The organism is Kitasatospora sp. NPDC043949 (assembly GCF_056435365.1).
This window is the reverse complement of sequence record NZ_JBWKEQ010000008.1, coordinates 115344-173014: the sequence shown is the minus strand read 5'-3', so window position 1 is coordinate 173014 and position 57671 is coordinate 115344. Positions and strand designations below refer to the sequence as shown.

The 57671-nt window shown below is 72.3% G+C and carries 50 protein-coding genes and 1 tRNA gene (1 of these 51 only partly in view); 43 read left to right on the top strand and 8 right to left on the bottom strand.

All coding sequences use genetic code 11. From position 1 onward, the window contains the following. Window positions 1–874, top strand: partial view of an MDR family MFS transporter gene (locus tag AC07AL_RS09665; protein WP_063347836.1) — the 3' portion only. Its footprint begins 674 nt before the window's first position; 874 of the gene's 1548 nt are visible here — the last part of the coding sequence; its start codon lies off the left edge, out of view; the stop codon is at window positions 872–874. 102 nt (window positions 875–976) lie between these two features. On the opposite strand, the gene AC07AL_RS09660 is transcribed toward AC07AL_RS09665, so the two are convergent. Together AC07AL_RS09660 and AC07AL_RS09655 are read right to left on the bottom strand one after the other, a co-directional pair. Beyond that, window positions 977–1225, bottom strand: a complete 249-nt coding sequence (locus tag AC07AL_RS09660; RefSeq protein WP_063347835.1) for a hypothetical protein — start codon at window positions 1223–1225, stop codon at window positions 977–979. A gap of 26 nt (window positions 1226–1251) precedes the next feature. Beyond that, window positions 1252–2436 (bottom strand): inorganic phosphate transporter, encoded by a 1185-nt coding sequence (locus AC07AL_RS09655; RefSeq protein ID WP_363581939.1) that lies wholly within the window; start codon window positions 2434–2436, stop codon window positions 1252–1254. Window positions 2437–2769: 333 nt separating this feature from the next. On the opposite strand from AC07AL_RS09655, the gene AC07AL_RS09650 reads away from it, so the two are divergent. Next, the gene (locus AC07AL_RS09650; RefSeq protein ID WP_363581941.1) at window positions 2770–4383 is read left to right on the top strand and encodes an NlpC/P60 family protein; all 1614 of its coding nucleotides are present in this window, start codon (window positions 2770–2772) and stop codon (window positions 4381–4383) included. A gap of 53 nt (window positions 4384–4436) precedes the next feature. On the opposite strand, the gene AC07AL_RS09645 is transcribed toward AC07AL_RS09650, so the two are convergent. The 3 genes from AC07AL_RS09645 to AC07AL_RS09635 all read right to left on the bottom strand — a co-directional run bounded on the left by AC07AL_RS09645 (window position 4437) and on the right by AC07AL_RS09635 (window position 9962). Beyond that, window positions 4437–6722: an FdhF/YdeP family oxidoreductase gene (locus AC07AL_RS09645; protein WP_363581943.1), complete on the bottom strand. Its 2286-nt coding sequence runs from the start codon at window positions 6720–6722 to the stop codon at window positions 4437–4439. A 199-nt stretch (window positions 6723–6921) separates the two neighbouring features. Then, window positions 6922–8973, bottom strand: a complete 2052-nt coding sequence (locus AC07AL_RS09640) for an FAD/NAD(P)-binding protein (RefSeq protein ID WP_478317279.1) — start codon at window positions 8971–8973, stop codon at window positions 6922–6924. Then, window positions 8970–9962 carry an amino acid ABC transporter permease gene (locus AC07AL_RS09635; RefSeq protein ID WP_478317278.1) on the bottom strand — a complete coding sequence of 331 codons (993 nt, stop codon included), beginning with the start codon at window positions 9960–9962 and terminating at the stop codon, window positions 8970–8972. The genes AC07AL_RS09640 and AC07AL_RS09635 overlap by 4 nt, the downstream gene beginning before the upstream one ends. A gap of 660 nt (window positions 9963–10622) precedes the next feature. On the opposite strand from AC07AL_RS09635, the gene AC07AL_RS09630 reads away from it, so the two are divergent. The 8 genes from AC07AL_RS09630 to AC07AL_RS09595 all read left to right on the top strand — a co-directional run bounded on the left by AC07AL_RS09630 (window position 10623) and on the right by AC07AL_RS09595 (window position 18599). After that, the gene (locus AC07AL_RS09630; protein WP_400988554.1) at window positions 10623–11783 is read left to right on the top strand and encodes an LLM class flavin-dependent oxidoreductase; all 1161 of its coding nucleotides are present in this window, start codon (window positions 10623–10625) and stop codon (window positions 11781–11783) included. Next, entirely contained in the window at window positions 11780–12292 is a 513-nt protein-coding gene (locus AC07AL_RS09625; protein ID WP_400988552.1) for a GNAT family N-acetyltransferase, read from the top strand. The genes AC07AL_RS09630 and AC07AL_RS09625 overlap by 4 nt, the downstream gene beginning before the upstream one ends. Window positions 12293–12302: 10 nt before the next feature. After that, on the top strand, window positions 12303–13253 hold the full coding sequence (locus tag AC07AL_RS09620; protein WP_363581952.1) for an ABC transporter substrate-binding protein: 951 nt from the start codon (window positions 12303–12305) through the stop codon (window positions 13251–13253). A 28-nt stretch (window positions 13254–13281) separates the two neighbouring features. Beyond that, window positions 13282–14373: an amino acid ABC transporter permease gene (locus AC07AL_RS09615; RefSeq protein WP_363581954.1), complete on the top strand. Its 1092-nt coding sequence runs from the start codon at window positions 13282–13284 to the stop codon at window positions 14371–14373. Further along, window positions 14370–15161, top strand: coding sequence for an amino acid ABC transporter ATP-binding protein (locus AC07AL_RS09610; RefSeq protein WP_363581956.1), 792 nt, complete (start codon window positions 14370–14372; stop codon window positions 15159–15161). Before AC07AL_RS09615 ends, AC07AL_RS09610 begins: the two co-directional genes overlap by 4 nt. 92 nt (window positions 15162–15253) lie before the next feature. Further along, window positions 15254–16237, top strand: a complete 984-nt coding sequence (locus tag AC07AL_RS09605) for an ABC transporter substrate-binding protein (RefSeq protein WP_363581958.1) — start codon at window positions 15254–15256, stop codon at window positions 16235–16237. 93 nt (window positions 16238–16330) lie between these two features. Further along, complete coding sequence (locus AC07AL_RS09600; RefSeq protein WP_363628703.1) at window positions 16331–17539, top strand: serine/threonine-protein kinase; 1209 nt, start codon at window positions 16331–16333, stop codon at window positions 17537–17539. A gap of 208 nt (window positions 17540–17747) precedes the next feature. After that, window positions 17748–18599: a fumarylacetoacetate hydrolase family protein gene (locus tag AC07AL_RS09595; RefSeq protein ID WP_363581962.1), complete on the top strand. Its 852-nt coding sequence runs from the start codon at window positions 17748–17750 to the stop codon at window positions 18597–18599. 51 nt (window positions 18600–18650) lie between these two features. Here the strand turns inward: AC07AL_RS09595 and AC07AL_RS09590 are convergent, their stop codons facing one another. Further along, window positions 18651–19406, bottom strand: coding sequence for a TetR/AcrR family transcriptional regulator (locus tag AC07AL_RS09590; protein WP_363581964.1), 756 nt, complete (start codon window positions 19404–19406; stop codon window positions 18651–18653). 162 nt (window positions 19407–19568) lie between these two features. Between AC07AL_RS09590 and AC07AL_RS09585 the strand changes: the two genes are divergently transcribed. From AC07AL_RS09585 to AC07AL_RS09570, 4 genes are all read left to right on the top strand, one after another. Continuing rightward, window positions 19569–21275, top strand: a complete 1707-nt coding sequence (locus AC07AL_RS09585) for a DUF885 domain-containing protein (protein ID WP_478317277.1) — start codon at window positions 19569–19571, stop codon at window positions 21273–21275. A gap of 179 nt (window positions 21276–21454) precedes the next feature. Next, entirely contained in the window at window positions 21455–22975 is a 1521-nt protein-coding gene (locus tag AC07AL_RS09580; protein WP_478317276.1) for an MFS transporter, read from the top strand. 81 nt (window positions 22976–23056) lie between these two features. Next, on the top strand, window positions 23057–23974 hold the full coding sequence (locus tag AC07AL_RS09575) for a carbohydrate kinase family protein (protein WP_478317275.1): 918 nt from the start codon (window positions 23057–23059) through the stop codon (window positions 23972–23974). Window positions 23975–24090: 116 nt separating this feature from the next. Continuing rightward, window positions 24091–25131 carry a trypsin-like serine peptidase gene (locus tag AC07AL_RS09570; protein ID WP_478317274.1) on the top strand — a complete coding sequence of 347 codons (1041 nt, stop codon included), beginning with the start codon at window positions 24091–24093 and terminating at the stop codon, window positions 25129–25131. A 109-nt stretch (window positions 25132–25240) separates the two neighbouring features. Here the strand turns inward: AC07AL_RS09570 and AC07AL_RS09565 are convergent. Next, window positions 25241–25312, bottom strand: a tRNA-Arg gene (locus AC07AL_RS09565). Between the two features lie 197 nt (window positions 25313–25509). Here AC07AL_RS09565 and AC07AL_RS09560 point away from each other — a divergent pair. The 26 genes from AC07AL_RS09560 to AC07AL_RS09435 all read left to right on the top strand — a co-directional run bounded on the left by AC07AL_RS09560 (window position 25510) and on the right by AC07AL_RS09435 (window position 53590). Further along, window positions 25510–25929: a response regulator gene (locus AC07AL_RS09560; protein WP_363582150.1), complete on the top strand. Its 420-nt coding sequence runs from the start codon at window positions 25510–25512 to the stop codon at window positions 25927–25929. Window positions 25930–26013: 84 nt separating this feature from the next. Next, a complete protein-coding gene (gene argS / locus AC07AL_RS09555; protein WP_363581970.1) occupies window positions 26014–27675 on the top strand; it encodes an arginine--tRNA ligase in 1662 nt (553 codons plus the stop codon). Window positions 27676–27760: 85 nt separating this feature from the next. Then, entirely contained in the window at window positions 27761–29203 is a 1443-nt protein-coding gene (gene lysA, locus AC07AL_RS09550; RefSeq protein ID WP_363581972.1) for a diaminopimelate decarboxylase, read from the top strand. 138 nt (window positions 29204–29341) lie between these two features. Further along, window positions 29342–30634: a homoserine dehydrogenase gene (locus tag AC07AL_RS09545; RefSeq protein ID WP_363581974.1), complete on the top strand. Its 1293-nt coding sequence runs from the start codon at window positions 29342–29344 to the stop codon at window positions 30632–30634. Window positions 30635–30643: 9 nt separating this feature from the next. Next, the gene (gene thrC / locus AC07AL_RS09540) at window positions 30644–31741 is read left to right on the top strand and encodes a threonine synthase (RefSeq protein ID WP_063347816.1); all 1098 of its coding nucleotides are present in this window, start codon (window positions 30644–30646) and stop codon (window positions 31739–31741) included. Window positions 31742–32102: 361 nt separating this feature from the next. After that, window positions 32103–33041: a homoserine kinase gene (gene thrB, locus AC07AL_RS09535; protein WP_350879612.1), complete on the top strand. Its 939-nt coding sequence runs from the start codon at window positions 32103–32105 to the stop codon at window positions 33039–33041. Between the two features lie 596 nt (window positions 33042–33637). Further along, a complete protein-coding gene (gene rho / locus AC07AL_RS09530) occupies window positions 33638–35755 on the top strand; it encodes a transcription termination factor Rho (RefSeq protein WP_363581978.1) in 2118 nt (705 codons plus the stop codon). Window positions 35756–35893: 138 nt separating this feature from the next. Then, entirely contained in the window at window positions 35894–37006 is a 1113-nt protein-coding gene (locus tag AC07AL_RS09525; protein ID WP_363581980.1) for an LCP family protein, read from the top strand. 138 nt (window positions 37007–37144) lie between these two features. Next, complete coding sequence (gene rpmE / locus AC07AL_RS09520; protein WP_030057539.1) at window positions 37145–37366, top strand: 50S ribosomal protein L31; 222 nt, start codon at window positions 37145–37147, stop codon at window positions 37364–37366. A 156-nt stretch (window positions 37367–37522) separates the two neighbouring features. Then, the gene (prfA, locus tag AC07AL_RS09515) at window positions 37523–38599 is read left to right on the top strand and encodes a peptide chain release factor 1 (RefSeq protein WP_363581982.1); all 1077 of its coding nucleotides are present in this window, start codon (window positions 37523–37525) and stop codon (window positions 38597–38599) included. A 62-nt stretch (window positions 38600–38661) separates the two neighbouring features. Further along, the gene (prmC, locus tag AC07AL_RS09510) at window positions 38662–39528 is read left to right on the top strand and encodes a peptide chain release factor N(5)-glutamine methyltransferase (protein WP_063347810.1); all 867 of its coding nucleotides are present in this window, start codon (window positions 38662–38664) and stop codon (window positions 39526–39528) included. A gap of 178 nt (window positions 39529–39706) precedes the next feature. Next, window positions 39707–40354, top strand: a complete 648-nt coding sequence (locus AC07AL_RS09505; protein ID WP_063347809.1) for an L-threonylcarbamoyladenylate synthase — start codon at window positions 39707–39709, stop codon at window positions 40352–40354. A 32-nt stretch (window positions 40355–40386) separates the two neighbouring features. Next, a complete protein-coding gene (locus AC07AL_RS09500; protein ID WP_363372045.1) occupies window positions 40387–41028 on the top strand; it encodes an arsenate reductase/protein-tyrosine-phosphatase family protein in 642 nt (213 codons plus the stop codon). Between the two features lie 180 nt (window positions 41029–41208). After that, complete coding sequence (locus AC07AL_RS09495) at window positions 41209–42489, top strand: serine hydroxymethyltransferase (protein ID WP_363581984.1); 1281 nt, start codon at window positions 41209–41211, stop codon at window positions 42487–42489. Between the two features lie 175 nt (window positions 42490–42664). Beyond that, a complete protein-coding gene (locus tag AC07AL_RS09490; protein WP_363581986.1) occupies window positions 42665–43942 on the top strand; it encodes an MraY family glycosyltransferase in 1278 nt (425 codons plus the stop codon). Window positions 43943–44243: 301 nt separating this feature from the next. Continuing rightward, on the top strand, window positions 44244–44687 hold the full coding sequence (locus tag AC07AL_RS09485; RefSeq protein ID WP_371517123.1) for a Cg1360 family ATP-synthase-associated protein: 444 nt from the start codon (window positions 44244–44246) through the stop codon (window positions 44685–44687). 285 nt (window positions 44688–44972) lie between these two features. Further along, complete coding sequence (gene atpB, locus AC07AL_RS09480) at window positions 44973–45788, top strand: F0F1 ATP synthase subunit A (RefSeq protein ID WP_350879603.1); 816 nt, start codon at window positions 44973–44975, stop codon at window positions 45786–45788. A 93-nt stretch (window positions 45789–45881) separates the two neighbouring features. After that, window positions 45882–46118, top strand: coding sequence for an ATP synthase F0 subunit C (gene atpE / locus AC07AL_RS09475; RefSeq protein WP_350879602.1), 237 nt, complete (start codon window positions 45882–45884; stop codon window positions 46116–46118). Between the two features lie 34 nt (window positions 46119–46152). Then, window positions 46153–46710, top strand: coding sequence for a F0F1 ATP synthase subunit B (locus AC07AL_RS09470; protein ID WP_363581990.1), 558 nt, complete (start codon window positions 46153–46155; stop codon window positions 46708–46710). Then, window positions 46707–47522: a F0F1 ATP synthase subunit delta gene (locus AC07AL_RS09465; protein ID WP_363581992.1), complete on the top strand. Its 816-nt coding sequence runs from the start codon at window positions 46707–46709 to the stop codon at window positions 47520–47522. The genes AC07AL_RS09470 and AC07AL_RS09465 overlap by 4 nt, the downstream gene beginning before the upstream one ends. A 161-nt stretch (window positions 47523–47683) precedes the next feature. Continuing rightward, window positions 47684–49258 (top strand): F0F1 ATP synthase subunit alpha, encoded by a 1575-nt coding sequence (gene atpA, locus AC07AL_RS09460; RefSeq protein WP_363581994.1) that lies wholly within the window; start codon window positions 47684–47686, stop codon window positions 49256–49258. 32 nt (window positions 49259–49290) lie between these two features. Beyond that, window positions 49291–50205, top strand: a complete 915-nt coding sequence (locus AC07AL_RS09455) for a F0F1 ATP synthase subunit gamma (protein ID WP_400988544.1) — start codon at window positions 49291–49293, stop codon at window positions 50203–50205. A gap of 2 nt (window positions 50206–50207) precedes the next feature. Further along, window positions 50208–51653, top strand: a complete 1446-nt coding sequence (atpD, locus tag AC07AL_RS09450) for a F0F1 ATP synthase subunit beta (RefSeq protein WP_363581998.1) — start codon at window positions 50208–50210, stop codon at window positions 51651–51653. Between the two features lie 182 nt (window positions 51654–51835). Continuing rightward, the gene (locus tag AC07AL_RS09445; protein WP_363582000.1) at window positions 51836–52219 is read left to right on the top strand and encodes a F0F1 ATP synthase subunit epsilon; all 384 of its coding nucleotides are present in this window, start codon (window positions 51836–51838) and stop codon (window positions 52217–52219) included. Window positions 52220–52368: 149 nt separating this feature from the next. Beyond that, window positions 52369–52869 carry a DUF2550 domain-containing protein gene (locus AC07AL_RS09440; protein ID WP_063347798.1) on the top strand — a complete coding sequence of 167 codons (501 nt, stop codon included), beginning with the start codon at window positions 52369–52371 and terminating at the stop codon, window positions 52867–52869. A 148-nt stretch (window positions 52870–53017) separates the two neighbouring features. Further along, complete coding sequence (locus AC07AL_RS09435) at window positions 53018–53590, top strand: cob(I)yrinic acid a,c-diamide adenosyltransferase (protein WP_363582002.1); 573 nt, start codon at window positions 53018–53020, stop codon at window positions 53588–53590. Between the two features lie 28 nt (window positions 53591–53618). Here the strand turns inward: AC07AL_RS09435 and AC07AL_RS09430 are convergent, their stop codons facing one another. Then, on the bottom strand, window positions 53619–54221 hold the full coding sequence (locus tag AC07AL_RS09430; protein ID WP_478317273.1) for a hypothetical protein: 603 nt from the start codon (window positions 54219–54221) through the stop codon (window positions 53619–53621). A gap of 156 nt (window positions 54222–54377) precedes the next feature. Between AC07AL_RS09430 and AC07AL_RS09425 the strand changes: the two genes are divergently transcribed. The 3 genes from AC07AL_RS09425 (at window position 54378) to AC07AL_RS09415 (ending at window position 57342) form a co-directional block, all read left to right on the top strand. Continuing rightward, a complete protein-coding gene (locus AC07AL_RS09425) occupies window positions 54378–55580 on the top strand; it encodes a sensor histidine kinase (protein ID WP_400988541.1) in 1203 nt (400 codons plus the stop codon). Then, window positions 55577–56227: a response regulator transcription factor gene (locus AC07AL_RS09420; RefSeq protein WP_350879592.1), complete on the top strand. Its 651-nt coding sequence runs from the start codon at window positions 55577–55579 to the stop codon at window positions 56225–56227. The genes AC07AL_RS09425 and AC07AL_RS09420 overlap by 4 nt, the downstream gene beginning before the upstream one ends. Before the next feature lie 245 nt (window positions 56228–56472). Further along, the gene (locus AC07AL_RS09415; protein ID WP_400988539.1) at window positions 56473–57342 is read left to right on the top strand and encodes a 3-hydroxyacyl-CoA dehydrogenase family protein; all 870 of its coding nucleotides are present in this window, start codon (window positions 56473–56475) and stop codon (window positions 57340–57342) included. Window positions 57343–57671 lie beyond the last annotated feature (329 nt).

The following is a 57671-nucleotide window of genomic DNA, read 5'->3' as shown; positions in this document are numbered from 1 at the left end:
CAGCCTGCTGATGATCTGGATCACGCTGGCCGGCACGAACTACGACTGGCTGTCCTGGCAGACCGCCGCGATGGTCGGCGGCGGCCTGCTGCTGGGCGCCCTGGCCGTGGTGATCGAGCGCCGCGCCGCCGAGCCGATCATCCCGCCGGACCTCTTCAAGTACCGCACCGTCACCCTGGCCGCGGTGGCCAGCGTGCTGGTCGGCGTCGGGATGTACGGCGCGACCACCTTCCTCAGCCAGTACTTCCAGCTGGCCCGCGCCAAGTCCCCGACCATGGCCGGCCTGATGACCCTGCCGATGATCCTCGGCCTGGCGCTCGCCTCCACCGTCGCCGGCCGGCTGATCACCAAGTACGGCAAGTGGAAGGCCTACCTGGTCGCCGGCACGGCGCTGCTCGCGATCGGTTTCGGCCTGCTCGCCACCGCCCGCGCCGACACCGACTACAAGCTGCTCTGCGTCTACATGGCGATCACCGGCATCGGCCTCGGCCTGACCAGCCAGAACCTGGTGCTCGCGGTGCAGAACACGGTGCCGCGCCACGAGCTCGGCGCGGCCAGCTCCGTGGTGACCTTCTTCCGCACCATGGGCGGCGCGATGGGCGTCTCCGCGCTCGGCGCGCTGATGAACAGCAAGGTGACCCACTACCTCGCGGAGAACCTGGCCGCCGCGCACATCCCGGCCGCGAGCGCGGCCGGCGGCGGGGGCATCCCGGACCTGCACAAGCTGCCCGCCCCGATCGTCCCGCTGGTGACGGACGCGTTCGGGCACGGCGTCGGCACCGTCTTCCTGTGGGCCGCGCCGTTCGCGGCGCTGGCCTTCGTCACGGTGCTGTTCATCCGGGAGACCGCGCTGAAGACCAGCCAGCAGGGCTGACTCCGGGCGGGGACGCGCGAACGGGCCGGGGAGTGTGGATCACACTCCCCGGCCCGTTCGGTTCGTCCCGCGCGCGGACGGCGGGAACCGTCGGACCGCGCCCTACGGCGCGGCGATCAGGACCAGGCCGTAGACGACGGCCGCGGCGCAGAGGCCGAAGCAGGCGTAGGCGCCGGCCAGGGCCAGCCGGCCGCCGCCCGGCTCCTGGGCGGCCTCGCCCTCGCGGGCGCTCAGCGCGGCCTCGCGGCGGGACAGGGCCAGGATGCCGAGCGCGAAGACGGAGACCACGGCGACGGTGATGCCGAAGCTGGCACCGGCGGTCTGGGCCAGGGCGTTCCACTTGATGTGCATGGCGGGTGCTCCTCAGCCTGCGGCGCTCAGGCCGCGACCGTGGTCGAGGCGGGGGTGGGGGTGTTCGCGGGGGCGGCGGTGGCGGGGATCTCCACCGGGGTGACGTCGTTGACGTCGTTGACGTTGTCCGCGCTGATCGGCTGGCGGCGGGAGATCAGCCACATCGCGCCGGAGCCGGCCACCAGCACGGCGCCCACCAGGACGATGCCCCAGGTGCCCTGGCGGACCAGCAGCGCGGCACCGCCCGAGACCAGCGCGGCGGCCGGCAGGGTCAGCGCCCAGGTGTAGACCATGCGGCGCACCAGGCTCCAGCGCAGCTCGGCCTTCGGGCCGCCGAGGCCGGCGCCCATGATGCCGCCGGAGCAGACCTGGGTGGTGGAGAGGCCGAAGCCCATGTGCGAGGAGGTCAGGATGACGGTCGCGGCGGCCGACTCGGAGGCGAAGCCCTGCGGCGCCTTGATGTCGGCGAGACCCTTGCCCATCGAGCGGATGATCCGCCAGCCGCCCATGTAGGTGCCGAGCGCGATCGCGGCGCCCGCGGAGATGATCACCCAGGTGGGCGGCAGCGCGCCGTGCGGCAGGGCGCCGACCGACACCAGGGTCAGGGTGATGATGCCCATCGTCTTCTGGGCGTCGTTGGTGCCGTGCGCGAGCGAGATCAGCGAGGACGAGAAGATCTGGCCGGTCTTGAAGCCCTTGGTGGCGGTGGCCTCGTTGCCCTTGCGGGTGATCGCGTAGGCCAGCTTGGTGGCGCCCCAGGAGGCCAGGCCGGCGACCAGCGGGGAGGCGATCGCCGGGATCAGGATCTTGGAGAGGACGGTGTCGAAGTTGACGCCGTTCATGCCGACGCCGACCACGGTGGCGCCGATCAGGCCGCCGTACAGCGCGTGCGAGGAACTGGACGGCAGGCCGCGCAGCCAGGTCAGCAGGTTCCAGAGGATCGCGCCCGCCAGTGCGGCGAAGATGATCTCGGGGTGGATGCCGCTCTTCTCGTTGACGATGCCGCCGGAGATGGTGGTGGCGACCTTCACGGACAGGAACGCGCCCGCGAAGTTGAGGACGGCCGCGATGGTGACCGCGACCTTCGGCCTGAGGGCTCCCGTCGCGATGGAGGTGGCCATCGCGTTGGCGGTGTCGTGGAACCCGTTGGTGAAGTCGAAGGCGAGCGCCGTGATGATCACAACGGCTACCAGGAACGAGATGTGTTCCATACCCAAACAATCGTCGTAGTTGTCGCACGGACGTTGGTGTCGTCGCGACCGTAGGTCTGTTTGGTAAACGGAAGGTGAACTGAGCCGGGAATCGTGGTTCCGCTGGTGTCCCAGTGGTGTCCGGAAGCTTTCGGAGGGGTGTCGGCGGTCGCGCTGAGCTGGACATTAGCGAAGTTCGCCCCGGTTCGCTCCGGTTTGCTGAGAGCTGTCTCACAGATCAACCGAGAATTAACCTCCCAGTCCGGATGCGCCCTGTTTCCGGTGAGTAACCCGTGGGAGGATCTGCGGGATCCGGGGACGCCGGTGACAGGCTGGGGCGGGGAGGACCAACCCATGGGCGGGGCTGCACAGCGCACTGAATCGGCAGTCGTACGGCCCTGGCTGAGGGCGGCACTGCGTTGCGGAGCCGCCCTCGCGGCCGCCGCGCTCGCCCTCCCGCTCGCCGCGCAGGCCGCGTACGCCGCCCCCGATCCGGGCGCCTCGATCACCGCGGCCAGCCCGGGCGACGACCCGCTCGCCGCCGCCAAGGCCACCCTCGGCCCGCTGCTCGACCAGCTGCACACGCTCTACCAGAGCGCCGAGACCGCCACCGAGCAGTACAACGGCGCCGTCGCCAAGGTCGCCGAGCAGCAGGCCGCGCTCACCGACCTCCAGGGCCGGCTGGACCGCCAGCAGAAGCAGGTCGACGCCGGCACCGACATCGCCTCCCAGCTCGCCGCCGCCCAGTACCGCAACGGCGCCGCCTCCGCCTACGCCGAACTGCTGCTCTCCAAGGACCCGTACGAGGCCGTCACCATCGCGGAACTGCTCACCGCCGCCAGCCGCTCGCAGTCCGAGTTCCTGGACCGGCTGAAGACCGACCGCGAGGCCCTCGCCGGCCTGACGAAGCAGACCGAGGACGCGCTCAGGACCTCCCAGACGCTGGTCACCCAGCAGGACGCCGCCAAGGCCAAGGTCGCCACCGACCTCGCCTCCGTCGAGCAGCTGGTCTCCTCGCTCACCGGCGCCCAGCGCACCGAACTGGAGAAGCTGGAGAAGGCCAAGGCCGACGAGGCCCAGCTCGCCTTCCTCGCCTCCGGCGCCCTCGGCAAGGGCGAGCGCACCCCGTCGGCGGCCGGCCGCACCGCCGTCGCCTTCGCGCTCGCCCAGCTCAACAAGCCGTACCTGTGGGGCGGCGCGGGGCCGGACTCCTACGACTGCTCGGGCCTCACCTCGCAGGCCTGGCTGCACGCCGGGCTGCCGATCCCGCGCACCAGCCAGGAGCAGTGGGCCCAGCTCCCGCACATCGCGCTGAACCAGCTCCGCCCCGGCGACCTGGTCATCTACTTCGAGGGCGCCACGCACGTCGCGATGTACATCGGCGGCGGGCTGGTCGTCCAGGCACCTCGGCCGGGCGCCGTCATCAAGGTGTCGCCGATCGGCTCGATGCCGATCCTCGGGGCGGTGCGGCCCGACCCGTCCGGCGCGGCGGACGAGGCCGGCGGCAGCTGGAAGGTGCCCGACCTGCCCGCCGGCTGGGACACCGTCACCCCGATCGCGCCCAGCCCGGCCAACCAGGTCCCGACCGCCCCGGCCCCCGGCACGCCCGCCGACCCGCCGGCCACCCCGGGCACGCCGTCCACCGCCCCGGGCACGCCCGCGGACACCGGCACCGGCACGCCGTCCGGCACCGGAACGCCCACCGACCCGGGGACGCCGTCCGGCACCGGCACCACCGCCCCCGGCACGCCCACCCCGACGCCGACCGGGACCGGCACCGGGACCGGCACGCCCGCCCCGACCGGGACGGGCACCCCGGCGCCGACCGGCACGGGCCCGGCGACGCCCACCCCGACCGGCGCCGGCACCCCGGGTTCCACCGGCACCGCCGCCTCCACCACCACCGGCTCGGCGAGCGCCGGGGCCCCGGGCAGCGCCACCGCGACACTGCCGCTCGGCACCAACTGAGTCATGAGGAAGGCCGCCCGGCGTCCGCGGACGCCGGGCGGCCTTCGCGTGCGTCACGCCGGGGCGCCGGTGTCCGGCTCGAAGCGGACGACCACGGCCTTGGAGGTCGGCGTGTTGCTGATGTCGGCGGTGGAGTCCAGCGGGACGAGCACGTTGGTCTCCGGGTAGTAGGCCGCCGCGCCGCCGCGGGCCACCGGGTAGTGGACCACCCGGAAGTGCGGGGCGCGCCGCTCGACGCCGTCCCGCCACTCGCTCACCAGGTCGACGAAGTCGCCCTCGGCCAGGCCGAGTTCGGCGGCGTCGGCCGGGTTGACCAGGACCACCCGGCGGCCGCCCTTGATGCCCCGGTAGCGGTCGTCCAGGCCGTAGACGGTGGTGTTGTACTGGTCGTGCGAGCGCAGCGTCTGCAACAGCAGGCGGCCCGGCGGGACCTCGGGGGCGGTGAGCGGGTTGACGGTGAAGTTGGCCTTCCCGGTCGCGGTGGGGAAGGTCCGGGAGTCGCGCGGGCCGTGCGGCAGGGTGAAGCCGCCGGGGCGGCGGACCTTCTCGTTGTAGTCCTCGAAGCCGGGGACGACCCGGGCGATCCGGTCCCGCAGGGTGTCGTAGTCGGTGGCGAAGTCCTCCCACGGCACGGTGTCCCCGGGGCCGAGGACGGCGCGGGCCAGCCGGCAGACGATCGCGGTCTCGGAGAGCAGGCCCGGGGCGGGCGGGCGCAGGCCGCCGCGCGAGGAGTGCACCTGGCCCATCGAGTCCTCGACGCTGACGAACTGGGCGCCGGCGCCGGTGACGTCCCGGTCGGTGCGGCCCAGGGTGGGCAGGATCAGTGCGCGGGCGCCGGTGACCACGTGCGAGCGGTTGAGCTTGGTGGAGACGTGCACGGTCAGCCGGCAGCGGCGCATCGCCGCCTCGGTGACGTCGGTGTCCGGGGTGGCCGCGACGAAGTTGCCGCCCATCGCGAAGAACACCCCGACCCGGCCGTCGCGCATCGCCCGGATGGTGTCCACCGAGTCGAGGCCGTGCGCGCGCGGCGGCTCGAAGCCGAACTCCTCGCCGAGCGCGTCCAGGAAGGCCGTCGAGGGCCGCTCGAAGATGCCCATCGTCCGGTCGCCCTGGACGTTGCTGTGCCCGCGCACCGGGCAGACCCCGGCGCCCGGGCGGCCGACGTTGCCGCGCAGCAGCAGGAAGTTGACCACCTCGCGGATGGTCGGGACGGCGTGCTTGTGCTGGGTGAGGCCCATCGCCCAGCAGACGATGATCTTCCGGGAGCCCAGCACCAGCCGGCCGAGCTCCTCGATCTGCTCCCACGGCAGGCCGGTCGCGGCGAGCACCTCGGCGCGGTCGGTCGTTTCCGCCTGCGCCTCGAACTCCTCGAAGCCGTGGCAGTGTTCGGTGACGAAGGCGCGGTCGACGCCGTCCTGCTCCAGGATCATCCGGTTGAGCGCGCGGAACAGCGCCAGGTCCCCGCCGAGGCGGATCTGTAGGAACAGGTCGGTCAGCTTGGTGCCGTGGCCGACCAGGCCGCGCGCGTGCTGCGGGTTCTTGAAGCGCTCCAGGCCGGCCTCCGGCAGCGGGTTCACGCTCACGATGGTGGCGCCGGCCCGCTTGGCGCGCTCCAGCGCGGAGAGCATCCGGGGGTGGTTGGTGCCCGGGTTCTGGCCGGCCACGATGATCAGGTCGGCCTGGTAGAGGTCCTTGAGGCTGACGCTGCCCTTGCCGACGCCGAGCGTCTCGGTGAGCGCCGAACCGGACGACTCGTGGCACATGTTGGAGCAGTCCGGCAGGTTGTTGGTGCCCAGCCGGCGGGCGAACAGCTGGTACGCGAAGGCGGCCTCGTTGCTGGTCCGCCCGGAGGTGTAGAAGGCGGCGCCGTCCGGGGTGTCCAGGGCGCGCAGTTCCTCGGCGATCAGCGCGAAGGCGTCGTCCCAGGAGACCGGCGTGTAGTGGGTGGCGCCCTCGTCGAGCAGCATCGGCTGGGTGAGGCGGCCCTGCTGGCCCAGCCAGTAGCCGGAGCGCCCGGCCAGCTCGGCGACCGGGTGGGCGGCGAAGAACTCGGCGCGGATCCGGCGCTCGGTGGCCTCCTCGGCGACGGCCTTGGCGCCGTTCTCGCAGAACTCCGCCGTGTGCGTCTTCCCCGGCTCCGGCCAGGCGCAGCCTGGGCAGTCGAAGCCGTCCGGCTGGTTGACCTTGCGCAGCGTGGCGAGGGTGCGGAGGGGGCCCATCTGCTCGGCGGCCATCCGCAGGCTGTGGCCGACCGCGGGCAGCCCGGCCGCCGCGTGCTGGGGCGCGGACACCTCGGGGGCGTCCTGCGCCGGGTCGCTCTGCGGGGCCTGCTTGGCCATGACCGCTTCTCCTCGGCTCTGCTCGTCCGGCGGCCGCGACACCGGGGCCGTCGGGCCCGCCGCTTCGTCGCGGGGGCTCAGGGCCCATCCTTCCATCCGGGTGAAGGCGGGGGGAGGGGGGCCGAACGGGCGTCGGTGGAGTCGGAGAGGCCGGGGTGGGCCCTGGAACCCGCTGCCGGGCCCACCCCGGGGCCCGCCCTCAGGCCCCCCTCGTCCGGCCGGAGGGCGGGCGCGGCGGTGGCGGGGTGCGCTGACCGCACGGCGGAGCAGGGGCGGCGACCGCCGACAGCGCGGCGAGGCGGGTGCCCTGGCGGCGGCGGGCGGGCGGGGGATCGTCGACGGGCCCCGGGGCGGCGGCCGGGAGCGCGGCCAGCGCCCGCAGCAGCGCGCGGGCGGCGGCGTCGTTCTGCCGGAATCCCGGGGAGTTGGTGCGGGGCCGGGCGAAGGCGGCGGCGGCGCGCAGGCTGGTGTGCGGGCCGAGTGCGGTGCGCCGGGGGTGCGGGGCGCCGCCCAGGGCCGGGTCGAGCAGCCGGCTGTCGCCGGGGGCGATGGTGACCAGGCCGGAGCGGTGGGTGTAGTCCTCGTCGGCGACCACCTCCTCCACGAGTCGCCCGGCGCGGTGCAGTTCGCGTAGCACCGGGTCGAGGGTGCGGGTCAGCTGGTGCTTGGGCAGGTACGCCTCGACCAGGGCGGTGGCGGCGACGGTGTGGCCCGGCACGGTGTCGCCGCCGGCCCGCCAGGTGCCGGTGGCCTCGTCCCGTTCGACCCGGACGCCCGCGCCCAGGAAGCGCACGATCCCGGCCTCGGAGAGGGCGAGCAGCTGGCGCAGCCGGAAGCCGGGCGGGCCGGAGGCGAGGTAGCTGAAGTAGCCGAAGAACCACCCGTCCACCTCCTCGGCGACCGAGCGGGCGGTGAGCCGGCCGGTCGCGAGGATGCGCGGGAGCTGGCCGAACAGCGAGAGCAGGGCGAGGAAGGCGCCGAGGTCGGCGCTGTGCGCGGGGTCGGCGCGGCGGTCGGCGTCGGCGGTGACGTAGGCGCGCAGGTGCTGCTGGAGCTCCTCGGCGGAGCCGAGTTCGAGGCCGGCCAGCGGGTGGTCGAGCCGTTCGAAGTCGATCCGGTCGGCCGGGTCGGGTACGGCCTCGGCGACCAGGGCGGCCAGGGCGGGGGAGTACCAGTCGTGCCGGTCGAACCGGGCCAGGAACTCCGGCCAGGGCAGCGCGGTGCGCTCGGGGTGGGCGTGGAACAGCTCGTGGTAGTGCCCGAAGGCGGTCTCCTTGGCCATCAACGGCCAGAAGTCGCGCCGGAGTTCGAGCGGACCGCCGGTGGCGAGGACGGTGTCCACGGCGGTCGCGTCGAAGTACCGGGGGAGCGGGGCGGGCGGCCCCTGGAGGCGGTAGCCGGTCTTGGAGTGGTACGGGACTCCGCGCCGGGAGCCGAGGTGCAGCACCGGTTCGCGGCCGGACGGGCGGTAGCGCAGCCCGTCCCCGGTGGGCTCGAAGCGGCCGCCGCGCCCTTCGGTGAGCAGGGCGACCAGGTCGACGGAGGCCAGGCCGAGGCCGCGCAGCACGACGTGCTCGCCGGGGGCGATGCCGTCCAGGTCGGCGTCGGCGGAGTAGGCGGGCGGGAGGTGGAAGCGGCCGTGCCGGGCGGCGAAGTCGGCGTCGGCGGCGTACCGGGGGTGCGGGGTGGAGTCGAGGTGGCCGAGGGTGAGGGCGACGTGGTCGGCGGTGAGCGTGCGGCCGGTGAGGTGGACGGTCTGCGGGCCGTCGGGCGGGCCGTCGATCCGCCGGACGGTGTCCCGGTGCACGGTGACCGTGACGTGCGGGGGCAGGTCGGCGACGGCGCGGCGGAACGCCCAGTCCAGGTAGGCGCTCTGGGCCCGGCGGGTGGGGAAGTCGGTGGGCGCGAGGGCGTCCAGTTCGGCCCGGACGGCCGGGTCGGCGACCTCCCGGTAGGGCGCGAACTCCCGCCGCCGGAGCGCCCATTCGGCCAGCGAGGGGCCCGGGCGGACCGGCCCGTCGATGGTCGAGCGCTCGTCGGTGAACATGGTGACGTCCTCGGCCATCGAGTTCATCCGCAGCAGCGGGGACTGTTCGTGGCGCCAGATCCGGCCCGCGCCGGGCGGGTGCGGGTCGACCAGGTGGACGTGCAACGGCCGTTCGGCGGGCAGGAGTTCGGCCGCGTTGGCGGCGATCCGCTCCAGCAGCCCGGTGCCCCGCGGGCCCGCGCCGACGATCACCAGAAGACTCATGCCGCCACCTCCCGCAGCCGCCGTAGGGCGGCCCGGGCCCGCTGGAGCGGGGTGGGCGGCAGGCCGTCCCGGGTGGCGCCCTTGGCGTAGTGGCGCTCGACGTAGTACTGGCCGACGGACAGCAGGGTGGTGACCACCAGGTACCAGATGGTGGCGACCACCAGCATCGGGATGACCCGGTACGACTGCAGGTAGACCAGCTGCACCGAGTAGAGCAGGTCGGAGACGGCCAGCACGCTGACGATGCTGGTGCCCTTGAGCGCGCTGATCAGCATGTTCCCGGCGGTCGGCACGATCGAGCGCATCGCCTGGGGGACGACGATCCGGCGCAGCACCCGCCACCGGCCGAGGCCGAGCGCCGAGGCGGCCTCCAGCTGGCCGCGGTCGACGGACAGGATGCCGCCGCGGATCACCTCGGCGGCGTACGCGGTCTCCAGCAGGGTGAGGCCGATGACGGCGGTGAGGGTGGGGCCGATCAGGTTGACGGTCTTGACGGTGACGAACTCGGGGCCGAACGGGATGCCCAGGCCGAGGGTCGGGTAGAGCGCGCCGATGTTGAAGAAGAACAGCAGCTGCACCAGCGGCGGGGTGGAGCGGAAGATCCAGATGTAGCCCCAACCCAGGGTGCGCAGCACCGGGTTGCCGGACATTCGCATGACGGCGAGGCCGGCGCCGAGGACGAAGCCGAGGGCGAGGGTGACGGCGGTGAGCCAGAGGGTCAGGGTGAGGCCGTTGAGCACCGACCCGGCGGTGAACCAGTCGGCGACCACGTCCCACTGGAAGGCCTTGTTGCGCACCACGGAGTTGACGGCCATCGCGGCCAGCAGCAGCGCGATCCCGGCGCAGACCCACTGCCCGGGCCGGCGGCGGGCGACGATCCGGGCGCCGGGGTCGGGCGGCGGGCCGGGGCGGTCGGGGCGGTCGGGGGCGGTGGCGCCCGCGGGGGCGGGTGTGGAGCGGGCGGGGAGGAGGTCCTGCGGGGTGGCCATGGCGGCGGCTCCTGGCGGAGGTGCGGGCGGGCGGGAGGTACGGGTGTGGTCACGTACGGCCGTCGCACCGGCCCGCGTCCCTCAACACGGCCGGCGCTGTGCACTGCACTCCGCCGTGATCGTACGCATGCGCGATCGACGGCTGTCAAGGGTGGTCCGGGTCCCGACCGGGGCCCGGCGCGGACCGGTCGCAGGGCGACAGGAGATCGCAACAGAGCGGCAATGATGGGTGGTTGACGGACCACTTGGCGGGCTGTTCAACTTGAGGCCATGTACGCCGAGCAGCCCCTGGTCACCCGCGACCACATCGACTTCGGTCGGGTGTGGTCCGCGGCGTGTCGCGGCTGACCCGGCAGCGGGCCGCCCGTCCGGCCCTGATCTCCCGCGGGGAGCCCTCCCTCGGTCTGCCCCGCCGCGGGCCGGGACCAGCCGTCCGCAGCTGACGGCGTCCCAGGCGCACGCTGCCGTCCGACGACCTCGCACTGAACTCCGGCAGTACTCCCTCGTCCACGCCTGCCTCCCACCTCCTCCCGCCGCGCGCGCCGACCCCACCGTCGGCGCGGCCGCCGCGCACCCGTGTCCACGGCCGCCCCGCCCCGGCCGGCTCCGGCCTGCCCACCCGCAGTCCACCGGACTCCGCTCACCCCGAAAGGTTCCGCCATGCCCGTCGAATTCCTCGGTATCGCCGCCACCGGCGACGGCTCGGAGACCACCCCCCGCTCCACCGCGGCCTTCGACCGCGACTACACCCTGCGGCTGGCCCGGGCCCACGAGGACCACGGCTGGGACCGGGTGCTCTTCGCGTACGGCGCCGGCTCCCCGGAACCCGCGGCCGCGGCGGCCTTCCTCGCCTCGCACCTGGACCGGCTGCAGATCCTGCTGGCGCACCGGCCGAACGTCTCCTACCCGACCTTCGCCGCCAAGACCTTCGCGACCCTGGACCAGATCAGCGACGGGCGGCTGACCGTCCACTTCATCACCGGCGGCAGCGACCACGAGCAGCAGCGCGAGGGCGACTTCCTGTCCAAGGACGAGCGCTACGAGCGCACCCGCGAGTACATCGGCATCGTCAAGAAGGCGTGGACCAGCCGGGAGCCCTTCGACCACGAGGGCGCCCACTACCGCTTCAACGACTTCGTCTCCGACGTCTTCCCCGTCCAGCAGCCGCGCCCCGGGGTCTCCTTCGGCGGCTCCTCGGACGCCGCCTACGCGGCCGGCGGCGCCGAGGCGGACGTCTACTGCCTGTGGGGCGAGCCGCTGGCCCGCACCGCCGAGCAGATCGAGCGGGTGAAGGAGGCGGCCCGGGCCGCCGGGCGCACCGACGTGCCGCGGATCCAGGTGGCGTTCCGGCCGATCATCGCGCCGACCGAGGAACTGGCCTGGGAGAAGGCGCACCGGACGGTGGCCGCGATCAAGGCCCGCCGGGAGTCCGGGGAACTCGTCCGCCGGGGCCGCCCGCTCGGCGCCGCAGCGCCCGAGAACACCGGCTCCCAGCGGCTGATCGAGATCGCCGAGGCCGGCGAGCGCTACGACCGCGCGCTGTGGACCCCGACCGCCGCGGCCACCGGCGGGGCCGGCAACTCCAACGCCTTGGTCGGCACCCCGGAGACGGTCGCGGAGGCGCTGCTCGACTACTACGACCTCGGCGTGGACATCCTCTCCGCCCGCGGCTACCACCTGCTCGACGACGCGATCGACTTCGGCCGCCACGTCATCCCGATCGTCCGCGAGGAGGTCGCCAAGCGGGACGCCGCCAAGGCCGCGGCGGCGGCCGAGCGCGCCGAGCGGGACCGGCACCAGCTGATCGCGGTGCAGGCGTGAGCGCTCCGGACCGGTGGGTCGGCCCGGCGGCCGGGTTCCGCCGGGTCACCATCGACGACCCGCTGGTCGAACCGCTGCTGCGCGAGCTCACCCACGAGTACGTCAGCCGCTACGGCCCCGAGGCGCACCAGGAGATGACCCGCTACCCCCGGGACGCCTTCGCCGAGCCGCACGGCGTCCTGCTGCTCCTGCTGGAGGACGGCGAGCCGGTCGCCGGCGGCGCGTACAAGCGGTACGACGAGCGCACCGCCGAGCTGAAGCGGATGTGGACGCACTCCGCGCACCGCCGCCGCGGCCTGGCCCGTCGGGTGCTGGCCGAGCTGGAGCGGACGGCGGCCGCCGCCGGCTACGCCCGGATCTACCTCACCACCGGTCCGCGCCAGCCCGAGGCCAGGGGCCTCTACCTGGCGTCCGGCTACACCCCGCTGTTCGACGTCGCCGCCGATCCCCTGACGATCGGCCCGCTCCCCTTCGAGAAGCACCTGCCGGTGCTGGCTCCGACCCCCTGAAAGGCCCCCCGTGAGAAGCACCACCGTCCGCCGCCGCCTGCTCGCGGCCACCGCCCTGCTGCCGGTGCTGGCGCTGGCCGCGTGCGGCTCGGACCCGAAGATCGCGGGCCCGGCGGGGGCGAGCGGGCCCGCCGCCACCGCCGTCTCCCAGGACGTCGTCTCCGGCCTCGCGAAGTCGGACGCCGCCGCCGCGCTGCTGCCCGAGGAGGTCCGCAAGGCCGGCACGCTGACCTTCGGCGCGTCCTTCGGCTCGCCGCCCACCGCCTTCTACGCCGACCAGGCCACCAAGAAGCCGGCCGGGATCGACGTGGACTTCACCGATGCGGTGGCCAGGCTGCTCGGGCTGACCGTGCAGCGCCAGGAGGCCGCCTTCGAGACCATCCTGCCCGCCCTGGACAGCGGCAAGTTCGACGTCGGCACCGGCAACTTCGGGGTCACCACGGCCCGGTTGAAGACCATCGACTTCGTCACCTACATCGACGACGGCCAGGGCTTCGCCGTCCGCAAGGACAACCAGGCCGTCCAGCCGGTCACCGACCTGCTCCAGCTCTGCGGGCTGACCATCGGCACCGGCGCCGGCACCACCTTCGAGACCACGCTGAACGCGAAGCGCAACGCCTGCACCGACGCCGGGAAGAAGCCGTACGAGGTCAGGGCGTTCAGCGACCCCGGGGCCGTGCTCACCGGCCTCCAGCAGGGCCGGGTCGACGTCCTGATGTCCACCATCAACGGCCTGCGCTACCAGGCCGCGCAGGAGGCCTCCGGGACGCGCTTCCTCGGCGAGTTCCACCGGCTGGACGTCGGCTTCGCGTTCAAGAAGGGCTCGAAGCTCACCCCGGCCTTCCAGGCGGCGGTCAACCAGCTGATCAAGGACGGGACGTACGAGCGGATCCTCAAGAAGTGGGGGGTCGCCGAATCGGCGATCAAGGAGTCCCTGATCAGCCCGCCCGAACACCAGTGATCCCCGGGTCTGCCGAAGGAGCCCCCCGATGACCGCCAGCACCACCGCGACGTCCCAGGCCCAAGCCGAGGCTCAAGCCGAGGCCCAGGCCCAGGCCCGGGTCGAGCGGGCACCGGCGTCCGGACCCGATCCCGGTCCGGGCACCGGCGCCCGTCTGGACCTCGACGAACTGGCCGCTCTGCGGGCCGTCCCCGCCCGGCACCCCTGGCGCTGGGGGATCGGGGTCGCCGCCCTCGTCGTGCTCGCCCAGTTCGCCCACGGCCTGGCCACCAATCCCGGCTGGGACTGGGCCACCTTCCGGGTCTACTTCACCGCCGACACGATCGTCCAGGCGGTCGGCCGCACCCTCGAACTCACCGTCTACGGCACCGGGCTGGGCTTCCTGCTGGGCGCCGTGGTGGCCGCGATGCGGCTGTCCCGCAGCGCGATCCTCCAGTCCATCGCCTGGGCGTACGTGTGGGTGTTCCGCTCGATCCCGCTGATCGTCCAGCTGGTGTTCTGGTTCAACCTGTCGTACCTCTACAAGCGGTTCGGGATCGGCATCCCGTTCGGCCCGACCTTCGGGGACTTCGAGACGGTCGGCGTGCTGAGCGCGCTCGGCGCCGCCGTGCTCGGCCTCGGGCTGCACCAGGCCGCGTTCGCCGCCGAGATCATCCGCGGCGGCGTCATCGCGGTGGACGCAGGCCAACGGGAGGCCGCCACCGCGCTCGGCATCCCGCGCTGGCGCCAGGGCTGGCGGATCGTGCTGCCGCAGGCGATGCGCGGCATCCTGCCGGCCGCCGCCAACGAGGTGATCTCACTGCTCAAGGGCACCTCGGTGGTCTACGTGATGGCCATCGGCGAGCTCTTCTACCAGGCCCAGGTGGTCTACGGCCGGACCGGCCGGGTGGTGCCGCTGCTGATGGTCGCCACCGTCTGGTACGTGCTGCTGACCACGGTGCTGTCCATCGGCCAGTACTACGTCGAGCGCTACTTCGCCCGCGGCGCGCAGCGCACCCCGCCGCCCACCCCGCTCCAGCGCGCCCGGGCCTTCGTCCGGAGCCTGCCCGCCCGCACGCCGACCGCCCGCACGCCGACCACTCGCGCAGCGACCGCGCGCACCACCGGAGGACGTCGATGACCACGCTCACCAAGACCGAACCGGCGGCCGCACCGATGGTGCAGGTCCGCGGCCTGCACAAGAGCTTCGGGCCACTGGAGGTGCTGCGCGGCGTCGACCTGGACGTCCCGGTCGGCTCGGTCACCGTGGTGCTCGGCCCGTCCGGCTCCGGCAAGTCCACGCTGCTGCGCGCGATCAACCACCTGGAGAAGCTCGACGGCGGCTACGTCGCCATCGACGGCGAGCTGATCGGCTACCGGCGCTCCGGCGACCGGCTGTACGAGCTCAAGGAGCGCGAGGTGCTGCGCCAGCGCACCCACATCGGCTTCGTGTTCCAGAACTTCAACCTGTTCCCGCACCTCACCGTGCTGGAGAACCTGGTCGAGGCGCCGATCGCCGCGCTGCGCCGCCCCAGGGCCGAGGCCAGGGCGACGGCGCTGGCGTTGCTGGAGCGGGTCGGGCTGGCCGACAAGGCCGCCGCGTACCCCCGGCAGCTCTCCGGCGGCCAGCAGCAGCGGGTGGCGATCGCCCGGGCGCTGGCCCTGGAGCCGAAGGTGCTGCTGTTCGACGAGCCCACCTCGGCGCTCGACCCGGAGCTGGTCGGCGAGGTGCTGGACGTCATCAAGGACCTCGCCCGGACCGGCACCACCATGATCGTGGTCACCCACGAGATCGGCTTCGCCCGCGAGGTCGCCGACACCGTCGTCTTCATGGACGGCGGCGTGGTGGTCGAGCAGGGTCCGCCGGCCGAAGTCCTGGACCGCCCCCGGCACGAACGCACCCGGGCCTTCCTCGCCAAGGTGCTCTGAGCCGAGGTGCTCTGAACCGAGGTGCCCTGAGCCGAGGTGCTCCAGCCCTCCCCACTGCACCGAAACCCCCTTCACCGAGCAGGAGTTCCGCCATGCCCCTACCCCGTCGCGCCCTGGTGACCGCCGCCGCCGCCCTCGCCGCCGCCCTCGCCCTGACCGCCTGCGGCGGCGCGTCCTCGGGAGCCACGGCGGAACTCGCCCCGGCCAAGGGCAGCACCGCGCCGAACGGCGCCGTGGTGAACCTGACGGCCGAGCAGAACCGGGTGACCACGGCCAAGGTCGACGCGATCGCGGCGCTCGTCCCGGAGGAGATCAGGCGGAGGGGGACGCTGGCCGTCGTCGACTCCCTCGGCACCACCCCGCCGCTGGACTTCTACGCCAACGACGACAGGACCATCATCGGCGTCGAGCCGGACATCGCCGCCCTGGTCGGCAACGTGCTCGGCCTCAAGGTCGAGTTCAACCCGGTCTCCTGGGAGAACATCTTCGTCGGCCTGGACAGCGGCAAGTACGACGTCGGCCTCTCCAACATCACCGTCACCGAGGCGCGCAAGGAGAAGTACGACTTCGCCACCTACCGGCTGGACGTCCTCGGCTTCGAGGCCAGGAAGGGCAGCGGCCTCAAGGTCGCCGGTGCCAAGGACCTGGCGGGCAGGTCGGTCGGCGTCTCCTCCGGCACCAACCAGGAGAAGCTGCTGATCTCCTGGAGCGAGGAGAACACCAGGAACGGCCTCAAGCCGATCGACATCAAGTACTTCCAGGGCACCGAGTTCTACCTGGCGCTCTCCTCCGGCCGGATCGACGCCTACGTCGGCCCCAATCCCAGCCTGGCCTTCCACGTCGCGCAGACCGGCGAGACCGAGATCGTCGGCACCTACTCGGGCGGCGGCGCGGACGTCCTCGGCAAGATCGCCGCGACCACCCGCAAGGGCAACGGGCTGGTCCGGGCGCTCAACGAGGCGCTGAACGAGGTGATCAGGAACGGCAGCTACGGCCAGGTGCTCAAGCGCTGGGGCCTGGACAACGAGGCCGTGCCGACCTCCGAGGTCAACCCGCCCGGGTTGCCCAAGCAGTAGGGCCCGTCCGTTCACCCGTTCGCCGCCCCCCGCCGCTATGGTGACCCCTCCGGCGGCGAACACCGCCCGGACACGGCGGACTTGGGGGAGGACATGCAGCAGGGGGAGGTGCTCGACGGCCGGTACCGGCTGGACGAGTGGCTGGGCAGGGGCGGCTTCGGTGTGGTCTGGAAGGCGACCGACCGGCGGCTCGACCGCGAGGTCGCGGTCAAGCTGCTGCTGGCGGAGCACGCCGCCGACCGGGAGGCCGTCGGGCGGTTCGTCCGCGAGGCCCGCACGGCCGGCGGTCTCTCCAATCCGCACATCGTGACCGTGTACGACTACGGCCTGGTCGCGACCGCCGCCGGGGGGACCCACTACCTGGTGCTGGAACTCGTCCGCGGCCGGGCCCTGTCCGACATCCTCAAGGACGGCGCCCCGGACCAGGAGGCCGCGCTGAAGTGGATGCGCCAGGTCTGCAAGGCACTGGACGCCGCGCACCGCTCGGGCGTCGTCCACCGCGACATCAAGCCCGAGAACGTGATGGTCGACGCGGGCGGCAAGGCCAAGGTGCTGGACTTCGGCATCGCCCGGCTGCTCACCCAGTCCGCGGTGCTCACCTCCACCGGCAGCGTGGTCGGCACCGTCCCGTACCTGGCGCCCGAGTGCTGGTCCGGCGCCGCCGTGGACGGCCGGGCCGACCTCTACGCGCTCGGCGTCATGCTGTACGAACTCTGCACCGGGCGGCGCCCGTTCCGCGCCTCCTCGGCCGCCGAGTACATGTACAAGCACCTGGAGGAGACCCCGCCCCGGGTGCGCAGCACCGATCCGGCGCTGGCCGACCTGGTCGCCGGGCTGCTCGCCAAACGGCCCGCGGACCGGCCGGCCACCGCCGCCGAGGTGCTGGAACGGCTGCGCCGGATCCGGCCGGGGGTGCTCCGCCCGGACGACCCCAGCCCGGAGCAGCTGCGCCGCCGGGCCGACCAGGCCTGGCGGCGCGGCGCGCAGGGCGCCCCCGGGGAGGCCGTCGAGATGCTCACCGCGCTCATCCCCGACCTCGCCCGGATCTGCGGCCCGGCCGACCCGCGCACCCTGCGCACCTGCCACGACCTGGCCCTCTGGCTGGCCCAGGACGGCAGCCCGGGCGCCGCCGTCGCGCTGCTGCGCGAGCTGGCCGCGGAGCCGGCCGCCGAACCGGACGTCCGGGCCGACGCGCTGCGCGACCTGGACCGCTGGCACCGGGAGGCCGCCCGGAGCGGGCCGGGCCGGCCGCGGGCGCTGAGCCTGGCCGGCCTGCTCGGCGGCGGCCCGCAGGGCGGCTGAGGGCCCTCGGCGCCGTACGGACGGGAGGCTGTCAACCGTGCGGGCCGCTGATTCGGCGCCTGCGGCGACTGTGGGAATTGATAGGAATCCGCCCATCGGGACTGTCTGGTTCACCGACCGGTGGCGTTGATATACCTCGTTGCCGGAGTCGGGCGCGGTGTCTTCGGCCGCCCCGGCGAGCTACGACGAAAAGGCTGGTGACGGATCGATGAAGCTCCTCCGCGTCGGACCCCCGGGCGCCGAGCGCCCGGTCGTGCTGGGCCAGGACGGCATCGGGTACGACCTCTCCGGGCGTGCCCGGGACATCGACGGGGCCTTCCTGGCCGGGCTGGACGCCGCCGCCCTGGCGCGGGACGTGGCCGCCGGGGCGCTGCCCCGGGTGGACCTCGCCGGGCAGCGGGTGGGCGCGCCGGTCGCCCGTCCGGGCAAGGTGGTCGGCATCGGGCTCAACTACCGCGACCACGCCGCCGAGGCCGGGGTCGCGGCCCCGGACGAGCCGGTGATCTTCCTCAAGCCGAGCTGTACCGTGGTCGGCCCGTACGACGAGGTGCTGGTGCCGCGCGGCGGCGAGAAGACCGACTACGAGGCCGAGCTGGCCCTCGTGATCGGCCGCACCGCCCGCTACCTGGCCGGGCACGAGGAGGCCGCGGCGGTGATCGCCGGCTACACGATCGCCAACGACGTCACCGAACGGGCCTTCCAGTTCGAGCGCGGCGGCCAGTGGGACAAGGGCAAGTCGGCGGAGACCTTCACCCCGCTGGGGCCCTGGCTGGTCACCGCGGACGAGGTGACCGACCCGCAGCAGCTGCCGCTGCGGCTGTGGGTCAACGGCGAGCTGCGGCAGGACGGCAACACCGGCGAGATGATCTTTCCGGTTCTCGAACTGGTCCGCTACGTCAGCCAGTTCATGGTCCTGGAGCCGGGCGACGTGATCGTCACCGGCACCCCGGCCGGCGTCACCCTGGGCCACCCCGGTACGCCGTTCCTGGCCCCGGGCGACATCGTCGAGATCGAGATCGAGGGCCTCGGCCGCCAGCGGCAGGTGCTCGGCACGGCGTAACGCCCCGCCGGCGCGGCACCGGCCGCCCCGACCCCGGGCACGGGGGTCGGGTCACCGGGCCGCCAGCACCTCGCGCAGCCGCTCGGCCCGCGACGCCTGCGGCCCCTCCAGCGCGAGCAGCAGGGCCAGCACCTGCGCGGTCTGCGGGTCGTGCAGCGCGGTCGCCGCCGCCATCGCCGTGAACTGGTCCACCAGCCAGTCGCGCAGCTCGCCCACCGGCAGCGTGCGCCCCTCGTCCAGCCAGGTCAGCGACGCGCCCTCGACCACCGCGATCCACGAGCGCACCAGCAGCGTCAGCCGGGGCCCGGCCTCCCGCACGCCGAGGTGCCGCAGGGTCCGCTTGAGCGCCGCCCGCCGGACGTCGTCGACGATCGCCGAGGTGCGGGCCGTCTCCACCACCGAACCGCCGCGCAGCAGCGCCGAGTAGCCGGCGTCGTGCTCGGCCACGAAGGCGAAGTAGCCGTCCAGGACGGCCGCCAGCTGCTCGGACGGGGTCCCGGCCAGCGGGACGGCGAAGCGGCTGGTCAGCTCGTCGGCCGCGCTGCGCAGCGCGGCCTCGTACAACTGCTGCTTGCCGCCCGCGAAGTAGCGGTAGACCAGCGGGCGGGAGGCTCCGGCGGCCTCGGCGACGTCGTCCAGGCCCACCTCCTCGGGCGGCCGGGCGGCGAACAGTTCCAGGGCGACCGCGATCAGCTGTTCACGACGCTGCTGCACCGGCAGTCGCCGGTAGCCGGTGCGGCGCGGGCGGGGGCCGGGTGCGGCCGGGGCGGGCACCTGGTCGGTTGCCGTGGTGGGGCGGGCTTCCATGGCGGTCAGCGTAATGGGCGCGGGCCCGATCGGATCCTGTCGCGCGCGGCGGTTTCCCGAACGTGTGTTTGTCCGGGACCGCCCGGCGGCGGTCGGCCGGTGCATGTCACCGATCGCCCGGTTAAGGCTTGCAATCGGCCCTCGCCACGCCATGATGTCCGAATGGTTGAAGAACTGATCACCTCCGACGCCACCACCCCGCGTCGCATCGCCGACGGTTACGTCCGGGCCCTGGCCGAACTCGACCCGCTGACCGCGGTCTACCTGGGGTTCAGCCCCGAGGACGACCGGCTGCCCGACCTCTCGCCGGCCGGTGCCGAGGCGATCGCCGACCTCGGCCACCGCACCCTGGCGGCCCTTGCCGAGGCCGAACGCTCCGACGCCGCGCAGGACGAGGCGGAGCGCCGCTGCGCCCGGCTGCTGCGCGAGCGGCTGACCGCCTCCCTCGCCGTCCACGAGGCCGGGGAGAACTTCCGCGCGGTGCGCAACCTGGGCTCCCCGGTGCACGAGGTCCGGGACGTCTTCACCCTGATGGGGACCGACACCGAGGCCGAGTGGCAGGTGGTCGGCCGCCGACTGGCCCGCGTCCCGCTCGCGCTGGCGCAGTACCGGGAGACGCTGGCCGCCGGCATCGAGCGCGGCCTGCTGTCCGGCCCGCGCCAGGTGGCCACCGTGGTCGGGCAGCTCGGCGAGTGGCTGGAGGGGGACGTACCCGGCGGCTGGTTCGGCGAGTTCGTCCAGGGCGCGCCGGAGGGCCTGCGCGCCGAGCTGTCCGGGCCCGCGCTGGCCGCCGGGGAGGCGCTGGCCGCCCTGCGCGACTGGCTGCGCGACGTCTACGGCCCGGCCGCCGCCGACACCCCCGACACCACCGGCCGCGAGCGCTACCGCCGCTTCGTCCGCTTCTGGACCGGCTCCGACCTGGACCTGGACGAGGCCTACACGTGGGCCTGGGGCGAGTTCCACGACCTGCTCGCGCAGATGGAGGCCGAGGCCGAGAAGGTACGCCCGGGCGCCGGCCCGATGGCGGCGATGAAGTGGCTGGAGGCGGACGGCCCGGCCGTGGAGGGCGCCGAGGCCACCCGCGTGTACCTCCAGGAGCTGATGGACCAGGCCGTCCGGGACCTCCAGGGCACCCACTTCGACCTGGCCGAGCCGATCACCCGGGTCGAGTCGAGGATCGCCCCGCCCGGCAGCGCGGCCGCGCCGTACTACAGCGCGCCCTCGCTGGACTTCAGCCGCCCCGGGCGGACCTGGCTGCCGGCGCTCGGCCGGGAGCGCTTCCCGGTCTGGGACCTGGTCTCCACCTGGTACCACGAGGGCGTCCCGGGCCACCACCTGCAGCTCGCGCAGTGGAACTACGTCGCGGACCGGCTCTCCACCTACCAGGTCAGCCTGGGCGGGGTGAGCGCCAACCTGGAGGGCTGGGCGCTGTACGCCGAGCGCCTGATGGACGAGCTCGGCTACCTCACCGACCCGGGACACCGCCTCGGCTACCTCAACGCGCAGATGATGCGCGCGCTGCGGGTGATCGTCGACATCGGCATGCACGCGGGCCTGGACTTCCCGGCCGACTCCCCGTACCTGCCGGGCGAGCCGGTCAGCCCGGAGGCGGCCCGGGAGTTCTTCGGCCGGTACTGCGGCCTGACCCCCGACTACCTGGACAGCGAACTGGTCCGCTACCTGGGCATGCCCGGCCAGGCGATCGGCTACAAGCTGGGCGAGCGCGCCTGGCTGCGCGGCCGGGCGGCGGCGCGGGCGGCGCACGAGGCGCGCGGCGAGGAGTTCGACCTCAAGGCCTGGCACATGGCGGCGCTCTCGCAGGGCTCGCTGGGGCTGGACGACCTGGTCGAGGAGCTGTCCGCGCTGTAGGGCGGCCGTCGGCCCCGGGCCTCGTCCGCGAGCCCCGGGGCCGCTGGTCCTTTGGCCCGAAAAGGTCGATTTGGCGAGGTTTTTCCTTGCCATCCGCCCGTGCGGGAGCTTCGCTTGAAGGCGACTGCGTGACATCCCCGACTGCGTGACCCCTCCGTACCCCTCCGGAAGGCTGACCAGTGTCTGCGCAAACCGCCACCGGTCATGAGAACGCGGACAGCCGCCGCTGGTGGGTGCTGGTGGTCATCGCCATCGCCCAGCTCATGATCGTCCTCGACGTCACCATCGTGAACATCGCGCTGCCGTCGGCGCAGCGGGACCTGGGCATCTCCGACGCCGACCGGCAGTGGGTGATCACCGCCTACACGCTCGCCTTCGGCGGCCTGCTGCTGCTCGGCGGACGGCTGGGCGACCTCTTCGGCCGCAAACGCGTCTTCACCGTCGGCCTGCTGGGCTTCGCCGCCGCCTCCGCCCTCGGCGGCTCGGCGGACGGCTCCGCCATGCTCTTCGGTGCCCGCGCCCTCCAGGGAGGGTTCAGCGCCCTGCTCGCCCCCTCGGCCCTGGGGCTGCTCTCCACCACCTTCACGGACCCCAGGGAGCGCAGTACGGCCTTCGGCGTCTTCGGCGCGATCGCCGCCGGCGGCTCCGCACTCGGCCTGATCCTGGGCGGGCTGCTGACCGAGTACCTGGACTGGCGCTGGTGCCTGTTCGTCAACGTCCCGATCGCCGCCGCCGCGGCCCTCGCGGCCACCGGCCTCCTGGAGCGCGACAACGCCGCCGGGGGGCGCCGGGTCCGGCTCGACCTGCCCGGCGCGCTGCTCGGCTGCGTCGGCCTGCTGGCGATCGTCTTCGGCACGTCCGAGGCCGTCACCCGGACCTGGGGCGACGGGCTGGTGCTCGGTTCGCTGGCCGTCGGTCTGGCGCTGCTCGCGGTGTTCGTCCTGGTCGAGAGGCGCACCGCGCACCCGCTGCTGCCGCTGCACATCGTCGCCGACCGCAACCGCGGAGGCGCCGCCCTCTCGGTCGGCCTGGCCATGATCGGCATGTTCGGCCTGTTCCTCTTCCTCACCTACTACCTCCAGGTCATCAAGCACTTCTCGCCGGTGCTGTCGGGCGTCTCCTTCCTGCCCATGACGGCCGCCATCGTGCTCAGTTCGACCGGCTTCGCGGCCCGGCTGATGACCAGGGTGCCGACCCGGAACCTGGTCTGCCCCGGGCTGCTGCTCGCCGCGGCCGGCATGGCCTGGCTGACCCGGATGACGGTCGACAGCCCGTGGGCCGGCACGGTGCTGCCCGCCGAGCTGCTGCTCGGCTCCGGCATGGGCCTGGTCTTCATGCCGTCGATGAACCTGGCCACCCTCGGGGTCTCGCCGCGCGAGGCGGGCGCGGCTTCGGCCACCATCAACTCGGCCCAGCAGGTGGGTGGTTCGTTCGGCACGGCGCTGCTGAACACGGTCGCGGCCAGTGCCACCGCGTCGTTCCTGGCCACCCGGATCGCCTCGTCGCCGGCGGTGCGGGCCCAGGGCACGGTGCACGGCTACGTGGTCGCCACCTGGGTGTCGACGGGCGTCCTGCTGCTGGCCGCGCTGATCGCCTTCCGGGTGATCGACCACCGGCCGGCGCCCGCTGTGACGACCGTCGTCCCGGGCGGGGCGCAGGCCCACACGGCCGTCCCGGCGGAGCCCCGACGAGAACCCTGAAATTTTCAGCAAGACCTTGCAGTCAACCTCCGGCGCCTGCTTGACTCCTGGCCACCGTCCAGGAACCGAGGAGGCGCCGTCGTGCTGCCCGAGTTCGACCTGCTCGTCGTCGGCGGCTCCGGCGTCGACACCATCGTCCGGGTGGACCGGCTGGAGGTCCCGCCCGGCGACTCGCTGTTCGTCGGACCCGTCCGCGACTACGTCGGCCACACCGGCAACGGCGTCGCCCTCGGCGCCCACCACCTCGGCCTGCGCACCGCCTTCCTCGACTTCCTCGGCGACGACCCGCAGGGCGCCCTGGTCCGCGCCTCCTACGAGCGCCACGGCCTGCACTTCGCGCACCTGGTGAGCCCGTACGGCACCCCGCGCGGGGTCAACCTGGTGGACGCCGCCGGCCGCCGGTTCTCCTTCTTCGACGGCCGCCACCCCGCCGACCTGCGGCTGCCGCCCGAGTTCTACCTGCCGTACGCGCGGCGCAGCCGGCACGTCCACCTCTCCATCACCGGCGTCAACCGGGACATGTACGCCGACCTCCACCGGCTCGGCCGCACCACCTCCACCGACCTGCACGACTGGGACGGCACCAACCCGCACCACCGCGACTACGCGCTCGGCTCGGACCTGGTGTTCCTCTCGGTGGCCGGCTGCCGCGGCCGGCACGAGCAGGTGATGCGCGCGATCCTCGCCGAGGGCCGCGCCGGTGTCGTCACCGCCACCGCGGGCGCCGACGGCTGCTACCTGCTCACCCGGGACGACGACGAGGTGCACCACCTCCCGGCCGTCGACCCGGGCCGCCCGGTGGTGGACACCAACGGCGCCGGGGACGCCTTCGTCGCGGGCTTCCTCGCCGCCTGGTTCCGGGGCCGCCCGCCGCTGGAGTGCGCCCGGGCCGGCTCGGTCGCGGGTGCCTTCACCTGCACCGTCGCCGGGACGCACACCGCCTTCGTCGGGGCCGAGGAGCTGGGGAGCGCGCTGGACCGCTTACTCGCCGACGGGTGAGGTTTTTCTCATGGATATCCCAGCCACCGGTAACGACCTTTCCAGGCTGAAACGGCATAGTCGTTGATCGCACGCAGCCCCCGGGAAACCGTCGATCACTGGCAGGAGAGACAGACATGGGTCAGCACCGCCGCCCGACGTCGCGCCGCCGCCGCAGCCTTCTGGGGCCGACCCTGTTCACCGCGCTCTCGGCGGTGGTGGTGGCCGCCGTGGTCACCGGTACGCACGGGCTGAGCCTGTCCGACGCGACGGCCGCCGGGAAGGCGGCCCGCAGCTCCCGGGCCGCCGTCGCGCCGGCGGCGACCGGGCCCGCGTCCGAGGCGCCCGCCGCACCCGCACCGGTCGACGCCCCTGCTCCGACCGACAGCCCCTCCGCCGCCCCGGCCGACAGCCCGACCGACAGTGCGACCGACAGTGCGACCGACAGTGCGAGCGCCGACCCCGGCAGCGCCCCGGCGGCCACCCCGACGCCCTCCGCGCCGGCCACCCCCGACACCCGCGGCGCCGTCCTCGGCACCACCGCCACCGCCGCCGCCACCCCCGAAGCGGCCACCGTGGGCGCGCTGTTCAGCGGCACCGTGGCGGCCGGAAACCACTTCTGCACCGCCAGCGTGCTGCACAGCCCCGGCGGCAACCTGCTGCTGACCGCCGCGCACTGCCTCAGCAGCGCCGGCGGCGTCACCTTCGTCCCCGGCTACCGCGACGGCTCCGCCCCGTACGGCAGCTGGCAGGTCACCGCGGTCCACACCACCACCGGCTGGTCCCAGAAGGGCGACCAGGACGAGGACTTCGCCATCCTGGAGACGGCCCCGAGCAACGGCCGCAACGTCGAGGACGTGGTCGGCGGCAACCGGCTCGGCGCCGACGAGCCCTTCGGCGCGACCGTCCGCCTCTACGGCTACCCCGGCGACGCCGAGGAGCCCATCCTGTGCACCAACACCACCGGCCGGCAGAGCACCTACCAGCGCGTCATCGACTGCCCCGCCTACCCGTCCGGCACCAGCGGCGGCCCCTGGATCAACGTCGCCACCGGCGACGTGGTCGGCGCCATCGGCGGCTACCAGCAGGGCGGCGACACCGACGACGTGTCCTACAGCGCCTACTTCGACCACACCATCGCCGGGCTGGTCTCCCAGGTCGAGGGCACCTCGTCCTGAGCCCGGCCGGGCCGGCACCGCGCGCCGCCAACCGGGCCCGGACATGACGAAGGCCCAGATCCGTGGATCAACTCCACTGATCTGGGCCTCAGTTGCACTCCTTGCGAAGTGCCCCCGGTAGGATTCGAACCTACGCACCCGCCTCCGGAGGGCGGTGCTCTATCCCCTGAGCTACGGGGGCCTGCTCGGTGTCGTCGGCGTTTCGGCCTCCGACGTGAAGAACACTACCAGGCTCCGGGCGTGGTCCGTGCACGGGTTTGCGGCGGGGGCGCCGGAGCGGGTGCGGGTGCGCCGGCGGCGGGTGGCGGGGGTCGGTGGAAGTGCCCAAAGGCCGGACGGGGCGGCGGGGGCGCCGATACCCTCGGTGAGGTGTCGGGAGTGTCCGGGCGGGTCCTCGTGGTGGACGACAGCGAGGTGATCCGCCAGCTGATCAGGGTCAACCTGGAGCTCGAGGGCTTCGAGGTGGTGACCGCCGCCGACGGCGCCGAGTGCCTGGAGGTGGTCCGCCGGGTGAAGCCGGACGTGGTGACGCTGGACGTGATGATGCCGCGCCTGGACGGCCTGCGGACGGCGGCCCGGCTGCGCGCGACCCCGGGGACCAGCCGGCTGCCGATCGCGATCGTGAGTGCCTGCACCCCGGCCGATCTGGACCTGGGGGAGGCCGTCGGGGTGGACGGCTACCTCGGCAAGCCCTTCGACCCGGCCGATCTGGTGGCGCTGGTGCGGCGGCTGATGGCTCTGGGGGGACAGCCGGGCGGGTTTCGCCCTGAGCGAACAGAGCGGACCGATCGAGGCTGACACCGCTGACGGGAGGGCTCGCGGGCGTCCCGACCGGCAAACCGGGTGGCGGGCGGGCACCCCGTCTCGCCTACGCTTGGCGTCGTGACACCCGCAGAGCTTTCCCAGGCAGTCCAGGCCGCAGTGAGCGCCGCCGTCGAGGCGGGCGAGCTGACCGTCGCCGTGCCCGAGCACGTGACGGTCGAGCGACCCAAGAACAGGGACCACGGCGACTACGCGATCAACGTGGCCCTCCAGCTCGCCAAGGCGGCCGGCCGCCCGCCGCGAGCCGTGGCGGAACTGCTGGCCGACCGCCTGCGAGGGATCACCGGCGTCGCCAAGGTCGACATCGCCGGGCCGGGCTTCCTGAACATCACCATGGACGCCGCGACCCAGGGCGCGCTGGCGCGCACCATCGTCGAGACGGGCGAGGCCTACGGGCGCAACGAGGCGCTCAAGGGCCTGAAGATCAACCTGGAGTTCGTCTCCGCCAACCCGACCGGCCCGATCCACATCGGCGGCGTCCGCTGGGCCGCCGTCGGCGACTCGCTGGCGCGCGTGCTGCGGGCCAGCGGCGCCGACGTCACCACCGAGTACTACCTGAACGACGCCGGCGTGCAGATCTCCAAGTTCGCCGGCTCGCTGAAGGCCGCCGCGAACGGTCAGCCCGTCCCCGCCGACGGCTACGTGGGCGAGTACATCGGCGACATCGCCAAGGCGATCACCGACGGCGTCCCGGGCGTGCTCGACCTGCCCGACGCCGAGCAGCTGGAGGCCTTCCGCACCGAGGGCCTCAAGCTCATGGTGGCCGAGATCCAGCGCTCGATGCAGGAGTTCGGCACCCACTTCGACGTCTGGTTCTCCGAGAAGACGCTGCACGAATCCGGCGCGGTCGAGAAGGCCATGGACCGGCTGCGCGAGCAGGGCCACGTCTTCGAGCAGGACGGCGCGGTCTTCCTGCGCACCACCGACTTCGGCGACGACAAGGACCGCGTCCTGGTCAAGGCCGACGGCGAGACCACCTACTTCGCCGCCGACGCCGCGTACTACCTGTCGAAGCGGGACCGCGGTGCCGAGGTCTCCGTCTACATGCTGGGCGCCGACCACCACGGCTACGTCAACCGGCTGAAGGCCATCGTGGCCTGCGCGGGCGACGACATGAACCGCAACATCGAGGTCAAGATCGGCCAGTTCGTGAAGATGCTTCGCGACGGCGAAGAGGTCCGCATGTCCAAGCGGGCCGGCAACATCATCACGATCGACGACGTGATCGAGTGGATCGGCGTGGACGCCGCCCGCTACACCCTGACGCGGTCCCCCACGGACTCCACCATCACGCTCGACATCAACGTGCTGACCAGCCAGTCCAACGAGAACCCGGTCTACTACGTCCAGTACGCGCACACCCGGATGTGCGGCGTGGCCCGCAAGGCCGCGCAGCTCGGCGTCGACAAGGGCGCGGCGGAGGACTTCAAGCCCGAGCTGCTCGCCACCGTGTGGGAGAACGACATCCTCGGTGCCCTCGGCGAGTTCCCGCGGATCCTGGCCACGGCCGGCGAGCTGCGCGAGCCGCACCGGGTCGCCCGCTACCTGGAGGACCTGGCGGGCAAGTACCACCGCCTGTACGAGAACTGCATGTTCCTGCCCAAGGGCGACGAGGAGCTCACGGACACGCACCGCGCCCGGCTCTGGCTGGTCGAGGCCACGCGAACGGTGATGGCCAACGGCCTGACGCTCCTGGGCGTCACGGCGCCCGAGCGGATGTAGGCACCACCCCCAAGTGCGCAGCGGGGGCGGCTGACGGTCAACGGAGACCGTCGCCGCCCCTCGCCATAGGTCAAGGAAGCAGGACATGTCTCGCTCCGCACACCCCGCAGGCCCCCGTCACGGTGACGTGCTGCCCGAGGGCCACTACGCCGCCCCGCCGGCCGACCTGAACGCGCTCGACCCCAAGGTCTGGTCGCGCACCGTCGCCCGCGACGCCGAGGGCGTGGCCACCGTCGGCGGGATCGACGTCAAGTCCCTGGCGGCCGAGTTCGGCACGCCGGCCTACGTGCTCGACGAGGACGACTTCCGGGCCCGGGCGCGGGCCTGGCGCGACGCCTTCGGCACCGAGGCGGACGTCTTCTACGCCGGCAAGGCGTTCCTCTCCAAGGCGATCGTGCGCTGGCTGCACGAGGAGGGCCTGAACCTCGACGTGTGCAGCTCCGGCGAGCTGACGGTGGCGCTGGCCGCCGGGATGCCGCCGCAGCGGATCGCGCTGCACGGCAACAACAAGACGGCGGACGAGCTCGAACACGCGGTGAAGACCGGCGTCGGGCGCATCGTGGTCGACTCCTACGAGGAGATCGAGCGGCTGGCCGCGATCACGGCCCGCCAGGGCGTCCGCCAGCAGGTGCTGATCCGGATCACCGTCGGCGTCGAGGCGCACACCCACGAGTTCATCGCCACGGCGCACGAGGACCAGAAGTTCGGGCTGTCCCTGAGTCTGGCCGCGCCGCGAAGCGGCTCGGTCGAGGGCGGTGGTGGGCGACGGGAGGGCGGCTCGGCCGCCGAGGCGGTGCGCCGGGTGCTCGGGCACGAGGGCCTGGAGCTGCGCGGCATCCACTCGCACATCGGCTCGCAGATCTTCGACACCGCCGGTTTCGAGGTGGCCGCCCGCCGGGTGGTCGGCCTGCTGGCCGAGATCCGCGACGAGCACGGCGTCGAGCTGCCCGAGATCGACCTGGGCGGCGGCCTGGGCATCGCGTACACCAGCGAGGACGACCCGCGCGAGCCGGCCGAGATCGCGGCCGCGCTGGCCGACATCGTGCGCCGCGAGTGCGCCGCCGCGAACCTGAACACCCCCCGGCTGAGCGTGGAGCCGGGCCGGGCGATCGTCGGCCCGACGGCGTTCACGCTGTACGAGGTCGGCACCGTCAAGCCGCTGGAGGGCCTGCGCACCTACGTCAGCGTGGACGGCGGGATGTCCGACAACATCCGGACCGCGCTGTACGACGCCGAGTACTCGGTGGCCCTGGTGTCGCGCCGCAGCGACGCCGAGCCGATGCTGGTGCGGGTGGTCGGCAAGCACTGCGAGTCAGGCGACATCGTGGTCCGGGACGCCTTCCTGCCGGCCGACCTGGCCCCGGGCGACCTGATCGCGGTGCCCGCAACCGGCGCGTACTGCCGCTCGATGGCGAGCAATTACAACCACGCCCTGAAGCCTCCCGTGCTGGCCGTCAAGGACGGCGCCGCGCGGGTGATTGTCCGGCGCGAGACGGAGGAGGATCTCCTGCGTCTCGATATCGGATGACGAAATCCTTGTCTCAGATCATGGAACGACCGTAGATCCGTGCGGGAAGTCCCCGAGACTGGTACGGACCGAAGTTCCCGGCGGCCCCCAGAATCCCGCCGGAATTACCGAAGCACGAAGAATGCAGAGCGGAGTCGGATGATGCGTACGCGCCCGCTGAAGGTGGCGTTGCTGGGTTGTGGTGTGGTGGGCTCCGAGGTGGCGCGCATCATGACGACGACGGCCGACGACCTCGCCGCGCGCATCGGTGCCCCGGTCGAGCTCGCGGGGATCGCGGTCCGCCGGGCCGGCCGGGTGCGCCCGGGCGTGCCCGAGCACCTGATCACCACCGACGCCGAGGCCCTGGTCAACCGGGGCGACATCGACGTGGTGGTCGAGGTCGTGGGCGGCATCGAGCCGTCCAAACACCTCATCCTGTCGGCGTTCCAGCGGGGCGCCTCGGTGGTCAGCGCCAACAAGGCGCTGCTCGCCAAGGACGGCACCGAACTGCACGCCGCGGCCGCCGCGGCCGGGGTGGACCTGTACTACGAGGCCGCGGTGGCGGGCGCGATCCCGCTGCTGCGCCCGCTGCGCGAGTCCCTCGCGGGGGACAAGGTCAACCGGGTGCTGGGCATCGTCAACGGCACCACCAACTTCATCCTCGACAAGATGGACACCACCGGCGCCGGCTACTCGGAGGCGCTGGAGGAGGCCACCGCGCTGGGCTACGCCGAGGCCGACCCGACGGCCGACGTCGAGGGCTTCGACGCCGCCGCCAAGGCCGCGATCCTGGCCGGCATCGCCTTCCACACCAAGGTCACCGCGGCGGACGTCTACCGCGAGGGCATCACCGAGGTGACGGCCGCCGACATCGCCTCCGCCAAGGAGATGGGCTGCGTGGTCAAGCTGCTCGCGATCTGCGAGCGGGCGGCGGACGGCGAGTCCGTCACCGCGCGGGTCCACCCGGCGATGATCCCGCTGTCGCACCCGCTGGCCTCCGTCCGCGAGGCGTACAACGCGGTGTTCGTCGAGGCCGAGGCGGCCGGCCGGCTGATGTTCTACGGCCCGGGCGCGGGCGGCTCGCCGACCGCCTCCGCGGTGCTCGGCGACCTGGTCGCGGTCTGTCGCAACAAGCTGGCCGGTGCCACCGGTCCCGGTGACTCGGTGTACACGCAGCTGCCCGCCAAGCCGATGGACGAGGTGGTCACCCGCTACCACGTCAGCCTGGACGTGGACGACCGTGCGGGTGTCCTCGCCCAGGTCGCGTCCGTCTTCGCGGAGCACGGCGTCTCCATCGACACCGTGCGCCAGCAGGGCCGCGACGGCGACGCCTCGCTCGTCGTGGTCACTCACCGTGCCACCGACGCCGCGCTGTCGGCGACGGTCGACAAGCTCCGCGCGCTGGACAGCGTGCGGGACGTGGCCAGCATCATGCGGGTCGAAGGGGAGTAAGGAACAGCCATGAACGCCGTTGCCGAGAACGTCGTCCGAGGCGCGCACACCCACCAGTGGCGCGGCCTGATCGAGGAGTACCGGGACCGCCTGCCGGTCACCGCGGCCACCCCGGTGGTCACCCTGCTGGAGGGCGGCACGCCGCTGGTCCCCGCCCAGGTGCTGTCCGAGCGCACCGGCTGCGAGGTCTACCTCAAGGTCGAGGGTGCCAACCCGACCGGCTCCTTCAAGGACCGCGGGATGACGATGGCCATCTCCAAGGCCAAGGAGGAGGGGGCGCAGGCCGTCATCTGCGCCTCCACCGGCAACACCTCGGCCTCCGCCGCCGCGTACGCGGTGCGGGCCGGGATGGTCTGCGCGGTGCTCGTCCCGCAGGGCAAGATCGCCCTCGGCAAGATGGGCCAGGCGCTGGTGCACGGCGCCAAGATCCTCCAGGTGGACGGGAACTTCGACGACTGCCTCACCCTCGCGCGTGAGCTGTCCGAGAAGTACCCGGTGGCGCTGGTCAACTCGGTGAACCCGGTGCGGATCGAGGGCCAGAAGACCGCGGCCTTCGAGATCGTCGACATGCTCGGCGACGCCCCGGACATCCACGTCCTGCCGGTCGGCAACGCGGGCAACATCACCGCGTACTGGAAGGGCTACCGCGAGTACTCCGCCGACGGCCTGGCCACGCGCACCCCGCGGATGTGGGGCTTCCAGGCCTCCGGCTCGGCCCCGATCGTGGACGGCGCGCCGGTGCTCAAGCCGCAGACCATCGCCACCGCGATCCGGATCGGCAACCCGGCCTCCTGGGACTTCGCGCTCGCCGCGCGGGACGAGTCGGGCGGCCTCATCGACAAGGTGACGGACCGTCAGATCCTTTCTGCCTACAGGCTGTTGGCCGCACAGGAGGGCGTCTTCGTGGAGCCCGCCTCGGCCGCCTCGGTGGCCGGCCTGCTGGCCAAGGCGGAGGCCGGCCTGGTCGACCCGGGCCAGCGCATCGTCTGCACCGTGACCGGCAACGGCCTCAAGGACCCGGACTGGGCGGTGGCCGGCGCGCCGCAGCCGCAGATCGTCCCGATCGACCCGGAGGCGGCGGCGCAGCGCCTGGGCCTGCTCGACTGACCTGCCGTCGGGCTCCACGGGCGCCCGACGCCTCGACGGGCCGACCCTTTCGGGGGGCGGCCCGTCGATGTTCTCCGGTGACACTTTTGTGTCAATTACGCCGCGCATTCCGATCCGATTCCGGTACGCATTCCGGCCAGAAGCGGCAACACACCAGATCGGAGGACCACGGGGTGTACCACTGGGGAACCTCTCTTCGATACTCTGGGTTCGGCCGTGTGGCACATGCCCCGGGTCCGGCCTTCTCCAGGCCGCGCCAACGACCGTGACCGCCCGCCCCGCCGGGGCCTGTGGTCCATTCCCCGCCTTCGCACCGACGACGCGATCCGCGCCGCCCGATTTCCCCAGGAGAGTCCACCGCATGGCCGGTCCCGCGTTCCGTGCCGCCGCCGTCCGGGTCCGGGTTCCCGCGACCAGTGCCAACCTCGGCCCGGGCTTCGACGCCTTCGGCCTCGCGCTGGGCCTGTACGACGACGTGGTCGTCCGGGTCGCCGACTCCGGGCTCTCCATCGACATCGCCGGCGAGGGTGCCGACACGCTGCCCCGCGACGAGCGCCACCTGCTGGTCCGCTCGATGCGCGCCGCCTTCGACCGCCTCGGCGGCCAGCCGCGCGGCCTCGAAGTGGTCTGTGCCAACCGGATACCGCACGGCCGCGGCCTCGGCTCCTCCTCGGCCGCGATCTGCGCCGGCATCGTGGCCGCCCGCGCGGTCACCATCGGCGGCCCGTCCGCGCTGGACGACGACGCGCTGCTGGCCCTCGCCTCCGAGCTGGAGGGCCACCCCGACAACGTCGCGGCCTGCCTGCGCGGCAACTTCACCATCGCCTGGACGGACGAGGAGTCGGCCAAGGCGGTCAGCCTGGAGCCCTCCGACCAGGTCGTCCCGGTGGTGTTCGTCCCCGCTGACGAGGTGCTCACCGAGACCGCCCGCGGCCTGCTGCCGAAGACCGTGCCGCTGACCGACGCCGCCGTCAACGCCGGCCGCGCCGCGCTGCTGGTCGAGGCGCTGACCAGGCGGCCCGAGCTGCTGCTCGCCGCCACCGAGGACCGCCTGCACCAGGACTACCGCTCCTCCGCCATGCCCGACAGCGCCGCCCTGGTGGGCGCGCTGCGCGCGGAGGGCGTCCCCGCGGTGATCTCCGGGGCCGGCCCGACCGTCCTCGCGCTCACCGACGAGGCGGGCGCCGACAAGGTGCTCTCCTTCGCCGGGCACCACGGCCACGGCGGCGACCCGGCGTTCGCCGCGCACCGCCTGGAGCTCGACCGGATCGGGGCCACCGTGCTCCCGCTGGACGGCTGAACGGCCCGTCCGGGCTGCTCGTCCGGCCCGGCCCGGCCACCTGAGAGCCGGGCCGTCCGGACACGATTGGCAAGCGCAAGGCTGGGGAATGTCTGAGGGGGTCGGTAGTGTTAACCTCATTGCTGCACCAGGTGCCCTCCGGGGCTCGGTGCGCCGCGTCCCGATCCCAGCACTCCACTGCCGTGGAGTCGCGGCGATGCACGGGGCGACGATTCTCCGGGAGCCCACCGCAGCGCGTACGCAGCCTGCCTGCGCGACACGCGGCCGCATCCCGAAGCCGTGACGGCACCTGACTCCCACCCGCGGCCTCCCACCTTGAGGCCAGGACGGGCGGAGCGCGGTCCACCGTCACGCGACGGGGGCCCGGGATTCGCAGGCAAGCGTGGGGGTACGCCCGGTCGGCACACGACCGACCGGCCCGCCGCGCCACTCAGCACCACCGTGCTTCACGCACCGCACCTCGCAGCTCTCCCTCGACCGGCTTCCGCCTTTCGGGGGATCACCGCCTCGGACCGACGCAGTCGAGCGTCGGTCAGGACAGCACAACCGGTCGCCGAGCCAGACAGGCCGACGTCCGCTCCAGGGAAGGACCCTTAGTGAGCGACTCCACCGATCTGATGGGCGCGCGCCCGGACGCCGAGGCGTCGGACGCAGCCGCCGCCCCCGCGGCCCCGGCGCGGCGCCGCCGTACCGCCGCCGCCGGCCTGGACGGCATGGTCCTGGCCGAGCTGCAGAAGCTCGCCGGGGACCTGGGCATCACCGGTACCGGACGCATGCGCAAGAGCCAGCTGATCGAGACCATCAAGGAGAAGAGCGGCGGAGACCCGCTGCTCGCCGCCGGTGGTGCTCCGGCCGCCGCCAAGCGCACCGCCGCCAAGGCGGACGCCGCCGAGGCGCCGGCCGAGAAGCCGGCCCGCCGCACCAAGGCCGCCGCCGCTGCCGCTACCGCCGCCGCGGCCCCGGCCGCCGCCGAGTCGCAGGCCCAGATCGAGATCCCGGTCCAGGCCGCCGCCGAGACCGCCGCGCCTGCCCGTGCCGAGCGCACCCGCCGCCGCGCCACCTCGGCCGCCGGTGCCCCGACCGCCGACGCCACGGCCGACGCCGCCGTTGCGGTGGCCGAGCCCAAGCAGGCCGAGACCCGCCAGGCCGAGACCCGCGCCTTCGAGGGCCGCGAGGAGGGCCGCACCGAGACCCGTCGCGACCGCCGGGACCGCCGGGACCGCGGCGACCGCCCGGAGCGGGCCGACCGCCCCGAGCGCGCCGAGCGCCAGGACGGCGGCGAGGCCCAGGACGGCGACTCCCGCGAGTCGCGCCGCGACCGCCGCAACCGCCGCGAGCGCACCGACCGCCAGCCCCAGCAGGGCGGCGGCCAGCAGCAGGCCGGTCAGGGCGACGGCCAGCAGGCCCGCCAGGGCGGCCAGCAGACCCAGCAGCCGCAGGTCCAGCAGGGCGGCTACGACGACGACGAGTTCGGTGACGGCCGCCGTGGCCGCCGTGGCCGCTACCGCGACCGCCGGGGCCGTGGCGCCCGCCGCGAGGGCTTCGAGGCCGGCCCCGCCGAGCCGCAGGTCGGCGAGGACGACGTCCTGATCCCGGTCGCGGGCATCCTCGACATCCTCGACAACTACGCGTTCGTGCGCACCTCCGGCTACCTGCCGGGCCAGAACGACGTCTACGTCTCGCTCGCCCAGGTCCGCAAGAACGGCCTGCGCAAGGGCGACGCCATCACCGGCGCGGTGCGCCAGCCCAAGGACGGCGAGCGCCGCGAGAAGTTCAACGCCATGGTGCGGCTGGACTCCGTCAACGGCATGGACCCGGAGAGCGGCCGCGGCCGCCCCGAGTTCAACAAGCTCACCCCGCTCTACCCGCAGGACCGGCTGCGTCTGGAGACCGACGCGGGCATCCTGACCACCCGGATCATCGACCTGGTGTCGCCGATCGGCAAGGGCCAGCGCGGTCTGATCGTCGCGCCGCCGAAGACCGGCAAGACGATGGTGCTGCAGGCGGTCGCCAACGCGATCACCCACAACAACCCCGAGTGCCACCTGATGGTCGTCCTGGTCGACGAGCGTCCGGAAGAGGTCACCGACATGCAGCGGTCGGTGAAGGGCGAGGTCATCTCCTCGACCTTCGACCGCCCGGCCGAGGACCACACCACCGTCGCCGAGCTGGCCATCGAGCGCGCCAAGCGCCTGGTGGAGCTGGGCCACGACGTGGTCATCCTGCTGGACTCGATCACCCGCCTCGGCCGCGCCTACAACCTGGCGGCGCCGGCCTCCGGCCGCATCCTGTCCGGTGGTGTCGACTCGACCGCGCTGTACCCGCCGAAGAAGTTCTTCGGCGCCGCGCGCAACATCGAGAACGGCGGCTCGCTGACCATCCTGGCCACCGCGCTGGTCGAGACCGGCTCGCGCATGGACGAGGTGATCTTCGAGGAGTTCAAGGGCACCGGCAACATGGAGCTCAAGCTCGACCGGAAGCTCTCGGACAAGCGCATCTTCCCGGCCGTCGACGTGGACGCCTCCAGCACCCGCAAGGAGGAGATCCTGCTCGGCAGCGAGGAGTTGGCCATCGTCTGGAAGCTGCGCCGGGTGCTGCACGCGCTCGACTCGCAGCAGGCGATCGAGCTGCTCCTGGACAAGATGAAGCAGACCAAGAGCAACGCCGAGTTCCTGATGCAGATCGCCAAGACCACCCCCGGCTCCAACGACTGACCGTAGCCGGACGGTTGTCGCCCACCGAACCCCGGACCGCGCGAGCGGTCCGGGGTTCGGTGCGTCCACTCGGCTTTGTTCCAGAGTTGGGACATCATGAGGCTTTTTGATCATCTTGTCCGTTTTACTCTGGACCGTATGGCCGAGCACAAGAGGGTCCTGACCCGCCGCCGCAAGATCCTGCGGGCGGCCGCCTGCACGTTCGCCGCGCTCGTCGTCCTCGGCGCCGGAGCGGCCGGGTACGCGTACGTCGAACTCAACGGCAACATCAAGAGCGTCGACATCAACGCCCGCCTCGGCGACGCCCGCCCGCCGGCCGCCACCGACGGCTCGTTCAACGTCCTGGTGCTGGGCTCCGACTCGCGCAACGGCGAGAACGGCGACCTGGCCGGCGGCGACACCGGCGACACCGCCCGCTCGGACACCGCGATGGTGCTGCACGTCAACCAGGACCACTCGCACGCCGAGGTCGTCTCGATCCCGCGCGACACCCTGGTCACCCGGCCCGACTGCACCGACGCCGCCGGCAAGGCGGTGGCCGGCGCCAAGCGCGCGATGTACAACAGCGCCTTCGAGGCCGGCGGCGCGGCCTGCGCGGTCAAGACCACCGAGCAGCTCACCGGGCTGCGGATGGACCACTACGTGCAGATCGACTTCGCCGGCTTCGCCCGCGTCGTGGACGCGATAGGCGGGGCCACCGTGAGCACCGCGGTGGCCATCCACGACAAGGACAGCGGGCTCGACCTGCCGCCGGGCGAGCACCACCTCGACGGGCAGCAGTCGCTGGCCTTCGTCCGCACCCGGCACGGCGTCGGCGACGGCAGCGACCTCGGCCGGATCGAACTCCAGAAGCAGATGGTGAAGTCGCTGCTCCAGCAGGCCGGCGGGATCGGGCTGTTCTCCAACCCGGTCAAGCTCTGGTCGATCGGCGACACCATGACCCGCAGCATCACCACCGACTCCGCGCTGGGTTCGGTGAACGCCCTGGTGGGGCTCGTCCAGGAGCTCAAGGGGATCGGGCCGGACCAGCTCGGCATGGTGACCCTGCCGGTGATGACCGCCCCCGGTGACCCCAACCGGGTGGTCGAGCAGCAGCCGCAGGCGGACCAGCTCTGGGCGGCCCTCAAGGCCGACCAGCCGGTCCCGCAGGCGATCGTCTCGGCGCAGCCCGAGAACCCCGCCCAGGCCGCCCCCACGGCCGCCCCCACGGCCGCCCCCACGGCCCCGGCGAAGGCTCCCGCCAGGCGCTGAGCGGTGCCCGGAATATCCCGGAACACGACCCGGTTTGGGAAGATGCGGCCGGTCCTGGCAGACTGGTCCGTCGGTCCCGGTTCACGTGCGGCGCTCCAGCCGCCGACCCGGTGCCCTCCCGAAACCTAGGAGAACCCCTTGAAGCCCAACGTTCACCCCGAGTACGTGGTCACCCGTGTGACCTGCACCTGCGGCGCCGAGTTCACGACCCGCTCGACCGAGACCAGTGGCGAGATCCGCGCCGAGGTCTGCTCGCAGTGCCACCCGTTCTACACCGGCAAGCAGAAGATCCTCGACACCGGTGGCCGCGTGGCCCGCTTCGAGGCCCGCTTCGGCAAGCAGCACAGCGCGAAGGCCTAGCGCTCCCACGGCGCCGGTTCCCGGTGCCCCCGTACTCGTTCCGGGGGCGCTGGGGGCCGGCGCCGTTCGCATCCCCCAGCACCCCCTCCAGCGGTTCGCACGACCGGCCGGTCCTCACCGGCTTCCAACGGTTCTCACGGGAAGAAGGCCCACTCCATGTTCGAGGCAGTCGAAGAGCTCCTCGTCGAGCACGCCGACCTCGAGAAGAGGCTGGCCGACCCGTCCGTCCACGCCGACCAGGCCAACGCTCGCAAGCTGGCCAAGCGGTACGCCGAGCTGACCCCGATCACCCGGGTCTACCGGCAGTGGCGACAGGCCGGCGAGGACATCGAGGCCGCGCGCGAACTCGCCGCCGAGGAACCGGAGTTCCTCGCCGAGGTGAAGGAGGGCGAGCAGCGCCGCGAGGGGCTGACCGAGGAGCTGCGGCTGCTGCTCGTGCCGCGCGACCCGAGCGACGACAAGGACGTCATCCTGGAGATCAAGGCGGGTGAGGGCGGCGAGGAGTCCGCGCTGTTCGCCGGCGACCTGCTCCGGATGTACCTGCGCTTCGCCGAGCGGATCGGCTGGAAGACCGAGATCATCGACGCCAACGAGTCCGACCTCGGCGGCTACAAGGACGTCTCGGTGGCCGTGAAGACCAAGGGCAACGCCGAGCCCGGGCAGGGCGTCTGGGCCCGGCTGAAGTACGAGGGCGGCGTGCACCGCGTGCAGCGCGTCCCCGCCACCGAGTCCCAGGGCCGCATCCACACCTCCGCGGCGGGCGTGCTGGTCACCCCCGAGGCGGAGGAGGTCGAGGTCGAGATCGTCGCCAACGACCTGCGGATCGACGTCTACCGCTCGTCCGGCCCCGGCGGCCAGTCGGTCAACACCACCGACTCCGCGGTCCGGATCACCCACCTGCCGACCGGTATCGTGGCGTCCTGCCAGAACGAGAAGAGCCAGCTGCAGAACAAGGAGCAGGCGATGCGCATCCTGCGGTCGCGCCTGTTGGCCGCCGCGCAGGAGGAGGCCGAGCGCGAGGCCTCGGACGCGCGTCGCAGCCAGGTCCGTACGGTGGACCGCTCCGAGCGGATCCGGACGTACAACTACCCGGAGAACCGCATCTCGGACCACCGCACGGGGTTCAAGTCGTACAACCTGGACCAGGTCCTGGACGGCGAACTGAACGCGGTGATCCAGTCCTGCGTCGACGCGGACGCGGCGGCCAAGCTCGCCTCGGCCCAACAGAACTGAGACCGGCGCGCCCAGCCCGAGCGACGGCGCGAGCCGGAGCGCAGAAACAAGAGGTCGTACGGATGAACCTGCTGCTCGCCGAGGTGGCCCAGGCCACCCAGCGGTTGGCCGCGGCCGGCGTGCCGTCGCCGCGCTTCGACGCGGAGGAACTCGCCGCCTACGTCCACAACGTCAAGCGCAGCCAGCTGCACTCGGTGAAGGACGCCGACTTCGACGCCCGCTACTGGGAGGCCGTCTCCCGCCGCGAGGCGCGCGAACCGCTCCAGCACATCACCGGGCGGGCGTTCTTCCGCTACCTCGAACTGGAGGTCGGCCCCGGGGTGTTCGTACCCCGGCCGGAGACCGAGACGGTCGTCGAGTGGGCCATAGACGCCGTCCGCGACATGGACGTGGCCGAGCCGCTGGTCGTCGACCTGTGCTCCGGCTCCGGCGCCATCGCGCTCGCCCTGGCCCAGGAGCTGCCGCGCTCGACCGTGCACGCCTTCGAACTCGACGAGGGCGCGCTGCAGTACACCCGGCGCAACATCGAGGCCAGCCCCGACCGCGCCCGGGTCACCCTGCACGCCGGTGACGCCACCCGGGCCTTCGCCGACGACCGCTCCTGGGACGGCCGCTTCGACCTGGTGATCTCCAACCCGCCGTACATCCCGCTCACCGAGTGGGAGTACGTCGCCCCGGAGGCCCGCGACCACGACCCGCAGATGTCGTTGTTCTCCGGCGAGGACGGCCTGGACACCATCCGCGGCATCGAGCGGGTGGCCGCCCGGCTGCTGCGCCCCGGCGGCGCGGTGGTGATCGAGCACGCCGACCAGCAGGGCGGGCAGGTCCCGTGGATCTTCAACGAGGAACGCGGCTGGACGGACACCGCCGACCACCGCGACCTGAACAACCGACCGCGCTTCACAACAGCCCGCAGGGCGTCGTTGTGAACGATCGAGCACAGTACGACAGCCCGCAGGGCGTCGTTGTGAGCGGTCGAGTGCCGTACGCCCACCCGAGGGGCGTCGTCGTGACCGGCCGGGCCGCGGTACCGCCGCTCGCCCGGCCGCGCCGTGAAGACCGTGCTGTGAACGCTGTGATGAGCCATTCCGGAAGGGGACCGCACCGATGAGCCGCCGTTACGACTGTGCCGACGCCGGGGACCGCGCCACCGGCCTGCGCGAGGCCGCCTCGGCCATTCGCCGGGGCGAACTCGTCGTGCTGCCCACCGACACCCTGTACGGGGTCGGAGCGGACGCCTTCTCGCCGGAGGCCGTCGGCGACCTGCTGGCCGCCAAGGGCCGCGGCCGCAACATGCCCTCGCCCGTGCTGGTCGGCTCGCCGACCACCCTGCACGGCCTGGTCACCGACTTCTCCGAGCAGGCCTGGGAGCTGGTCGACGCGTTCTGGCCGGGCGGGCTCACCCTGGTCGCCAAGCACCAGCCCTCGCTGCGCTGGGACCTCGGCGAGACCCGCGGCACCGTCGCCGTCCGGATGCCGCTGCACCCGGTCGCCATCGAGCTGCTGAACGCCACCGGCCCGCTCGCCGTCTCCAGCGCCAACAAGACCGGCGGCCCGTCCCCGGCCACCTGCGACGAGGCGCAGGCGCAGCTCGGCGACGCCATCTCGGTCTACCTGGACGGCGGACAGGCGGACCACGCGACCGCCTCGTCCATCGTCGACGTCACGGGCAAGGTCCCGGTCCTGCTGCGGGCGGGCGCGATCAGCGTCGAGCAGCTGAGGGAGGTCGTCCCCGACCTGGAGGCCGGCAGTTGACGCCCATCGCCTCGCTCCATGCCGGGCCCGGCATAGCGCCGTACCTGAGCGTGGGTCCCAGGCCGCTGGACCACTTCCGGATCCTGTTCGTCTGCACCGGCAACATCTGCCGCTCGCCGATCGCCGAGCGGCTCACCCGGCGTGAGCTGGACACCCGGCTCAGCCCCCGGGTGGCCGGCCGGATCCTGGTGGAGAGCGCCGGCACCTGGGGCCACGTGGGCGCGCCGATGGAGGACCACGCCGCGACCGTCCTGGACGAGTACGGCGCCGACAGCGGCGGCTTCACCGGCCGCGAGCTGCTGGACGAGCACGTGGTCGAGGCCGACCTGGTGCTCACCGCGACCCTGGACCACCGCGCCCAGGTCATCTCGATGGGCCACGAGGCGGGACTGCGCACCTTCACCCTGAAGGAGTTCACCCGCCTGGTGCGGACGATAGACCCGGGCACCCTGCCCGACCCGCGCCGCGGCGCCGACGTCACCGAGCGCGCCCGCGCCCTGGTCCGGGCGGCCGCCGCGCTGCGCGGCTGGCTGCTCGCCGCCACCCCGGAGTCCGACGAACTGGACGACCCGTACGGGGCCCCGATCGGCATGTTCCGCAACTGCGGCGAGGAGATATTCCACGCGGTCGACCCGGTGGTCACCGCGCTCACCGGCGTGCCCGCGCTGCGCTGACCGCCCGCGCCGCGAGCGGCCCGAAGGCCCCCCGGCGGCCCGGGGACGGCCCGCGGCGGCCGAGCGCCGAATGGCCCCGCGCCGACGAGCCGCCCGGCCCGGCCGGTCCTACGCTGGAGGAACCCACCCTTCCCGGCCCCCATGCCGGGAGGCGCCCCCACGCCGCCCCGGAGCCCCGCCATGACCGTCACCGACGCCCCGACCGGCCCGACCGCGACCAGAGGGCGCCCGTGGGCCTCCGAGGCACTGCACCGGGCCGATCCGCAGGTGGCCGACCTGCTGGCGGCCGAGGCCGAGCGGCGGGCCGAGACGGTCCAGCTGCTGGCGGGGGAGAACCTGACCTCCCCGGCCGTCCTGGCGGCGCTGACCGGGCCGCTGATCGACAAGTACGCCGAGGGCTACCCGGGCCGCCGGCACCACACCGGCTGCGCCCTCGCGGACGCCGCCGAGCTGCTGGCGATCGACCGGGCCCGTGAGCTGTTCGCCGCCCCGCACGCCAACGTCCAGCCCCGGTCGGCGACTTCGGCGATGCTGGCGGCGTACGCGGCGCTGCTGCGGCCCGGCGACGGGGTGCTGGCGATGTCGCTGGAGCACGGCGGCCACCTCAGCTGCGGCTCGCGGGCGAACTTCTCCGGCCGCTGGTTCGCCTTCACGGGGTACGGGGTGCGCGAGGCCGACGGCCTGATCGACCTCGACCAGGTGCGCGACCTGGCCCGCGAGCACCGCCCGAAGGCGATCGTGGCGGGCTCGATCTCGCACCCCCGGCACCCGGACTGGGCCGCCTTCCGGGAGATCGCCGACGAGGTGGACGCCTACCTGATCGCCTCGGTCGCCCAGACCGCCGGCCTGGTCGCCGCCGGGGTGGCGCCCTCCCCGGTGCCGTACGCGGACGTCACCGTGGCGGCCACCCACAAGCTGCTGCGCGGCCCGCGCGGGGGCCTGCTGCTGTCCACCGCGGAGCTGGCCGAGCGGATCGACCGGGCGGTGTTCCCGTTCAGCCAGGGCGGGGCGGCGATGAACGAGGTGGCCGGCAAGGCGGTGGCGCTGGCCGAGGCGGCGACGCCCGGCTACCGGGCGTACGCGCAGCGGACGGTGGACGGGGCGCGGGTGCTGGCGACAGGGCTCGCGGCGGCCGGGATGCGCCCGCTGACCGGCGGCACCGACACCCACCTGGTGACGGCGGACGTGAGCCCGCTGGGCGTCACCGGCGCGGAGGCCGAGCGGCGCTGCGCCGTGGCCGGACTGCTGCTCGGCAAGTGCGCGCTGCCCTACGACCCGGCGCCGGCGGCCGAGGCCTCCGGGATCAGGCTGGGCACCGGCACGGTGACCAGCCAGGGGATGGGCGAGGCGGAACTCGCTGAGCTCGCCGGGCTGATCGCCCAGGTGCTCGCCGGGGGCACGGGCGCGCGGGTGGCGAACCGGGTCCGGGAGCTGGCCCTGTCCTTCGCCGACCGGCGGTGAACAAGAGCGTCGTCGACGGATATTCGGATCTCCTACCCGGGAGAGCGAACCGCGATGCGTGCCTTGAGCGTCCGACTCAATAAGGTGTGGGGCGTGGCGACGCACCTCGAACCCCGGGAACGCAGGGGAGTACCTTCGGTACCTCCCCGTTGGACAGTGACGCAGGAGGCCGGTGGTGCGTGAGTATCTGCTGGTGCTGTTCTGCACCGCCGCCGTCACCTACCTGTTGACCGGCCCGGTCCGGAAGTTCGCCATCGCGGCGGGCGCCATGCCGCCGGTCCGCGCCCGGGACGTGCACCGCGAGCCGACACCGCGGCTCGGCGGGATCGCCATGTTCGGCGGGCTGTGCGCGGGCATCCTGGTCGCCTCCCAGCTGGACAACCTGAGCAAGGTGTTCTCCCAGGGCACCGACATCCGCGCGCTGCTGTCCGGCGCCGGGATCATGTGGCTGCTCGGGGTGCTCGACGACAAGTGGGGCGTGGACGCGCTGGTGAAGCTCGGCGGCCAGATGATCGCCGCCGGTGTGATGGTCTGGCAGGGCGTCACGGTGATCACCCTCCCGGTGCCCGGTGTCGGCGCGGTCGCGGTGAGCCCCACCCAGGGCATGGTCATCTCGGTCACCCTGGTCGTCGTCATGGTCAACGCGGTGAACTTCATCGACGGCCTGGACGGCCTGGCGGGCGGCATGGTCTGCATCGCCGCGATGGCGTTCTTCCTGTACAGCTACCGGCTCTGGTACGGCTACACGATCACCGACGCGGCGCCTGCGGTGCTGTTCAGCGTGCTGCTGATCGGCATGTGCCTGGGCTTCCTGGCGCACAACATGCACCCCGCGCGGATCTTCATGGGCGACTCCGGCTCGATGATGCTGGGCCTGATGCTGGCCGTGGCCGCGATCTCCATCACCGGCCGCGTCGACCCGGACCTGATCAGCAGCGAGACCGGTTCGCAGACCGCGACCGTGCACGCCCTGGTGCCGATCTACATCCCGCTGCTGCTGCCGCTGACGGTCATCGCGCTGCCGCTGGCGGACCTGCTGCTCGCGGTGGTGCGCCGCACCTGGGCCGGCCAGTCGCCGTTCGCCGCGGACAAGCGCCACCTGCACCACCGGCTGCTCCAGGTCGGGCACTCGCACAGCCGCGCGGTGCTGATCATGTACTTCTGGGCCGCGCTGATCGCCTTCGGCACGGTGGCCTTCTCGGTCACCAACACCGGCCGCACGGTGGTGCTGACGCTCGCCGGGCTCTGCCTGGTCGGCCTGGTGGTGCTGCTGACGCCGCAGTTCCGGCCGCGCGCGCCGAAGGCGGTGCAGGCCTTCGTCCCGCCGCGCTACCGGCGCCGTCCGTCCGCCCCCATGGCTGAACTGTCGGCAAAGGACAAGCAACTTCTTGGTGAAGCCGACCGGGGAGCCTCCGCGCTCGACGACCACGGCCGGGCCACCGGCCGCCGCTAGCAAGGCAGTTGATGTTCCGTCAAATGGCCTCACCCGTTCGGATGCACCGTTGCGCCGTCGGTGTGACAGGTGCCACACATTCATGGTAAAGCTCTCATCAAATAGTTTGTGATACCGTTCACGAGTACCGAGAACACGCCGAAAGACCTGACAGGTGGAGGACTTCCGTCCCTGGTCGGTCTCCCTCGACGGGCCCGCCGCTCCAGCGGGCGGCCCGGGCGGCGGCCTCTCGGTCCGGTGTCACCCACCACCTTCTGTGCCCCGTCCCCCGTCACATCGACATGCCGCCGGAGCTGCCGACATGCCGTCCACCGACGCCCGGATCCTCCGAGGCGCCGCGATTCCCACTGCGGCCGCCGGGATCATCGCCATGGCGATCTCGTTCGCCGTCGCCGGTGGGAAGGGGCTGCTCGGCGCCCTCTTCGGCGCACTCCTGGTGATGGCCTTCTTCAGCTTCGGCCAGGTCGCGCTCGACCGGCTGACCAGGTCGAACCCGCACATCATGATGGCCGCGGCGCTGCTCGTGTACACCACGCAGATCCTGCTGGTCGGCATCGTGTTGGCGGTCTTCAAGAACACCGAGCTCTTCAACCGGCAGGCCTTCGCCTTCACCCTGCTCGGTTGCGCGCTGATCTGGACGGGGTTCCAGGTGCGCGGTGCGCTGAAGGCCAAGACCTTCTACGTCGACCCCGACGCCTCCGAAAACAAGGGCGACAAGCCCTCCGACTCGGGGCGTCAACAGTGACGAGCCCTGGCTGTCCCCCCAACGAGGGGGGCGGTGTTTATGCCGCACTGACGGACTGCTATCGTCCGTCGCAACAACGGAGTACGGGAAGCGGCCAGGTCTGTCCGAACAGCGGACGGATCGCCCCCCGGATCCGCGCAGTCTTCGATGATCCCGCTGTGGTGCGGCGCACCGGCGCGCGGGATCCGCGAGAAACCCATCAAGTTCCAGTGCCGCTCCGTGGCCGCAGGCCACGCCGACACACCGAGGTTGCCGTAACCATGCGTCACGACGAAGGAGTCCGTGGTGAGTGCTGATCAGCTCACGTTCCTCGCCTCAGGCAGTTGCCACTTCGGGGACGCTGGCTGCGGCTTCCCGGCCCCGGGTCTGAACGAGTTCCAGTTCAAGCCGATCTTCTCGATCGGCAGTATCGAGTTCAACAAGCCGATGCTGCTGTCGGTCATCGTTGCGCTGCTGGTCGTCGTCTTCTTCTGGGCCGCCTTCGCCAAGCCGCGCCTGGTCCCCGGCAAGCTGCAGCTCGTCGGCGAGATCGGCTACGACTTCGTCAAGCGCTCCATCGTGCTGGAGACGATCGGCAAGAAGGGCGAGAAGTACGTCCCGATGCTCGTCTCGATGTTCTTCTTCATCTGGCTGATGAACATCATGTCGATCATCCCCTTCGCGCAGTTCCCCGTCTCGGCGGCGATCGCGTTCCCGGCCGGCCTCGCTGCGGTCGTGTGGATCACCTACATGACGCTGACCTTCAAGAAGCACGGCTTCGTCGGCGGTCTGAAGAACCTCTGCTGGCCCTCGGGCATCCCCGGCTGGGTCATGTTCATCCTGGTGCCGATCGAGTTCTTCTCGAACATCTTCGTGCGCCCCTTCACGCTCGCGGTCCGAGCCTTCGCGAACATGTTCGCCGGCCACCTGCTGATCGTGATGTTCTCCATCGCCTCCTGGTACCTGCTCAGCCCGACCCTGGGTGCGCTCTACGGCTCGGCCTCGTTCATCGTCGCCGTCGCGCTGACCGCCTTCGAGCTGCTGGTCCAGTTCCTGCAGGCCTACATCTTCGTGATGCTGGCCAGCAGCTACATCGCCGGTGCCCTCGAAGAGGCGCACTGAGCCAGGGGGCTTCGGCCCTCCCTGAACCAACCTCTCCGGATTGCCCGGTGGCCAATCACCACCGGTTCACCACCCCTGCAAAGGACAACGTCAATGAGCATCCTCGCTGAGGGCAACGTCTACGGTTCCGTCGCCTCCATCGGCTACGGCCTCGCCGCGATCGGCCCCGGCATCGGCGTCGGTCTGATCTTCGGCAACGGTGTCCAGGCCATGGCCCGTCAGCCCGAGGCTGCCGGCCTGATCCGCTCCAACATGTTCATCGGCTTCGCGCTGACCGAGGCGCTCGCCCTCATCGGCATCGTCATGCCGTTCGTCTTCGGCAACAAGTAATCCTGCCGCAGACCCATTCGAGGAAGGTCCAGATATGAGCATCGCGGTTACGCTCGCGGCCGAGGAGAAGATGAACCCTCTCCTCCCCGCGTGGCCCGAGATCATCATCGGCCTGCTCTGCTTCTTCATCGTCTTCGGTCTCCTCGGCAAGAAGCTCCTCCCCAGCATCGAGAAGGTGCTGTCGGAGCGTCGGGACGCCATCGAGGGCGGCATGGAGCGCGCCGAGGCCGCTCAGGCGGAGGCCCAGGCCCTGCTTGAGCAGTACCGCGCCGAGCTCGCCGAGGCGCGTCACGAGGCTGCCCGCATCGTCGAGCAGGCTCGCGAGCAGGGCGCTGCCCAGCTCACCGAGATGCGCGAGGAGGGCCAGCGTCAGCGCGAGGCCATCGTCGCCGCCGGCCACGCGCAGATCGAGGCCGACAAGAAGCAGGCGACTGCCGTCCTGCGCCAGGACGTGGGTTCGCTGGCCTCCCAGCTGGCTTCCCGCATCGTGGGCGAGTCCCTCGAGGACAGCGCTCGGCAGAGCGGCGTGATCGACCGTTTCCTGGACGAGCTGGAGGCCAAGGCCGCCGTTGCTCAGGGTGCGGCCAAGTGATCGGCGCCAGCCGCGAGGCCCTCGCCGCCGGCCGGCAGAACCTGGAGAGCCTGACCGACTCCACCTCGGTGGACGCGGCCAAGCTCGCCGAGGAGCTCACCGCCGTCACGGCCGTGCTGGACCGTGAGGTGTCGCTGCGCCGTGTCCTGACCGACCCGTCCCGGTCGGGTCAGGACAAGGCCCAGCTGGTCTCCTCGCTGCTGACCGGTCAGGTCTCCGGCGAGACCGTCGACCTCGTCTCCGGTCTGGTCCGCTCCCGCTGGTCGGGCTCGCGCGACCTGGTGGACGGGACCGAGGAGCTGGCCGCGTACGCCGAGGTCATCGCGGCGGACAGGGCAGGCGCCCTGGACGACGTTGAGGACGAGCTGTTCCGGTTCAGCCGGGTGGTGGGCGGCTCGCACGAGCTGCGCGCCGCGCTGACCGAGCCGAAGGCTGGCACCGCCGCGAAGGCCGCGCTGATCAAGAAGCTGCTCGGTGGCCGCGCCCACGCGGGCACCGTCCGGCTGGTCACGGCCATCGTCAACGCGCCGCGTGGCCGTAGCCTGGAGCAGGGCCTGGAGTCCTACTCGAAGCTCGCCGCCGCACGCCGCGGCCGCGTGGTGGCCCTGGTCACCACCGCGGTGCCGCTGTCGGACACCCAGAAGGAGCGCCTGTCCGGTGCTCTGGGCCGGATGTACGGCCGCCAGGTCCACCTGAACATCGACGTCGACCCCGAGGTCGTCGGCGGTGTCCGGGTGCAGGTCGGCGACGAGATCATCGACGGCACCGTGTCGAGCCGCCTCGAAGGCGCTCGCCAGTCGCTCGAAGGCTGAGCACACCGAAGCAGCAGCACATCCGACCCTCGGTCGGGAAACCGGCTCCCCAAGGAGCCGGCACATCGGACGGCCGGTTCGGCAGACCCGGCCGAGAGTCGAATACTTGCGGCCCTCAATGGCGGGCCGAGGATCGCAAACTAGGAGAGCAGGGAAGCCTGATGGCGGAGCTTACGATCCGTCCGGAGGAGATCCGGGACGCGCTGGCCGACTTTGTCCAGTCGTACCAGCCGGACGCCGCTTCTGTGGAAGAGGTCGGCACGGTCACTGACGCGGCGGACGGCATCGCGCATGTCGAGGGCCTGCCCTCGGTCATGGCGAACGAGCTGCTGAGGTTCGAGGACGGCACGCTCGGCCTCGCGCTGAACCTCGACACCCGCGAGATCGGTGTCGTCATCCTCGGTGAGTTCGGTGGCATCGAAGAGGGCCAGACCGTGCGCCGCACCGGCGAGGTCCTCTCGGTTCCGGTCGGCGACGGCTACCTCGGCCGCGTCGTGGACCCGCTGGGCAACCCGATCGACGGTCTGGGCGACATCGCCTCCAGCGGTCGCCGCGCCCTGGAGCTGCAGGCCCCCGGCGTCATGGCCCGCAAGTCGGTCAAGCAGCCGCTGCAGACCGGCATCAAGGCCATCGACTCGATGACCCCGATCGGCCGTGGCCAGCGTCAGCTGATCATCGGTGACCGCCAGACCGGCAAGACCGCGGTGGCCGTCGACACGATCATCAACCAGCGCGACAACTGGCGCTCGGGCGACCCGGAGAAGCAGGTCCGCTGCATCTACGTCGCCGTGGGCCAGAAGGGCTCCACCATCGCGTCCGTCCGCGGCGCCCTGGAGGAGGCCGGCGCGCTGGAGTACACCACCATCGTGGCTGCTCCCGCCTCCGACCCGGCCGGCTTCAAGTACCTCGCCCCGTACACCGGTTCGGCCATCGGCCAGGAGTGGATGTACGACGGCAAGCACGTCCTGATCATCTTCGACGACCTGTCGAAGCAGGCCGAGGCCTACCGCTCCGTGTCGCTGCTGCTGCGCCGTCCGCCGGGCCGCGAGGCCTACCCGGGCGACGTCTTCTACCTGCACTCCCGCCTGCTGGAGCGTTGCGCCAAGCTGAACGACGCCCTGGGCGGCGGCTCGATGACCGGTCTGCCGATCATCGAGACCAAGGCCAACGACGTCTCGGCGTACATCCCGACCAACGTCATCTCCATCACCGACGGCCAGTGCTTCCTGGAGTCCGACCTGTTCAACGCCGGCATCCGCCCGGCCGTGAACGTCGGTATCTCGGTCTCCCGCGTCGGTGGCTCCGCCCAGATCAAGGCCATGCGTTCGGTCGCCGGCCGTCTGCGTCTGGACCTCGCCCAGTACCGCGAGCTGGAGGCCTTCGCCGCCTTCGGTTCCGACCTGGACGCGGCCTCCAAGGCCCAGCTGGAGCGCGGTGCGCGCATGGTCGAGCTGCTGAAGCAGGGTCAGTACCAGCCGTTCCCGGTCGAGGAGCAGGTCGTCTCCATCTGGGCCGGCACCACCGGCAAGCTGGACGACGTCCCGGTCGCCGAGATCCGCCGCTTCGAGCGCGAGTTCCTGGACCACGTGCGCCTCCAGCACAAGGACCTGCTCGCGGGCATCGTCGAGACCGGTCTGCTCGCCGAGGGCACCGTCGACGCGCTGACCAGCGCCATCGACGCGTTCAAGCAGGGCTACCAGACCGCTGACGGCAAGCTGCTCTCCGAGCAGGCCTGAGTCCGGTAGCGAGGGAAAGGACGTAACGACCCATGGGAGCACAGCTTCGGGTCTACAAGCGCCGGATCCGCTCTGTCACCGCGACGAAGAAGATCACCAAGGCGATGGAGATGATCTCCGCGTCGCGCATCGTCAAGGCGCAGCGCGCGGTGGCCGCCTCCACTCCGTACGCCGATGAGCTCACCCGTGCGGTGACGGCGGTGGCCACCCGGTCCAACGCCAAGCACCCGCTCACCACCGAGAACCCGAGCGCCTCGCGCGCCGCCGTCCTGCTGATCACGGCGGACCGCGGCCTGGCGGGCGGTTACTCGACCAACGCCATCAAGGCCGCGCAGTCGCTCAGCGAGCGTCTGCGGGCCGAGGGCAAGGACGTGGTGACGTACATCGTCGGTCGCAAGGGCGTCTCGTACTACACGTTCCGCGGCTTCGACATCGCGGAGTCGTGGACGGGCTTCTCGGACAAGCCGACCTACGGGGACGCGAAGACCGTGGCGGCCGACCTGATCGAGGCCTTCACGGCCGAGACGGGCGGCGTGGACGAACTCCACCTGATCTCGACCAAGTTCGTGTCGATGCTGACGCAGAACGCGGTCGGGGCCCGGCTGCTGCCGCTGAAGCTGGACGAGGTCCAGCTCAGCGACGACCAGCCGGCCAAGGCGGAGATCTTCCCGCTGTACGACTTCGAGCCGTCGGCGGAGGGCGTGCTGGACGCGCTGCTGCCGCGGTACGTCGAGAGCCGGATCTACAACGCGCTGCTGCAGTCGGCCGCCTCCGAGCACGCCGCCCGCCGACGCGCGATGAAGAGCGCGACGGACAACGCCGGCGAGCTCATCAAGTCGCTCACGCGGCTTGCCAACTCGGCCCGTCAGGCCGAGATCACCCAGGAAATCAGCGAGATCGTCGGCGGTGCCAACGCCCTCGCCGACGCTAGCCGCGGGAGCGAATGAGAATGACCACCACTGTTGAGCCGACCACGGCGACGGGCCGCGTCGCGCGGGTCATCGGCCCGGTCGTCGACGTGGAGTTCCCCGTCGACGCTATTCCGAACATGTTCAACGCCCTGCACGTCGAGGCGGAGAACCCCGACGGCTCGGGCAAGAAGACCCTGACCCTCGAGGTCGCCCAGCACCTGGGCGACGGCATGGTCCGCGGCATCTCGATGCAGCCGACCGACGGTCTGGTCCGTGGCACCCAGGTCACCGACACCGGTGCCGCCATCTCGGTGCCCGTCGGCCAGATCACCAAGGGCAAGGTCTTCAACGCCCTCGGCGACGTGCTGAACGTGGACCAGAAGGAGTTCGACCAGCAGGTCGAGGTCCGCTGGCCGATCCACCGCAAGGCGCCGGAGTTCAAGGACCTCGAGTCCAAGACCGAGATGTTCGAGACCGGCATCAAGGTCATCGACCTCCTCACCCCGTACGTCCAGGGTGGCAAGATCGGTCTGTTCGGTGGTGCCGGTGTCGGCAAGACCGTTCTGATCCAGGAGATGATCTACCGCGTCGCCGAGAACTTCGGTGGTGTGTCGGTGTTCGCCGGCGTCGGCGAGCGCACCCGTGAGGGCAACGACCTCATCGACGAGATGGTCGACTCGGGCGTTCTGGACAAGACCGCGCTGGTCTTCGGCCAGATGGACGAGCCGCCGGGCACCCGTCTGCGCGTCGCGCTCTCCGCGCTGACCATGGCGGAGTACTTCCGTGACGTCGAGAAGCAGGACGTGCTCCTCTTCATCGACAACATCTTCCGGTTCACCCAGGCCGGTTCCGAGGTGTCGACCCTGCTCGGCCGCATGCCCTCCGCGGTGGGCTACCAGCCGAACCTGGCCGACGAGATGGGCCTCCTCCAGGAGCGCATCACCTCGACCCGCGGTCACTCGATCACCTCGATGCAGGCGATCTACGTCCCCGCGGACGACCTGACCGACCCGGCCCCGGCCACCACCTTCGCCCACCTGGACGCGACGACCGTTCTGTCGCGCCCGATCTCGGAGAAGGGCATCTACCCGGCCGTCGACCCGCTGGACTCCACGTCCCGCATCCTCGACCCGCGGTACATCGCGCAGACCCACTACGACACGGCCCTCCGTATCAAGGGGATCCTGCAGAAGTACAAGGACCTCCAGGACATCATCGCGATCCTCGGTATCGACGAGCTGTCCGAGGAGGACAAGGTCACGGTCCACCGTGCCCGTCGCATCGAGCGCTTCCTCTCGCAGAACACCTACGTGGCGAAGCAGTTCACCGGTGTCGAGGGTTCGACCGTGCCGCTGTCGGAGACCATCGAGGCCTTCAACGCGATCGCGGACGGCAAGTACGACTCCATCCCGGAGCAGGCCTTCTTCATGTGCGGTGGCATCGAGGACCTCGAGAAGAACGCCGCCGAGCTGGCGAAGAAGTAGTCGCGGCCGGTAGCAGCTGAGTGACCGTGAGGGGTGGCCCCGAGCCCGGGACCACCCCTCGCGTCGCATCGGCTGTGATTCCGGTCAAATCCGTGCCGCCGGTTTCATGCCGGAGGCGCGCGGCCGTTATTCTTACCGAAACTCCCGAGTAATCGGGGGTTGCATGAGCCTAGGAGCCCACGTTGGCTGAGCTGCACGTCGAGCTGGTCGCAGCCGACCGCAAGGTGTGGTCCGGTGCGGCCACCATCGTCGTCGCCCGTACGGCCTCCGGCGACACCGGCATCATGCCGGGTCACACCCCGGTGCTGAGCGTGCTGGAGACCGGTCCGGTCACCATTCGCACGGCGGACGGCGGCACCGTGATCGCCGCGGTGCACGGCGGCTTCATCTCCTTCGCCGACAACAAGCTGTCTCTGCTCGCGGAGATCGCCGAGCTGGCGGACGAGATCGACGTCGCCCGTGCCGAGCGCGCGCTGGAGAAGGCCAAGTCGGGCCTGGACGAGCACGCCGAGCGGCGCGCCGAGGTCCGCCTGTTCGCGGCGCGCGGCCTCAAGGCCCACGTCTGAGTGCGCCAAGACCCTGGTTCAGCGGGGTCGACCGACGGTCCCGGGGACGCGTGAGCGTGACCCCGGGACTGTCGTCGTAGTTGGTAGGTCAACGCGGTCGCTTGATACGACCGATACGGGGAACGCGGGTAGCGAGGAGGTAGGTGAGCATGGTCCTCGCGCTTGTGGTGTGTGCGGCGGTCGTGGCGCTGGGTGTGATCGGCCTGGTGGCGTTCGCGGTACGACGCCGCCTGATCCAGCGGGTCGGCGGCACGTTCGACTGCAGTTACCGACTCAAAATGCCCGCCGACGCCTCGACGCAGCCCGACCTCGACGAGAACGGCAAACCCACCTCGGCCCCGGTCCCCCAGACCGACGGCAAGGGGTGGGTTTTTGGTATCGGCCGCTACAGCGGTGACTCGATCGAGTGGTTCCGGGTCTTCTCGTACGCCCCGCGCCCGCGCAGGGTGCTGCCGCGCCGGGAGATCGAGGTGCTCGGCCGGCGCTACCCGGAGGGCCAGGAGGAGCTCGCCCTGCTCTCCGGCTCGGTGGTGCTGCGCTGCCTGCACAACGGGGAGCCGCTGGAGCTGGCGATGAGCGAGGACGCGCTCACCGGCTTCCTCGCCTGGCTGGAGGCCGCCCCGCCCGGGCAGAGGGTCAACGTCGCGTAGCGGCGGGACCCTCGGGGTGGGGGTACCCCCGGCCGGAGGCTGGGGGAGGTCAACGTCGCGTAGCGGCGAGACCCTCGGGGACAACGCCGGGTAGGGCTGGTCCCGCTCGGGGTTAACGCCGCCTAACCCGTCCGGCTACGCTGGCCGCATGGTGAATCTGACGCGCATCTACACCCGCACCGGCGACGACGGCACCACCGCGCTAGGTGACATGAGCCGGACCACCAAGACCGATCCCCGCCTGGTCGCGTACGCCGACACCAACGAGGCGAACGCGGCGATCGGCGTGGCCGTCGCCGCCGGATCGCTGCCCGAGGACATCGTCACGGTGCTCGTCCGGATCCAGAACGACCTGTTCGACGTCGGCGCGGACCTGTCCACGCCGGTGGTCGAGGACCCGAAGTACCCGCCGCTGCGGGTGCTGCCGTCGTACGTCGACCGGCTGGAGGGGGACTGCGACCACTACCTGGAGCAGTTGGAGAAGCTGCGCAGCTTCATCCTGCCCGGCGGTACGCCCGGCGCGGCCTACCTGCACCTGGCCTGCACGGTGGTGCGGCGGGCCGAGCGGGCCACCTGGGCGGCGATCGCGGAGTACGGGGACAGCGTCAACCCGCTGACCGCGAAGTACCTCAACCGGCTCTCCGACCTGCTGTTCATCCTGGCCCGGGCGGCCAACAAGGAGCGCGGCGACGTGCTCTGGGTGCCGGGCGAGAACCGCTAGCGGTCCCTCAGAACCGCCGGCAAGCCCCTCAGAGCCGCTTCTCCGGGACGCCGGCGACGGGCTGCTCGGCGATCGGGTCGTCCGCGTCCTGCTCGCCGGCCGGCGGCTGCTTCGGCCAGAGCGTGTAGCTGACGGCGATGACCACGTTGACCACGGCGGCGATGCCCAGCTTGAGGTACCACTGGAGGAAGGTGCCGAAGTGTGCGGAGCCTCCCGACAGCGGCACCAGCAGGGTGATCAGGCTCAGTGTGATCGCGGCCGAGACCACCGTGCGGCGGCAGATCTGCCACTCGTACCGGGACCGCGCCAGGCCGCACTTCGGTGAGCGCGGCGGCTTGGGGCCGCCGGCGAAGCGGTACATGAAGTGCCGGTCGGCCCAGCGGACCAGGGAGGGCCCGTACCCGATCGAGAAGCCCGCGTAGCTCGCCGCGAGGGCGTGCGTCCAGCTCGCGGCGGCGCCGCCGCGCAGGTCGAGCACGGTGAGCACGTACAGGGTGAGGTCCACCGCCGGCAGGCCGACCAGCAGGGCGGTGCTGGTGCGGCGCCACCGCAGCAGGTAGCGGGCGGTGAGACCGAGGCCGAGCAGGATCCAGAAGGAGATCTCGGCCGCGACGATGAGGGTGACGATCACGTTGTGCTCCCGGGCGGTCGGCGGTGCCTCCAGCCTGGCGCGCGGGCGTGGCCGCGTCGTCGTCGCCGGGTGCCGTCCCGGCCTGCACCTTTCGATGTACGGCGGCTCCTCCGGGGACCGGAGCCGGGCGGCGCCCGGGGATGGTGAGATGGAGGTGTGCTGAGACCGACCCTCACCCCGCGCCAGGAGGACCGGGGGATCGCCCTGCTCGGTCTGCTCGGCGGAGCGCTGCTGATCGCGCTCCAGGTCTACGACAACTCCTCGCGGATCCCGCGCGGGGCGGTGGTGCCGGCGCTGCTGGTCATGGCGGTGCTGGAGCTGTTCCGCCGGACCAGGCCGGTGCTCACCACGACGCTGGGCGGGCTCGCCTTCGGGTACAGCATCTTCACCGGCGCCCTGCTGGCGACCAGCCTGATGTACACCGACCTGCTCTACGCGGCGGTGCTCTACGGGACCCCGAGGATGTCCCGGATCCTGCACCTGACCGGCACGGGTTCGGTGCTGGTGCTGTCCACCCTGGTGCTGATCTACAGCGACGCCTCGAACGCGGTGGCGGTGGTGGTGCTCACCGTCCTGATCTACCTGGCGCCGGTCTGGACCGGGGACGTGGTCCGCAAGCACCGCGACCGGGCGGTGAGCGAGCGGCTGCGGGCCGAACAGACCGCGCTGCTCTCGGAGATGGACCGGCGTGAGGCCGTCGTCGCCGAACGCGCGAGGATGGCACGGGAGTTGCACGACGTGGTGGCCAACCACCTGTCGGCGATCGCGATCCACGCGACCGGCGCGCAGTCCGTCGCCCGGCGCCGTCGGCTGGCCGGGGACGACCCGCTGGTGGAGGTGCTGGCGGTGATCCGGGAGAGCAGCGTCCAGGGTTTGGCCGAAATGCGCCGCATGATCGGACTGCTGCGCGACAGCGGCGGGGGAGAGGCGGACGAGTCGTACGCGGCGCCCGACCTGGCCGCCGTGGACGCCCTGCTGGCCAAGGCCCGGGCGGCCGGCCAGGACGTCGGGCTGGACTTCGAACTCGCCGAGCGGGGCGAGCGCGGGGAGGTCCCGGTGCCGGTCCGGCTGGCCGCGTACCGGATCGTCCAGGAGTCGCTGACCAACGCGCTCAAGCACGCCGGGCCCGGACTGGTCAGCGTGCGGATGGAGTTCGGCCCCGAGGAACTGCGGATCGCCGTCGACAGCCCGTACCGGCACGGACCGGGCCGCGAACTGCCCGGCGCCCGGGCCGGGCTGGTCGGCATGGCGGAGCGGGCCGGGCTGCTCGGCGGCAGCTTCGAGGCGGGGCCGCGGAACGACTACTGGAGCGTGCGCGCGGTACTGCCGCGCGGGCGGGAGAGCGGGGCAGGGGCATGACGATCCGGGTGCTGGTGGCCGAGGACCAGGCGGCGGTACGGGCGGCGCTGGTGATGATCCTGCGGGCCGAGCCGGACATCGAGGTGGTCGGGCAGGCCGCCGACGGCGAGGAGGCCGTCCGGCTGGCGCTGGAGCTGCGGCCCGACGTGGTGCTGATGGACGTGCAGATGCCCCGGCTGGACGGCGTCTCGGCGACCCGGCAGGTGGTCGCCGCCGGGGCCGGCCAGGTGCTGGTGCTGACCACCTTCGACCTGGACGAGTACGTCTACGGCGCGCTGCGGGCCGGCGCGGCCGGGTTCCTGCTCAAGGACCTGGAGGCGGACACCCTGGTCGAGGGCGTCCGGACGGTGGCGCGCGGGGACGGCATGCTGGCGCCCTCGGTGACCAGGCGGCTGATCGGCGCCTTCGCCCGGCCGGACCGGGCGGTCGGGCCGGAAGCCAGGGAGGCGGTGGCCGGACTGACCCCGCGTGAGCGGGAGGTGCTGGCCTGCATCGGGGCCGGGCTGTCCAACGGGGAGATCGCGGCCCGGCTGGAGATGGCGGAGGCGACCACCAAGACGCACGTCAGCCGGATCCTGGCGAAGCTGCGGCTGCGCAACCGGGTGCAGGCGGCGATCCTGGCGCAGGACCTCGGGCTGACCGTCTGAGCGTCTGACGGTCCGGTCGGCCGGTCCGGTCAGATGGTCCGATCGGCCGGTCTGATCGGCTGGTCACGGCGGGTCTGGGTCGCCCGACCAGGTCGGGCGCAGATCACACTCCCGATTGACACCACGGGGCCGGATTGGGCATTAGAGTCCCGGCAACGAGCGACGCGGCTCTCCGGCGGTGACCCCTGCCCTGAGCCGCCTTCAGGGCCCGCCCCAGGGCGGCGACGGCATCGGGAGACCCAGCCATGAGCAATGCGTCCAGCAAGCAGATCGCCGTGATCGGTGCCGGCCTGATGGGCGCCGGCATCGCCCAGGTGTCCGCGCAGGCCGGCCACCCGGTGGTGCTGCGGGACGTCACGGAGGAGGCCCTGCAGCGCGGTCTCGCGGGCATCCGCGCCTCCTACGCGAAGTTCGTCGCCAAGGGCCGGCTGAGCGCCGAGGACGCCGAGGCCGCGCTGGGCCGGATCACCACCACCACCGACCTGGGCGCCGTCGCCGAGGCCGACATCGTGGTCGAGGCCGTGTTCGAGCAGTTCGAGGTCAAGGAGGGCGTCTTCCGGGAGCTCGACAAGCTCGCCAAGGACGGCGCGGTGCTGGCCTCCAACACCTCCGCCATCCCGATCACCCGGATCGCCGCCGCCACCCGGCGCCCCGAGTCGGTCGTCGGCGTGCACTTCTTCTCGCCGGTGCCGCTGATGCAGCTCGTCGAGCTGGTCCGCGGCTACAAGACCAGCGACGAGACCCTGGCCGCCGCCCGCGCCTTCGCCGAGGGCGTCGGCAAGGACGTCGTGGTGGTCAACCGGGACGTGGCCGGCTTCGTCACCACCCGCCTGATCACCGCGCTGGTCGTCGAGGCCGCCAAGCTGTACGAGTCGGGCGTCGCCACCGCCGAGGACATCGACACCGCCTGCCGCCTCGGCTTCGGCCACCCGATGGGCCCGCTGGAGACCGCCGACCTGACCGGCGTGGACATCCTGCTGCACGCCGCCCGCAACATCTACGACGAGACCCAGGACGAGAAGTTCGCCGCCCCGGAGATCATGGCGCGCATGGTCACCGCCGGCGACCTCGGCCGCAAGAGCGGCCGCGGCTTCTACCCGTACGAGGGCAAGTGAGCCCCCGCCGGAACGGGTGAACGACGACGCCCGGCGACCGGGCGGGCCGTGCGGCGGAACACCGTACGGCCCGCCCGCTCGGGGGCGGGTGAGTTTCCTCACGCCAGGTGCCGCAGACGGGTGATTTGGGCGGTAATCGAGCGTAGGTGTGGAGACTGACTGCGTATATTCCCTCGGACGAGTGAAGTTGCTTCAGATCTGGCCGGAACCAGCAACCTGCGCTGCTGGTTCGCCGTCAGAAGAGGGAGACCCGGCCCAGCACGACGAGGCTGCGACCGGACCCGGGCGAGGGGCCACGGCCCGCCCGGATGGACACCCCCACCCCCCGC

Excerpts from the sequence above, each read along its gene's own strand:
- prmC (WP_063347810.1), top strand. The coding sequence starts at position 38,662 with ATGAACCTGCTGCTCGCCGAGGTGGCCCAGGCCACCCAGCGGTTGGCC.
- AC07AL_RS09610 (WP_363581956.1), top strand. The coding sequence starts at position 14,370 with ATGACCACGCTCACCAAGACCGAACCGGCGGCCGCACCGATGGTGCAG.
- AC07AL_RS09630 (WP_400988554.1), top strand. The coding sequence starts at position 10,623 with ATGCCCGTCGAATTCCTCGGTATCGCCGCCACCGGCGACGGCTCGGAG.
- AC07AL_RS09590 (WP_363581964.1), bottom strand. The coding sequence starts at position 19,406 with ATGGAAGCCCGCCCCACCACGGCAACCGACCAGGTGCCCGCCCCGGCC.
- AC07AL_RS09640 (WP_478317279.1), bottom strand. The coding sequence starts at position 8,973 with ATGAGTCTTCTGGTGATCGTCGGCGCGGGCCCGCGGGGCACCGGGCTG.
- AC07AL_RS09660 (WP_063347835.1), bottom strand. The coding sequence starts at position 1,225 with ATGCACATCAAGTGGAACGCCCTGGCCCAGACCGCCGGTGCCAGCTTC.
- AC07AL_RS09615 (WP_363581954.1), top strand. The coding sequence starts at position 13,282 with ATGACCGCCAGCACCACCGCGACGTCCCAGGCCCAAGCCGAGGCTCAA.
- lysA (WP_363581972.1), top strand. The coding sequence starts at position 27,761 with ATGTCTCGCTCCGCACACCCCGCAGGCCCCCGTCACGGTGACGTGCTG.
- AC07AL_RS09570 (WP_478317274.1), top strand. The coding sequence starts at position 24,091 with ATGGGTCAGCACCGCCGCCCGACGTCGCGCCGCCGCCGCAGCCTTCTG.
- atpA (WP_363581994.1), top strand. The coding sequence starts at position 47,684 with ATGGCGGAGCTTACGATCCGTCCGGAGGAGATCCGGGACGCGCTGGCC.
- AC07AL_RS09505 (WP_063347809.1), top strand. The coding sequence starts at position 39,707 with ATGAGCCGCCGTTACGACTGTGCCGACGCCGGGGACCGCGCCACCGGC.
- AC07AL_RS09485 (WP_371517123.1), top strand. The coding sequence starts at position 44,244 with ATGCCGTCCACCGACGCCCGGATCCTCCGAGGCGCCGCGATTCCCACT.
- AC07AL_RS09650 (WP_363581941.1), top strand. The coding sequence starts at position 2,770 with ATGGGCGGGGCTGCACAGCGCACTGAATCGGCAGTCGTACGGCCCTGG.
- AC07AL_RS09600 (WP_363628703.1), top strand. The coding sequence starts at position 16,331 with ATGCAGCAGGGGGAGGTGCTCGACGGCCGGTACCGGCTGGACGAGTGG.
- AC07AL_RS09435 (WP_363582002.1), top strand. The coding sequence starts at position 53,018 with ATGGTGAATCTGACGCGCATCTACACCCGCACCGGCGACGACGGCACC.
- AC07AL_RS09655 (WP_363581939.1), bottom strand. The coding sequence starts at position 2,436 with ATGGAACACATCTCGTTCCTGGTAGCCGTTGTGATCATCACGGCGCTC.
- AC07AL_RS09545 (WP_363581974.1), top strand. The coding sequence starts at position 29,342 with ATGATGCGTACGCGCCCGCTGAAGGTGGCGTTGCTGGGTTGTGGTGTG.
- AC07AL_RS09635 (WP_478317278.1), bottom strand. The coding sequence starts at position 9,962 with ATGGCCACCCCGCAGGACCTCCTCCCCGCCCGCTCCACACCCGCCCCC.
- thrC (WP_063347816.1), top strand. The coding sequence starts at position 30,644 with ATGAACGCCGTTGCCGAGAACGTCGTCCGAGGCGCGCACACCCACCAG.
- AC07AL_RS09440 (WP_063347798.1), top strand. The coding sequence starts at position 52,369 with ATGGTCCTCGCGCTTGTGGTGTGTGCGGCGGTCGTGGCGCTGGGTGTG.
- AC07AL_RS09415 (WP_400988539.1), top strand. The coding sequence starts at position 56,473 with ATGAGCAATGCGTCCAGCAAGCAGATCGCCGTGATCGGTGCCGGCCTG.
- AC07AL_RS09645 (WP_363581943.1), bottom strand. The coding sequence starts at position 6,722 with ATGGCCAAGCAGGCCCCGCAGAGCGACCCGGCGCAGGACGCCCCCGAG.
- AC07AL_RS09585 (WP_478317277.1), top strand. The coding sequence starts at position 19,569 with ATGGTTGAAGAACTGATCACCTCCGACGCCACCACCCCGCGTCGCATC.
- AC07AL_RS09605 (WP_363581958.1), top strand. The coding sequence starts at position 15,254 with ATGCCCCTACCCCGTCGCGCCCTGGTGACCGCCGCCGCCGCCCTCGCC.
- AC07AL_RS09525 (WP_363581980.1), top strand. The coding sequence starts at position 35,894 with ATGGCCGAGCACAAGAGGGTCCTGACCCGCCGCCGCAAGATCCTGCGG.
- atpD (WP_363581998.1), top strand. The coding sequence starts at position 50,208 with ATGACCACCACTGTTGAGCCGACCACGGCGACGGGCCGCGTCGCGCGG.
- atpE (WP_350879602.1), top strand. The coding sequence starts at position 45,882 with ATGAGCATCCTCGCTGAGGGCAACGTCTACGGTTCCGTCGCCTCCATC.
- AC07AL_RS09455 (WP_400988544.1), top strand. The coding sequence starts at position 49,291 with ATGGGAGCACAGCTTCGGGTCTACAAGCGCCGGATCCGCTCTGTCACC.
- AC07AL_RS09420 (WP_350879592.1), top strand. The coding sequence starts at position 55,577 with ATGACGATCCGGGTGCTGGTGGCCGAGGACCAGGCGGCGGTACGGGCG.
- AC07AL_RS09595 (WP_363581962.1), top strand. The coding sequence starts at position 17,748 with ATGAAGCTCCTCCGCGTCGGACCCCCGGGCGCCGAGCGCCCGGTCGTG.
- AC07AL_RS09470 (WP_363581990.1), top strand. The coding sequence starts at position 46,153 with ATGAGCATCGCGGTTACGCTCGCGGCCGAGGAGAAGATGAACCCTCTC.
- AC07AL_RS09495 (WP_363581984.1), top strand. The coding sequence starts at position 41,209 with ATGACCGTCACCGACGCCCCGACCGGCCCGACCGCGACCAGAGGGCGC.
- thrB (WP_350879612.1), top strand. The coding sequence starts at position 32,103 with ATGGCCGGTCCCGCGTTCCGTGCCGCCGCCGTCCGGGTCCGGGTTCCC.
- prfA (WP_363581982.1), top strand. The coding sequence starts at position 37,523 with ATGTTCGAGGCAGTCGAAGAGCTCCTCGTCGAGCACGCCGACCTCGAG.